Source organism: Acinetobacter sp. 24-47-66 (assembly GCF_056779755.1).
In genome coordinates, this window is sequence record NZ_JBWYIL010000006.1 from 115,344 (window position 1) to 172,850 (window position 57,507).

49 protein-coding genes (1 of these 49 cut by a window edge) are annotated in these 57,507 nt (G+C 38.9%); 20 read left to right on the forward strand and 29 right to left on the reverse strand.

Annotation, left to right across the window (positions count from 1 at the left end):
* Positions 1-975, reverse strand: partial view of a serine hydrolase gene (locus AC1M84_RS07730; protein ID WP_481593229.1) — the 5' portion only. It extends 87 nt beyond the left edge of the window; only the first 975 of its 1,062 coding nucleotides appear in the window; the start codon lies at positions 973-975; its stop codon lies beyond the left edge, outside the window.
* Positions 976-1,192: 217 nt separating this feature from the next.
* Here AC1M84_RS07730 and gacA point away from each other — a divergent pair, with 217 nt between their 5' ends.
* From gacA to AC1M84_RS07745, 3 genes are read left to right on the forward strand one after another with little or no spacing between them, the layout of a single operon-like run.
* Positions 1,193-1,828, forward strand: coding sequence for a response regulator transcription factor GacA (gacA, locus tag AC1M84_RS07735; protein WP_092767334.1), 636 nt, complete (start codon positions 1,193-1,195; stop codon positions 1,826-1,828).
* Between the two features lie 18 nt (positions 1,829-1,846).
* Positions 1,847-3,418: a sensor histidine kinase gene (locus AC1M84_RS07740; protein WP_481593228.1), complete on the forward strand. Its 1,572-nt coding sequence runs from the start codon at positions 1,847-1,849 to the stop codon at positions 3,416-3,418.
* A 17-nt stretch (positions 3,419-3,435) separates the two neighbouring features.
* Positions 3,436-4,851, forward strand: a complete 1,416-nt coding sequence (locus tag AC1M84_RS07745) for a sigma-54-dependent transcriptional regulator (protein ID WP_481593227.1) — start codon at positions 3,436-3,438, stop codon at positions 4,849-4,851.
* Between the two features lie 28 nt (positions 4,852-4,879).
* On the opposite strand, the gene AC1M84_RS07750 is transcribed toward AC1M84_RS07745, so the two are convergent.
* The 4 genes from AC1M84_RS07750 to lptF form a co-directional block, all read right to left on the reverse strand.
* On the reverse strand, positions 4,880-6,055 hold the full coding sequence (locus AC1M84_RS07750; RefSeq protein ID WP_228143113.1) for a S41 family peptidase: 1,176 nt from the start codon (positions 6,053-6,055) through the stop codon (positions 4,880-4,882).
* Positions 6,056-6,075: 20 nt separating this feature from the next.
* On the reverse strand, positions 6,076-7,620 hold the full coding sequence (gene gpmI / locus AC1M84_RS07755) for a 2,3-bisphosphoglycerate-independent phosphoglycerate mutase (RefSeq protein WP_035263895.1): 1,545 nt from the start codon (positions 7,618-7,620) through the stop codon (positions 6,076-6,078).
* Between the two features lie 123 nt (positions 7,621-7,743).
* Entirely contained in the window at positions 7,744-8,814 is a 1,071-nt protein-coding gene (lptG, locus tag AC1M84_RS07760) for an LPS export ABC transporter permease LptG (protein ID WP_481593226.1), read from the reverse strand.
* Positions 8,814-9,914, reverse strand: coding sequence for an LPS export ABC transporter permease LptF (gene lptF / locus AC1M84_RS07765; RefSeq protein WP_035263893.1), 1,101 nt, complete (start codon positions 9,912-9,914; stop codon positions 8,814-8,816). The genes lptG and lptF overlap by 1 nt, the downstream gene beginning before the upstream one ends.
* Before the next feature lie 143 nt (positions 9,915-10,057).
* On the opposite strand from lptF, the gene AC1M84_RS07770 reads away from it, so the two are divergent.
* The 4 genes from AC1M84_RS07770 to AC1M84_RS07785 all read left to right on the forward strand — a co-directional run bounded on the left by AC1M84_RS07770 (position 10,058) and on the right by AC1M84_RS07785 (position 12,871).
* Positions 10,058-11,497: a leucyl aminopeptidase gene (locus AC1M84_RS07770; protein ID WP_481593225.1), complete on the forward strand. Its 1,440-nt coding sequence runs from the start codon at positions 10,058-10,060 to the stop codon at positions 11,495-11,497.
* On the forward strand, positions 11,497-11,904 hold the full coding sequence (locus tag AC1M84_RS07775; protein ID WP_092767347.1) for a DNA polymerase III subunit chi: 408 nt from the start codon (positions 11,497-11,499) through the stop codon (positions 11,902-11,904). The genes AC1M84_RS07770 and AC1M84_RS07775 overlap by 1 nt, the downstream gene beginning before the upstream one ends.
* A gap of 30 nt (positions 11,905-11,934) precedes the next feature.
* Positions 11,935-12,543: a cell division protein BlhA gene (blhA, locus tag AC1M84_RS07780; protein WP_481594779.1), complete on the forward strand. Its 609-nt coding sequence runs from the start codon at positions 11,935-11,937 to the stop codon at positions 12,541-12,543.
* Positions 12,544-12,652: 109 nt separating this feature from the next.
* A complete protein-coding gene (locus AC1M84_RS07785) occupies positions 12,653-12,871 on the forward strand; it encodes a hypothetical protein (RefSeq protein ID WP_481593223.1) in 219 nt (72 codons plus the stop codon).
* 44 nt (positions 12,872-12,915) lie between these two features.
* Here the strand turns inward: AC1M84_RS07785 and AC1M84_RS07790 are convergent, their stop codons facing one another.
* From AC1M84_RS07790 to glnK, 7 genes are all read right to left on the reverse strand, one after another.
* On the reverse strand, positions 12,916-13,464 hold the full coding sequence (locus AC1M84_RS07790; RefSeq protein ID WP_481593222.1) for a VTT domain-containing protein: 549 nt from the start codon (positions 13,462-13,464) through the stop codon (positions 12,916-12,918).
* Between the two features lie 111 nt (positions 13,465-13,575).
* Positions 13,576-14,235 carry a riboflavin synthase gene (locus AC1M84_RS07795; protein WP_092767353.1) on the reverse strand — a complete coding sequence of 220 codons (660 nt, stop codon included), beginning with the start codon at positions 14,233-14,235 and terminating at the stop codon, positions 13,576-13,578.
* Between the two features lie 28 nt (positions 14,236-14,263).
* Positions 14,264-15,556, reverse strand: a complete 1,293-nt coding sequence (locus AC1M84_RS07800) for a DNA adenine methylase (RefSeq protein ID WP_180028158.1) — start codon at positions 15,554-15,556, stop codon at positions 14,264-14,266.
* Positions 15,553-16,650, reverse strand: a complete 1,098-nt coding sequence (ribD, locus tag AC1M84_RS07805) for a bifunctional diaminohydroxyphosphoribosylaminopyrimidine deaminase/5-amino-6-(5-phosphoribosylamino)uracil reductase RibD (RefSeq protein WP_481594780.1) — start codon at positions 16,648-16,650, stop codon at positions 15,553-15,555. Before ribD ends, AC1M84_RS07800 begins: the two co-directional genes overlap by 4 nt.
* Before the next feature lie 31 nt (positions 16,651-16,681).
* The gene (gene nrdR, locus AC1M84_RS07810) at positions 16,682-17,146 is read right to left on the reverse strand and encodes a transcriptional regulator NrdR (RefSeq protein WP_035263879.1); all 465 of its coding nucleotides are present in this window, start codon (positions 17,144-17,146) and stop codon (positions 16,682-16,684) included.
* A 138-nt stretch (positions 17,147-17,284) separates the two neighbouring features.
* Positions 17,285-18,679: an ammonium transporter gene (locus tag AC1M84_RS07815; protein WP_035263878.1), complete on the reverse strand. Its 1,395-nt coding sequence runs from the start codon at positions 18,677-18,679 to the stop codon at positions 17,285-17,287.
* 59 nt (positions 18,680-18,738) lie between these two features.
* On the reverse strand, positions 18,739-19,077 hold the full coding sequence (gene glnK / locus AC1M84_RS07820; protein ID WP_004650081.1) for a P-II family nitrogen regulator: 339 nt from the start codon (positions 19,075-19,077) through the stop codon (positions 18,739-18,741).
* Positions 19,078-19,349: 272 nt separating this feature from the next.
* On the opposite strand from glnK, the gene AC1M84_RS07825 reads away from it, so the two are divergent.
* Together AC1M84_RS07825 and AC1M84_RS07830 are read left to right on the forward strand one after the other, a co-directional pair.
* Positions 19,350-19,577, forward strand: coding sequence for an accessory factor UbiK family protein (locus tag AC1M84_RS07825; protein WP_092767430.1), 228 nt, complete (start codon positions 19,350-19,352; stop codon positions 19,575-19,577).
* An 89-nt stretch (positions 19,578-19,666) separates the two neighbouring features.
* Positions 19,667-21,151, forward strand: coding sequence for a YifB family Mg chelatase-like AAA ATPase (locus AC1M84_RS07830; RefSeq protein WP_092767363.1), 1,485 nt, complete (start codon positions 19,667-19,669; stop codon positions 21,149-21,151).
* A gap of 81 nt (positions 21,152-21,232) precedes the next feature.
* Here the strand turns inward: AC1M84_RS07830 and AC1M84_RS07835 are convergent, their stop codons facing one another.
* Both AC1M84_RS07835 and AC1M84_RS07840 read right to left on the reverse strand, forming a co-directional pair.
* On the reverse strand, positions 21,233-23,977 hold the full coding sequence (locus AC1M84_RS07835) for an autotransporter domain-containing protein (RefSeq protein WP_481594781.1): 2,745 nt from the start codon (positions 23,975-23,977) through the stop codon (positions 21,233-21,235).
* Between the two features lie 336 nt (positions 23,978-24,313).
* A complete protein-coding gene (locus AC1M84_RS07840; protein ID WP_180028850.1) occupies positions 24,314-25,054 on the reverse strand; it encodes a TorF family putative porin in 741 nt (246 codons plus the stop codon).
* Between the two features lie 688 nt (positions 25,055-25,742).
* Between AC1M84_RS07840 and AC1M84_RS07845 the strand changes: the two genes are divergently transcribed.
* A complete protein-coding gene (locus tag AC1M84_RS07845) occupies positions 25,743-27,065 on the forward strand; it encodes an OprD family outer membrane porin (RefSeq protein ID WP_092767367.1) in 1,323 nt (440 codons plus the stop codon).
* A gap of 101 nt (positions 27,066-27,166) precedes the next feature.
* Here the strand turns inward: AC1M84_RS07845 and ppa are convergent, their stop codons facing one another.
* A complete protein-coding gene (gene ppa, locus AC1M84_RS07850; protein WP_005233448.1) occupies positions 27,167-27,703 on the reverse strand; it encodes an inorganic diphosphatase in 537 nt (178 codons plus the stop codon).
* Positions 27,704-27,824: 121 nt separating this feature from the next.
* Complete coding sequence (locus tag AC1M84_RS07855; protein WP_035268067.1) at positions 27,825-28,223, reverse strand: MAPEG family protein; 399 nt, start codon at positions 28,221-28,223, stop codon at positions 27,825-27,827.
* Positions 28,224-28,323: 100 nt separating this feature from the next.
* Between AC1M84_RS07855 and AC1M84_RS07860 the strand changes: the two genes are divergently transcribed.
* The gene (locus tag AC1M84_RS07860) at positions 28,324-28,707 is read left to right on the forward strand and encodes a hypothetical protein (RefSeq protein ID WP_035268065.1); all 384 of its coding nucleotides are present in this window, start codon (positions 28,324-28,326) and stop codon (positions 28,705-28,707) included.
* A gap of 39 nt (positions 28,708-28,746) precedes the next feature.
* Here the strand turns inward: AC1M84_RS07860 and AC1M84_RS07865 are convergent, their stop codons facing one another.
* Both AC1M84_RS07865 and parC read right to left on the reverse strand, forming a co-directional pair.
* Positions 28,747-30,420: a long-chain-fatty-acid--CoA ligase gene (locus tag AC1M84_RS07865; protein ID WP_179998903.1), complete on the reverse strand. Its 1,674-nt coding sequence runs from the start codon at positions 30,418-30,420 to the stop codon at positions 28,747-28,749.
* A gap of 150 nt (positions 30,421-30,570) precedes the next feature.
* On the reverse strand, positions 30,571-32,787 hold the full coding sequence (parC, locus tag AC1M84_RS07870; protein ID WP_481594782.1) for a DNA topoisomerase IV subunit A: 2,217 nt from the start codon (positions 32,785-32,787) through the stop codon (positions 30,571-30,573).
* A 244-nt stretch (positions 32,788-33,031) separates the two neighbouring features.
* Here parC and AC1M84_RS07875 point away from each other — a divergent pair, with 244 nt between their 5' ends.
* Positions 33,032-34,762: a hypothetical protein gene (locus tag AC1M84_RS07875; RefSeq protein WP_092767373.1), complete on the forward strand. Its 1,731-nt coding sequence runs from the start codon at positions 33,032-33,034 to the stop codon at positions 34,760-34,762.
* 34 nt (positions 34,763-34,796) lie between these two features.
* On the opposite strand, the gene niaP is transcribed toward AC1M84_RS07875, so the two are convergent.
* The 4 genes from niaP to AC1M84_RS07895 all read right to left on the reverse strand — a co-directional run bounded on the left by niaP (position 34,797) and on the right by AC1M84_RS07895 (position 39,075).
* The gene (gene niaP, locus AC1M84_RS07880; protein WP_481591502.1) at positions 34,797-36,116 is read right to left on the reverse strand and encodes a niacin transporter NiaP; all 1,320 of its coding nucleotides are present in this window, start codon (positions 36,114-36,116) and stop codon (positions 34,797-34,799) included.
* Positions 36,117-36,260: 144 nt separating this feature from the next.
* On the reverse strand, positions 36,261-36,905 hold the full coding sequence (locus AC1M84_RS07885; protein ID WP_035268119.1) for a trimeric intracellular cation channel family protein: 645 nt from the start codon (positions 36,903-36,905) through the stop codon (positions 36,261-36,263).
* Positions 36,906-36,966: 61 nt separating this feature from the next.
* Positions 36,967-37,437, reverse strand: coding sequence for a YchJ family protein (locus AC1M84_RS07890; RefSeq protein WP_481593217.1), 471 nt, complete (start codon positions 37,435-37,437; stop codon positions 36,967-36,969).
* 51 nt (positions 37,438-37,488) lie between these two features.
* Positions 37,489-39,075: a TerC family protein gene (locus AC1M84_RS07895; protein ID WP_035268121.1), complete on the reverse strand. Its 1,587-nt coding sequence runs from the start codon at positions 39,073-39,075 to the stop codon at positions 37,489-37,491.
* A 349-nt stretch (positions 39,076-39,424) separates the two neighbouring features.
* Here AC1M84_RS07895 and AC1M84_RS07900 point away from each other — a divergent pair, with 349 nt between their 5' ends.
* On the forward strand, positions 39,425-40,051 hold the full coding sequence (locus AC1M84_RS07900; RefSeq protein WP_035268124.1) for an LOG family protein: 627 nt from the start codon (positions 39,425-39,427) through the stop codon (positions 40,049-40,051).
* Between the two features lie 89 nt (positions 40,052-40,140).
* Here AC1M84_RS07900 and AC1M84_RS07905 read toward each other — a convergent pair whose 3' ends face one another.
* Positions 40,141-41,982 (reverse strand): choice-of-anchor I family protein, encoded by a 1,842-nt coding sequence (locus AC1M84_RS07905; protein WP_481593215.1) that lies wholly within the window; start codon positions 41,980-41,982, stop codon positions 40,141-40,143.
* Positions 41,983-42,146: 164 nt separating this feature from the next.
* Between AC1M84_RS07905 and mdtD the strand changes: the two genes are divergently transcribed.
* The 5 genes from mdtD to AC1M84_RS07930 all read left to right on the forward strand — a co-directional run bounded on the left by mdtD (position 42,147) and on the right by AC1M84_RS07930 (position 47,323).
* On the forward strand, positions 42,147-43,538 hold the full coding sequence (gene mdtD / locus AC1M84_RS07910) for a multidrug transporter subunit MdtD (protein ID WP_481593214.1): 1,392 nt from the start codon (positions 42,147-42,149) through the stop codon (positions 43,536-43,538).
* Between the two features lie 88 nt (positions 43,539-43,626).
* Entirely contained in the window at positions 43,627-44,391 is a 765-nt protein-coding gene (locus AC1M84_RS07915) for a glycoside hydrolase family 25 protein (protein ID WP_481594783.1), read from the forward strand.
* Positions 44,392-44,490: 99 nt separating this feature from the next.
* Positions 44,491-45,501, forward strand: coding sequence for an MBL fold metallo-hydrolase (locus tag AC1M84_RS07920; RefSeq protein ID WP_481594784.1), 1,011 nt, complete (start codon positions 44,491-44,493; stop codon positions 45,499-45,501).
* Positions 45,502-45,543: 42 nt separating this feature from the next.
* Entirely contained in the window at positions 45,544-46,605 is a 1,062-nt protein-coding gene (gene dinB / locus AC1M84_RS07925; RefSeq protein ID WP_481594785.1) for a DNA polymerase IV, read from the forward strand.
* Positions 46,606-46,969: 364 nt separating this feature from the next.
* On the forward strand, positions 46,970-47,323 hold the full coding sequence (locus AC1M84_RS07930; protein WP_481589192.1) for a RidA family protein: 354 nt from the start codon (positions 46,970-46,972) through the stop codon (positions 47,321-47,323).
* Between the two features lie 44 nt (positions 47,324-47,367).
* On the opposite strand, the gene AC1M84_RS07935 is transcribed toward AC1M84_RS07930, so the two are convergent.
* Complete coding sequence (locus AC1M84_RS07935; protein WP_092767397.1) at positions 47,368-47,913, reverse strand: DUF2726 domain-containing protein; 546 nt, start codon at positions 47,911-47,913, stop codon at positions 47,368-47,370.
* A 428-nt stretch (positions 47,914-48,341) separates the two neighbouring features.
* A complete protein-coding gene (locus AC1M84_RS07940) occupies positions 48,342-50,738 on the reverse strand; it encodes a YgiQ family radical SAM protein (protein ID WP_481594791.1) in 2,397 nt (798 codons plus the stop codon).
* A gap of 326 nt (positions 50,739-51,064) precedes the next feature.
* Here AC1M84_RS07940 and AC1M84_RS07945 point away from each other — a divergent pair, with 326 nt between their 5' ends.
* Positions 51,065-52,090: an alpha/beta fold hydrolase gene (locus tag AC1M84_RS07945; RefSeq protein WP_481593210.1), complete on the forward strand. Its 1,026-nt coding sequence runs from the start codon at positions 51,065-51,067 to the stop codon at positions 52,088-52,090.
* A gap of 489 nt (positions 52,091-52,579) precedes the next feature.
* Positions 52,580-53,122, forward strand: a complete 543-nt coding sequence (locus tag AC1M84_RS07950) for a type 1 glutamine amidotransferase domain-containing protein (RefSeq protein WP_481594786.1) — start codon at positions 52,580-52,582, stop codon at positions 53,120-53,122.
* Between the two features lie 40 nt (positions 53,123-53,162).
* Here AC1M84_RS07950 and AC1M84_RS07955 read toward each other — a convergent pair whose 3' ends face one another.
* The 4 genes from AC1M84_RS07955 to AC1M84_RS07970 form a co-directional block, all read right to left on the reverse strand.
* Entirely contained in the window at positions 53,163-53,474 is a 312-nt protein-coding gene (locus tag AC1M84_RS07955) for an ankyrin repeat domain-containing protein (protein WP_481594787.1), read from the reverse strand.
* Positions 53,475-53,530: 56 nt separating this feature from the next.
* Positions 53,531-54,205 carry a hypothetical protein gene (locus AC1M84_RS07960; protein WP_481594788.1) on the reverse strand — a complete coding sequence of 225 codons (675 nt, stop codon included), beginning with the start codon at positions 54,203-54,205 and terminating at the stop codon, positions 53,531-53,533.
* Positions 54,206-54,298: 93 nt separating this feature from the next.
* On the reverse strand, positions 54,299-55,648 hold the full coding sequence (locus tag AC1M84_RS07965) for an aromatic acid/H+ symport family MFS transporter (protein WP_092767403.1): 1,350 nt from the start codon (positions 55,646-55,648) through the stop codon (positions 54,299-54,301).
* A gap of 372 nt (positions 55,649-56,020) precedes the next feature.
* A complete protein-coding gene (locus AC1M84_RS07970; protein ID WP_481594789.1) occupies positions 56,021-57,271 on the reverse strand; it encodes an esterase-like activity of phytase family protein in 1,251 nt (416 codons plus the stop codon).
* Between the last annotated feature and the right edge of the window lie 236 nt (positions 57,272-57,507).

Genomic DNA, 57,507 nt, shown 5'->3' on the forward strand with positions numbered 1-57,507 from the left:
CACAACTACAGCTGGACGATTATTCAAAGTCGTATGCATCACCACACAACGCCCAGCCTCATTAATAAATCCCGTCTTTGAAATGTTAATATTCCAGCCACCGTTACGAACGAGAGAGTTCGTATTGTTCGATTTCAACACACGATAACCGAGGTTAAAATCATAGGTTGGCGTCGTAGAAAATTGACGAATAAGACCGTACTGTGATGCGGTACTCACCAAGATGCCCAAGTCCCGCGCAGAAGCAACATTGCGAGGATCTAGACCTGTAGACTCAGTAAATTTAGATGAATGCATCCCTAAGGCACGTGCTTTATTATTCATAGCAGAGACGAAAGCCGCACGACCTCCTGGATATGTTCGAGCCAAAGCCGCAGCTGCAGGGTTTTCAGATTTCATTAAAGCGAATAATAAGGCTTCAGCACGATTCATTGTGTCACCTACACGCAATGTCGAGCTTGAGTTTTTACCACCCGCACCTGCAAAATCAATGCTTTGCAGCGTAATATTTTCAGACATATTTAATTGTGCATCTGCGATCACAACAGCTGTCATTAATTTTGTAACAGACGCAATCGGTAGAACAGTATTCGTGTTCTTACTAAATAAGACCTCACCCGTATTTGCATCCATGACCAATGCTGCACGCGCGTTCACAGAAGGTTGATTACTATAGCGACTGTTATCAAGAATCTGAGAGGTTGGTGATGTTGAGGTCGCAGGGCCTGTAGATTTACGAATTGTTGTTGTAATCGTGGTTGTTGCTTGAGGGGTATACTCTTCTGAAGAGGAAGTAGAAGCTTTGAGACTATCATTATTTAAGAATTGGCTTGCATCTTCAGATGACCAACTGATGCTCGCCTGCCCCGGTGCAGAATTAGCATGATTAATTAATTCTGCAAAGCTCAATGAGCTCATAGAGAGTAGTACTGATGTAGTCAGCACATGCATTAGCGTTAATTTCTGTTTTTTCACGATAACTTACTCATCTTACGGAGGCATTTTGCATCATTGCTAATCACCTCAAATATGACTTACATTTAGGTACAAACGTGATTAATATTAAACCACGTGATTATGCACAGTATTTTAGTAAAGATTAGGAATAGCATTGCTATTTTTGTTAGTCCAATGCAAGCAATTTTTGCATCATGTAACAAAAAAGTAAGAATAGATTTCAGAGGAGGTGTTTGTGATCACGGTATTAGTGGTAGATGACCATGAGTTAGTTCGTACAGGTATTTGTCGTATGCTTGAAGATCAAGCAGATATTCAAGTCATTGGTCAAGCAGAGTCCGGTGAAGAAGCCATTAGTCTTGTTCGTCAACACCACCCTAATGTCGTCTTGCTCGATGTGAATATGCCTGGTATCGGTGGCGTAGAAACCACTCGCCGTTTATTACAAACAGCACCTGACACCAAAGTTCTCGCCGTCAGTGGCCTAGCGGAAGAACCCTATCCATCACTACTGTTAAAAGCGGGGGCTCGTGGTTATATCACGAAGGGAGCTCCGATCACAGAAATGGTGCGTGCAATTAATAAAGTCATGCAAGGTGGTAAATACTTCAGTGCAGATATTGCTGAACAGCTTGCGAGTTCTTATTTATCTGATACACAAACCTCTCCTTTTGACGCACTTTCTGAACGTGAAATGCAAGTCGCGATGATGGTTGTGAATTGTATTAGTGCCCAAGAAATTTCAGACAAACTTTTCGTTAGCGTAAAAACAGTGAATACTTATCGGTATCGTATATTTGAAAAATTAGGAATCGATAGTGATGTCAAACTGACTCATTTGGCAATTCGTTATGGTTTGATTAAGCCTTAATTTGATCTGAGTATTCCAATGACGTCTGCTGCTTCAATTTCTATTTACCAAACGATCTACCGTCTTGGAACACTATATTCAAGTTATCGTGTCATTATCGCCCTAAGCTTAACGCTCATATTCCTACTGACGATTGATTCTGAACGTTATTTTTATCAATATGAATCAATCTATTTTTACGCTTTACTCCTTTATGTTGCAAGCAGCATCGTACAAACGATCGTTTTAAAATACTTACCACAAGCCATTTCTAAACAAATTATCACCTTATTTGCAGTTGACCTGCTCTTTCTAAATACCCTTACTTTTGCACTCGGTGGTCCCAATATCGCAATTGGGTTATTGTTTGTCATTTCCGTCTTTGCAGCAAATTTTTTACTCAGTAAAAACCAAGCCTTATTCATCACATTGGTCGCGGTGATTGGGGTCGTATATCAACAGTTTTTTGGTAGTTTGTTCTCCATTGAAAGTCTAAATAATATTGGTGACAGTGCCTTTCTTGCTTTTTTATTTTTTGTGGTTCATGGCATTGGTCAAGTATCAATACAACGATTTCAAGTACTCGAATCGGTCAATATACATCAAGCTAACGAACTCTTTAAATTACAAAATATTAATCGTTATATTCTTGAGCAAATCGAAGTTGGTTATCTGGTCTTAGATGATCACTGTAAAATTATCGTCTGCAATCCTGCTGCATGTTCCCTACTCGGTATTTCGCCACTCTATGCTCATGAACAATATAATCTTGCAAATTTTCAACCAGATCTCTATGAAATTCTCAAAAATACATTAGTTGCTCATGGAGAGCGCTTTCAATTTGAATCGCATCAATCATCCTATACGGTTGATATTCGCATTCAAAAACTGGTTACACCTCAACAAGCGCTCACGCTATTAATTTTGGAAGATGCGCAAAAGCTTAATCAGAAAGTTCAACAAATGAAATTAGCTTCTCTTGGTCAATTATCAGCCAGTATTGCACATGAAATACGTAATCCTTTAGCGGCAATCGTACAAGCTAATGAACTTAATGATGATTCGGATGAAGAACAAAAACGTATGCTCAATCAAATGATTGCCAAGCAAGCAAAACGTATTGATAAAATTGTCAAAGACACATTGGATATGGCAAAGAATAAAAAAACTGCTGGTGTACTAATTCATTTTGAACAGTTTATGCATGATCTTATTCACCAAGATTTAGCAGATATCAGTTCTCATATTCAATTACAGCTTGAAGCTAATCTTGAAGTTTATTTTGATGAAATCCAACTGCGACAAGTTCTGATTAATTTAATTCGTAATGCTATTCGACATAACGATCCGACCGCAGAATACATTTTTGTCAGAAGTAGTCATTCAGAAAATCAAATTTTTATTGATGTTATCGATTTTGGCAAAGGCATCCAACAACATGATTTATCTCAATTATTTCAACCATTTTTTAGTACTGAAACCAATGGAACTGGTTTAGGATTATATTTATCACAAAGTATTTGTGAAGCTAACCAAGCAAAATTGAGTTATATCGAGCAAGAACAGCAAGGTGCATGTTTTCGTATTACATGCCATAAGACAGACGTTTAGATGGATAAGATCAGGTTATGGTAAAGCAACAACCTTTAGTACTTTTAGTCGATGATGAACCTGATTTATGTATGTTGATGCAAATGACCCTTTCTCGGATGGGCATTAAAACGCATATGGCACATCATTTGAAACAAGCGCTACATTTTCTAAGAGAATATAAATACGATGCGTGTATCACCGATTTCAATTTACCAGATGGCAATGGCATCGATTTAGTTAAATACGTCACCCAGCACTATCCGAAGACGCCCATCGCGGTACTGACCGCCTATGCCAATATGGAGTTGGCAATCTCCGCTTTAAAAGCAGGCGCTTTCGATTTCGTCAGTAAGCCCATTAATCAACAACATTTGCATCAATTGCTTAAGAAAGCATTACATACCCCTGCAGTGGATGATGATCTCAATCAGCTTCCACTTGAGGAACAACTGCTGATTGGTGTCTCAGAACAAACTCAACAGCTTCGTACAGCAATCAAAAAAATAGCTCGATCACAAGCACCCGTCTTTATTACAGGTGAATCAGGGACTGGTAAAGAAATCGTTGCGAATCTTATTCATCAACTCAGTAATCGTCATGATCATGCCTTTGTCGCGATCAATTGTGGTGCGATGAATGAAGACCTGATGGAAAGTGAATTATTTGGTCATATCAAAGGCAGTTTTGTGGGTGCTGACCAAGACAAACAAGGGTTAATTCAAACAGCTGACGGTGGAACATTATTTTTAGATGAAATTGCAGAGCTTTCACTCGCCATGCAAGCTAAATTGCTACGAGCAGTTCAAGAAAAGAAAATACGTCCGATTGGCAGTGATAAAGAGCTTGATGTTGATTTTAGAATTGTCAGTGCAAGCCATCAAAATCTTGAGCAATTGGTTCAGCAAGGCAAATTTAGACAAGATCTATTTTTTAGAATTCATGTGATGGATTTACGTCTTACCCCACTCCGCGATAGACCCAAAGATATTCCCGTTCTAGCTCAACATTTTATTGATAAAATCAGTAGTGAATGGCGTATTGAAGCCCCTCAACTGTCTCAAGAGGCGATAAAATTCCTTAAACAACAACCATTTACAGGGAATGTACGCGAACTTAAAAATATCATCGAGCGTGCACTTACACTTTGCGATGATAAGCTCATCGCAGTCGAGCATGTAAAAAGCCCTTCATTAAGCTTAACATCCCCACCTTTAGCACAACAACCAAATAGTCCAATTGAAGCAACTACTGATTTACCTTCTCAGACACCCAAAGGTTTGCCCGAAGAGGGATTAGAGCAATACCTTGAGAAAGTAGAAAAGGAAGTTTTAATTAATGCGTTAAACTCAACGCATTGGAACAGAACCCTGGCCGCCAAAAAATTGGGAATGACATTCCGCTCATTACGATATCGTTTAAAAAAATTTGGTTTAGATACTGAAGATGAATAACTTAGCATCACCCCGATATTGATGATATTTAACGGCTTCTTAACAACAAATCGGCTGCGTGTTGGAGGTAAACCTCCTCCTTCATATCCTGCGGCCAAGGATATTCGATATTAGGGGCTATGCCTTGCCCATCAATCTCGACACCATTCGGTGTTAAGTAATGAGATACTGTCATTTGTAGTGCCGCACCATTTTCAAGTGGAAAGAGTTTTTGCACAACACCTTTACCATAACTCTTTTCACCAATGATTACGGCGCGTTGATGATCTTTCATTGCTGCCGTAAATACTTCTGCTGCAGAAGCCGAACGTTGATTAATCAATACTCCGACTTTAAGCCCTGTAAATTCATGTCCAGGTAAAGCTTGGAATTGTTGATCACCTTCTGAACGGCTACGTGTAGATACAATCAAACCCTGATTTAAAAATAAATCTGCCGTTTCCACAGCAGAAGATAATAATCCACCCGGATTATTTCTTAGATCTATTAAAACAGCTTTGAGTTGTTGGCTATGATGCTCATCGATATAACGTTTTATTTCATTCGCAGTATCTTGCTGAAAAACTTTCACCTTTAATAGTAAAACTTGATTACTCAGCATATGTGCTTGTATATCGGCAACATCTAGTTTTTGATTTCTCACTAAAATAATTGGAGATGAGTTCGGTGATCTTTGTAAACTGATGGTTGATCCAATCGAGCCGCTGAGCAAGTCTTTGACTTGATCTTGGTTTAACAATCTAAGCTCTTGTCCATCAATTTTGTAAAGTGTAACGCCGTTGGCCAATCCTAATTTTGCCGAGTCACTATCGGGATCTAAATTTTCGATCTGCCATAAACCTCGTGAGGTATCAAAGCTAAGATCAAAATCGATACTCGCTAAATCCTCCTCGGTATATTTGAGGAGTTGGCGATAATCTTCTGGAGATAAATAGCGAGAGTAACGATCTAGCCCACTCACCAAACCTTGGATCGCTTGTAAAAATAACTGATCGTCAGTGACTTCAGTGACATAGTTTTCTTTTACTGTACCGTAAATCTGAACAAACTGCTGTATAGATTCAATCGGAACTTCTGAACTGTTTGATGACCAGTCTTCTTCTAATGGATCAACTGCTGGACCCTTAGATCCAGCAGCGAAAGCATGAACCCCATTCAAACTTAAAGCTAGACCTAACATGAGTTTGAATAACAATGGATTCATACTGAATTCCTTCTTATTTTTTAAACTAAAGTCACTAAATTGCGACCTTTCATTTCAGCAGGAACAGGCAACTGCATTAAATTCAATAATGTCGGTGCAACGTCTGCAAGCACCCCACCCTCTGCAATTTTTGCTTGAGTTGGACCTACATAAATAAATGGCACATGCTCAGTTGTATGTTGAGTATGGACTTGACCACTTTCATAGTCCTGCATTTGTTCAACATTACCGTGATCCGCAGTGATCAACATATGGCCTTTCTTCGCCATCACTGCATCATAGACACGACCTAAGCTGACATCCACTGCTTCTACTGCTTTAACGGCAGCATCGAATACCCCTGTATGTCCAACCATATCGCCGTTTGCATAGTTCACAACGAGTAAGTCAAATTCACCTGAATTAATTGCATTCACTAACTCATCAGTGACTTCATAAGCACTCATTTCTGGTTTTAAATCATAGGTTGCAACATTTGGTGATGGAATCAAAATACGTTTTTCACCTGGATACTCATCTTCACGACCACCACTGAAGAAGAAAGTCACATGGGCATATTTCTCAGTTTCCGCGATACGCAATTGAGTTTTACCTAAATTAGACAGGTATTCACCAATTGAATTGACCAACGGTTCTGGCATATATGCCACCGGCGCATTAATTGTCGCTTGATAGCGCGTTAACATGACAAATTTCGCAAGCTGAGGCACAACTTTACGCTCGAAACCATCGAAGCCTTGTTCAACAAATGCTTTTGTCAATTCGCGAGCACGATCTGCACGGAAATTCATAAAAACAACAGCATCGCCATCTTGTACTGCGGCTACATCCCCAATACGTGTTGCTTTCACAAACTCATCTGACTCTTCAGCAGCATACGCTTGTTCGAGACCTTCCACAGCAGACTCAACTACGCGAACAGCCTCACCTTCTGTTAATAAACGATATGCTTGTTCGACACGATCCCAACGATTGTCACGATCCATTGCGAAATAACGACCGATCATCGTTGCAATTCGACCCTGACCTGGATATTGGGCAAATAGTGCATCTAATTTCTCTAAAGACGGCTGTGCACTTTTTGGCGGAGTATCACGACCATCTAAAAAAGCATGTAAATAGACTTGAGCACCTCTTTTTAGTGCCAACTCTGCCATAGCAACAATATGGTCTTCATGAGAGTGAACACCACCTTCAGACAACAATCCAAAAATATGTACTGCTTTTTGATTTTCTTTTGCTTTTTCTACAGCATCAACCAATACTTCATGTTTATAGAAATCACCAGTACGGATATCTTTGGTAATACGAGTGAAATCTTGATACAACACGCGTCCAGCACCAAGATTCATATGACCAACTTCTGAATTCCCCATTTGGCCATCTGGAAGACCAACATCTTCACCTGAACCTGAAATCAGACCATGTGGATGATTCTGTTTCATTGCAGTTAAATTAGGTGTTTTCGCTGCAAGAAAAGCATTATCTTCGACCGCTTCACGATGACCCACACCATCCATAATGACTAAAACGTGAGGGATTTTGCCAGCAGTTGCATCCGTCATGATATACACTCTTTTCTGTTTACAAATTAATCAACGTATCTTAACGAATTTTTCATTAAGACTCTATCTGAACACGATGGCTTTGATTGATCTAGACCATCTATTTTTCAATTTAAAAATTCTCTAGCGCGCTCGATATAGCAAATAGCTACCTACCGCAAAGATAAGCACAATTGGCAGAAAAACAAACCAAGCGGGAGATGGTGAATACACCAAACTCGCGTACCCTAAGAAGTCTTGTAGGTAGTAAAAACCAAGCCCTACAAATAACGCAATCACTAAACGAAAACCCATAGACTGTTGCCTTAAAGGGCCAAAAATAAAAGAGCAAGCAATCAGTACGAGTGCCAACAATGCAAATGGCGAAGCCACTTTTTGCCAGAATGCAAGTAAATACGTTTTAGGAACTTGACTATATTCATCCATATAGCGCATAAAACTGATCAATTGGCTTGGAGCTAAATCTTCAGGATCAATCGTCACCATATGAACATATTTAGGTTGAAGCGCTAAAGCAACATCCTGCTGAGGAGTTTGAATCAGTCTCGAATAGCCTTCAGGAAAAATATCCATCTGACTGGCTTCAATTAAAGACCATTGTCCATTTTGTACAAATTGACCTTGATTCGCAGTCAAGACTGACTTCAGACGATAATCTTGATCAAAGTCCATCATCTCAACTTGACGTAACTGCCCTTGCGCATTTGCATAGTCAATATAAATAAATCGTTGACCTTCTCTAGTCCAATACCCTTTGACTTCGCCAAGCTCAGCAACAGAACGACGGTCTTTAATACTTTCCGCCCGCTCATTGGTGTAAGGAATAACATATTCACTGAGTAAAAATGAAAGCAATACCAAGAGCATTGCTGAGCGCATGACCCAACCCACAATACGCCACAGGCTAATCCCTGAAGCGCGCATAACAATCAGCTCACTATTTGAAGCCATTGAACCCAAACCGAGCACTGCACCAATCAATGCTGAAATAGGTAAAATTTCATATAAATATTGCGGTGAAGCCCATAGAACATGAAGAAGCGCTTGCCAAGCTCCATACCCTTCTTTGAGGCTGCCTAATTCACCCATATAGGTAAAAAGAATTTGAAGGGCTGATAAAATCGCTGTAGCACCCAACATCGCCAGCGCTGTGGTTTTCGTCACATGTTTTGCGACAATTCGACGTGCCAACATTATGATTTCACCTGCTCAATTCGTTTTTTTAACTTAGGCGCTAGTTTTTGTTTACGCGAGAAAATCGCCGCACCCACTGCATAAACAATCAAGATAGCGGGATAAGCCCAAATACCAATCTCATCTTTACTAATTCTGGTTTTAATCGCCATTAATGCCACAATCAAACTGGCAAAAATTAAGAGTGCAGGAAATAATTTTAAATATCGTCCTTGGCGTGGAGTAACCTCAGACAATGCCGTTGCTAACATCAATGCCACAATCAATGTAAATGGCACAAATATTCTCCAGCCCAATTCACTGGCTACTACAGGGTCTTCACGAGTTTCAATCAACTTCGAAATTGGTAACGCTTCTACATCACCACTTTCGAATTTCGCCTCTTTATCACTTTCAAGACGCAAACGATATGAAGCAAACTCGGTATGACTATATTTCGGACTATCTTGATAAATTTCGTAACGACGACCTTGGGTTAAATCAACAACACTCGCTGTTTCACCGACCATTTCAACACGTGTCGCTTCTTTCGCTAAAATCATGATGTCAGGTTTTTCAGGCTTATCTGCACGCTGATAGAAGAAAATTTCTTTTAAGTTTTTACGATCTTCCGAAAGTGCACCAGCATAAATGGTATAAGGACCTGAGGAAATAAACTCTTTTGGACGTACCAAATCAAAGCCTGATCGAACCGCTTGGGTCGTCGTAAGCTTTTCAAATTCACGTATACCCCATGGAGACATCCATACCATTAATACCGTTTGAATGGCCAAATAAATGGCTGTGAGAGGTAACAATAAACGAGCCAATTGATTACGACTAACACCACTGCCATTGAGAACCGCCATTTCATGATCTACATACAGTCGGCCAAACACCAACATGAGACCAATGAAAAAACCTAAAGGTAAGATCAATGTCAAAAATTCTGGAAGACGGTAGCCAATGATGCTAAATAAAATACTTGCATCCATTCGACCCTGAGCTGCCACGCCAAAATACTTGATCAAACGCCCACCCAACATGATGAGTGTAAGCAATGAAATCACAACCACAGAGGTAGATACCACTTGTTTGACGAGGTAACGTCTTATAATCAAAGTAATCTTCCAAAATTAGGTTAAATCGGCTAGCGCTAGTTTACCCGAATGTTAAAAATATAAAACCTCATTGAAATTCTATCATTGGTAGTGTTTCAATGGTTTAATGATTTAAACGGTCTCAATAGGCACACAACAAGCATATGAAACTTTCAATTAATACATCATTAGCACAAATTTCAGAAAGCCAACATTTGGTTATTTTAGTCGACTCTGAAAACACCCATGCAGTTAAAAGCAACTATCAAATCAACAATTTAGACAGCCTAACTGAAGCAGCTCAATTCAAAGCAGGTTTCAATGAGTCTTTATCGTTATTGGGTCAAATTGAAAATCAACCGAATAGCATTTTACTTGGCTTAGGTAATGCACAAGAAGTTAAAGCTGCAAAATTAGCAAAAATTGCACAAACTATTATCAAAGCTTCACAAAAAAAATTCAAACAAATCAGTGTTGATATTTCAGCTTTGCCGAATGAATTGCACTACTTATTTGCACTTAAACTCACTCAATCTGCTTATGCTTTTGACGAGTTTAAGTCGAAAAAAAATGACTTTATACTCGAACAAGTTCATTTAATTGCATCAAACTCTACGCTAACGTCAAATCAACTCAACTTAATTCAAGCAATTGAAAGCGGTCAAAACGTTGCACGTGATTTAGCAAATCGTCCAGGAAATATTTGTTTTCCTGAATATTTAGCGGATCATGCAGTTGCATTGGCAGCAGAATTCCCAGATTTATTAAAAGTAACCGTACTAGATGAACAGCAAATTGCTGATCTTGGCATGAATGCATTCCTTGCAGTCAGCAAAGGTTCAGATCGCCCTGGACGTATCATTACTCTAGAATATCAAGGTCAACTTGAACAAGCTCCTATCGTCCTCGTGGGTAAAGGGATCACTTTCGATACGGGCGGTATTTCATTAAAACCAGGTTTAGGCATGGATGAAATGAAGTACGATATGGGTGGTGCAGCCTCAGTTTTAGGAACCATGCGCTCACTCTGTGAAGCTCGCCTTCCAATTCATGTTGTAGGTGCAATTGCGGCGGCTGAGAACATGCCATCAGGTCATGCAACTCGACCAGGTGATATCGTCACCACGATGAGTGGTCAAACTGTTGAAATTCTAAATACAGATGCCGAAGGTCGCTTAGTCCTCTGTGACACGCTGACCTATGTCAAACGCTTTAACCCAGAACTTGTAATTGATATCGCAACATTAACAGGCGCTTGTGTTGTTGCCCTAGGCTCTGTTTTAACAGGTATGTTCACACCAGATGATGAACTGGCAAATGAACTTTCTCAAGCTGGTGAACAATCATTTGACCGTGTATGGCGTATGCCTGTCTATGATGACTACCAAGAACAGCTTGACTCTCCATTTGCCGATATTGCCAATATTGGTGGTCCAAAAGCTGGTGCTGTTACAGCTGCTTGCTTCTTGCAACGCTTCACGCGTGAATATCGTTGGGCACATTTAGATGTTGCTGGTACAGCTTGGACATCTGGCGCAGCAAAAGGTGCAACTGGTCGCCCAGTTCCATTATTGGTTCAATTTCTCGCAAATCGCGTAAATTAATGTCTAAAATCAGCTTCTACTTATTTGAAAAGAGTCCAGAACGACAGGTCCAAAGTGCCTGTCGTTTATGTCGAAAAATTCTGCGTCACCCTGCAAAAATATGGATTCATTGTCCAGAATTGAGCATTCAAAACGAACTCGATGATTTACTTTGGAGTTTCGATCCGCAGAGTTTTTTGACACATGGCATTGATGATCAATCAGCAGCTATTTGTATTTCGTCTAAGCTCCCTGAAACTCAGGAATGGATCGTGTTTAATTTTCACATTCATGCACTTGAAGATCCTTCACGTTTCAGTCACATTATCGAAATTATTGAAAACAACGAAGCTGCCAAAGAAATTGGACGAGAGAAATATAAAACCTATCGAAAATTAGGTATCTCACCTCAAACACATAAACTTTAGCGCGTTGTCATTGGAAAAAGGAGAATCACGGTGGCCATTAATGTCGGTCAAGATTTTAAAAAACGTTGGTTGAAAGCGCCAGAAGCGGTTCGCCAAGCTTTTATCGACGACCTTAATCGCATCAGTGATTTACTCGAACCTCAAACTCAACCAGAGCAATGGTTAGACCATGATAATCGTGCCCAGCAAGTGGCTCAATTGAAGGTTGAACAGGCTTATGCAGATGAAAAAGCACGATTAATTGAAGAAGCTCGTATTCGTAAGCAAATGGCTTTAGAAAAATCATTAGCAGAAAAACGTGCACTGCAAGAGGCTTATAATCAAAAGCTTCTACAAGATGAATATCTTAAATTTCAACAACAAACCGATTCGCTCGTACAGTTACGACAAGTGATTGATGCAGAAATCGATGAATATACTGAAAAATACCAAAAAGTGACTACACCCCATCGGGACTTTTCAGGAAACTCTCCCGCGCATTTATCAATTCATCAAGATTTAGATACGATTCGTTTACGTCTCGAGCTTGAAGCTGAAACCATGATTGAAGATGCCGTACAAATTTTTAAATCAAAACTCCAAGCAGCAGCAAAAGAAGAGATCGAACTTATTTTAAAAAATACATCTCTACCCTCTTAGAGGCTCGAACGGTGGATGCTTAGTGTCATCAAAATGAAACATATTTGTCACACCATGAATGTGATTTAAATGCTCTCTGCGATTTGACGGACATGAGGAAAGTATCACCATGGATCTTTTAAGCAACATCTCTGAACGAATCACTCATTTGAAATCTGGCGAACATGTCACGATCAGTGCTCAAGAACTATTGATTAGTCGAGCAGATTTTCAATCGGTTTTAGTGTATTTAAAACATGAGTCAAAAAAAGGCGACTTTTTAATTCAAGATGAAGCTTTGGTAGAGAATTGGTTTGATCGCACATCACTCACCATTAATAAAATTTAAAAGAGCCCACTGAGAGCTTTTTTTATCAGGTTTGAAGTATCAATTTAAGCAAAAAAATCTAAAACGGCTGAGAATATATTTCCCATGCCATACCCCATACCTAGTAAAAGTGCGATCCAAATCCAAGCACCAATAATATTGTAAAACATGAAACTGCTATAGCTCATATATCCAGAGCCAGCAGCGAATGGTGCAAAAGAACGTACAAAAGGGATAAAGCGCGCCATTAAAATGGTCTTACCACCATGTTTTTCGAAATAAGCATTGGTTTTGGCAATATACTCAGGTTTTAACCAACGTGAGTGCTCGCTAAAATATTTAATACCAAGCCATCGCCCTGTATAGAAATTGAGAATATAACCTAGGACTGAGGCGATAAATAATAACAATCCCATATAGTGCAAATGAATCAACTCAGTGGTCGAACATAAAGCACCGATGGCAATGAGCAAACTGTCCCCAGGTAAAAAAAACATGAAAACGGAACCATTTTCCGCAAATATCACTAAAAATAAAATTGCGTAAATCCATACGCCATATTGCTCTAATAAACTCGGTAAAAGCTGCTCCAAATGCAGTAAAAAATCAATCATTCTGAAGTTCTCTGAGCATGTTGCTTTCTCCTTTAGATAGATTGTATACCTAATTTATTTAAACAAAAAAACAGCCTAAAAATTTAGGCTGTTTTCTATTTTAATCATTTTTTAACGTAAAAAGCCATTCTGTGCTAAAAATTCCATGCTCAATTTAGACTCAGGTTTATGTTCAGCAGCCTTATCCCCAAGCAATAAACGTTCAATATATCGTGCAAGTACATCGACTTCTAAGTTTACTTTAGTCCCAACTTTCCACGTACTAATATTGGTCCGCTCTGCAGTATGAGGAATAAGATTTAAACTCAACACATTGCCACGTAGATGATTGATTGTAAGACTAATTCCATCAACTGTGATGGAACCTTTCTCCGCTAAATATTTTGCAATTTCAGGCGGGGCCGTTACCTCAAAATAGAGTGAACGTGCATCTTGACGTTGCACCGTAATTTCACCAACTACATCTACATGTCCACTAACAATATGACCACCAAAGCGAGTTGTTGGTAACATCGCTTTTTCTACATTGACGGTTTGCCCAACCTTCCAACTCGATAAAGTTGTACGATGAATACTTTCAAGTGACACATCTGCTTCGTACCATTGATTGCCCCATGCAATAACAGTTAAGCAGATGCCATTAGTCGCAATAGAATCACCCAAGTGAACATCAGACATATCAAGATCAGTCTGTATACGCAAGCGGATATCACCACCTACATTTTGTAAACTTTCGACTTTTCCTAAACTTTCTACAATGCCTGTAAACATAATGGGTACTCTTAAATTTGTTCTATTTTTACCATAAATCCAATTGTTCAGCGACGCCTGTAGTGTCAACACCACCCAATTCAGCATAGTGGTGTAACTGACCAAGTAACTGTCGAATTGGCGGTCCTGATTTTGCGTGCGTGTCTGTAATCACGATAAACTCAAGAACGCGCGCACGCTCAGACTGACGCTGCTTACTCACACGATATCTTGGAACATCTTGAGTCAAAATGGTGACTCGTCCACGCTCTAAATTCGCTTTAAGTAAATCACCAGCCTCAATATTTCCATCTGTTGAATAGCTGGTCAAAATATAGCGTGCATTAATGGTTTGCAAAAGCTTTTCATACGCTTCTTTGGCATGTTTAGAAGAATTGTATGGGCTTGGTCGTTCTTTACGCCAAGCACGGTCGATTCCGCTCTTGAAACCCTTAGTATCTGGACTTGGTAAATCTACCTGATCCCATAAAGTCAAAGCATTCAATACATGATAGTTGCTACTATACGCATGCTGATTATAGGGTGGATCCAAATATGCCACATCGACTTCGAAACCACTCATTTGGTTTGCTAAGTGTTGAGCATCCACACACCACATTTCAGCTGCTGGGCCTGTCAGATTTGAATTTTCACAAAAACGACTTGGGGTCAGCCATAGTAATGATTCAATTCGCTCTAAAGCCGTCTGAGTTTTACCGCCCCAGCCGTGATGGAAACTCTTAAATACGCCTGACGTATTACTCACAAAACTTGCTGAATACAATAAAGGTGCAAGTAAAGCGCTCATTTCCACATCATCAATTGCACCTTGAGCTTGCCAAGTTGCAATTTGTTGACGAATTGCATCAATCCGCATGCCATTTCGACGTTTGAAGAATAAACGGTCTCGTGAAGGATCATAGATCTCATCATTACGAGGACAGAGATTGTGTGTTACCCATCCTTTAACTTCAGGCAAGCGATTAAGATAATCAATTGCTTTCTGATATCCGCCTAATTCTTTAAAAGCAGGAGCTTCAGTACATGACAATATGGCATGATTAAGTGCGTGGCTGTAAGGCTCCCAATCGTTCGCTATTACTCGGTAGCCATTTTGACGAGCCAAACGAGAAACCACACCGCTTCCAGCAAAAAAGTCCGCAAAGATAGGCGCTCGACCTGAACTCGTATTCAAAGTTCCAGTGCTTTCTAATGCCTCAAGAATCAAATGTAATAAACGACGCTTGTTGCCTAAATAAGGCACAAGTTGATTAAACAAATACTCATCTGTCGTACGTGCTGCATGGCGACGTTTATGATAAACCGTTGACTCTGTACTCATAGCGACTCTTGATCAGGGATTAATTTTAAACGGATGTCATCACCTAACTGAGTTACATCTTGAAGTTTAAAACGGAGTTGTTCTGTCATTTGTTTAAATTCAGCATTAAACATTGGACGAGCTGATTGACCTAATAGTGTAGGCGCAATATAACTAATCAATTCATCTACCAAATTTTCCTGCAAAAATGCAGTAGATAGGGTTGCACCAGCTTCCACCATCACATCATAGATTTGAAAATCTTTTAAAACTTTTAGCAACTCAACTAAGGGCTGAACTTCGAGTTGAATCACGCCAAGTTGTGCAAGCTCTGCTCGAAATGGCCCCATGACCATGACAGTATCAGGATTCTCTAACACTTTAGCATCTAAAGGTAAGCGACCTTGACGATCTAAAATCACACGTTTAGGCTGCACAACTCGTTCTAATTGAATATTCGGTAAAGCTCGGACATTCAACTGACAATCATCAGCCAACACTGTTTCAATACCCGTGATCACCGCACCAGAAATTGCACGCCAATGTTGAACATCCTGACGTGCCAATTCACCTGTAATCCACTTCGACTCCCCTGAAGCCATTGCTGTACGACCATCGAAACTCGACGCGACCTTTAAACGTACATAAGGTAATCCCTTAGACATAGCTTTAAAGAAGCCTAAGTTCAAAGGATGCGCTTCCAACTCACAGATCCCGACTTCAACGTCTATACCTGCCTGTTGTAGGATAGCCACACCTTTACCAGCAACCAATGGATTAGGGTCTGAACAAGCCACTATCACTTTTGCAATGCCCGCTTCGACCAAACCTTTCGCACAAGGAGGAGTACGACCATAATGCGCACAAGGTTCTAATGTGACATACGCGGTTGCACCCTGTGCTTGCTCCCCTGCTTGACGAAGTGCAAACACTTCGGCATGTGGTTGCCCAGCTTGGGGGTGAAAGCCTTCACCAATAATCTGTCCGTCTTTGACAATGACACAACCTACATTAGGATTTGGTTTTGTCGAATATTGACCTTGCTTCGCCAATGCTATTGCACGACGCATCCACATTTGATCTTGATCGATCTTTTGTTGCGAGAACTCAGACATTCATAACCTTGAAGTTGAATTTGGGGCGAGATTAATGTTCTTGATCTCGGTGTTGCATTTGTTCGATTTGACGGCGGAACGCTTCTACATCTTGGAAATCTTGATATACAGAGGCAAAACGTACGTATGCGACATGATCGAGTGCAAATAAAGCCTTCATTACAATTTCGCCTATAGTACGCGAACGCACATCACGTTCACCTAGTCGACGAATTTGAAGTTGAATATCACTGACCACCGTTTCAATTTGTTCTTGTGTCACGGGACGTTTTTGTAAAGCATGCATGAGTGAACGACGAAGTTTCGCTTCATCATAAGGTTCATTTTTACCATCGGACTTAGTGACACGAGGCATCACCACTTCAAAACTTTCAAAAGTTGTAAAACGCTCATTACAACTAATACATTCACGACGACGGCGAATTTGGCAGCCTTCAGCAGCTAAACGTGAATCAATCACCTTACTATCAGCGGCGTTGCAAAATGGACAATGCATAGCAGTTTAATTGAACAAATTCTATTTACACCAAGTGTATCAAAAAATTCTGCTCATGTTGAGCTTTCATCAATATATAGCAAAAAAACAGCCCCAAAGGGCTGTTTCACACTATATATTGATTTTTGTGTTTAATCGTTATTCAACACGCTCACCATGTTGACTTAAATCCAGACCCATACGCTCATCGTCTGACTCAACACGAATACCGATGATTAGATCAATGACTTTTAAGATGATGAATGTCAGGATTGCTGAATAAGCGATTGTTGCAAGAACACCTTCAACTTGTACCCATAATTGGCTTAATACGTTTGTAGGTGCTGCATCGCCCATGATGAACTCACTTGCAAAGAATGCGGTTAGAATTGCACCGACGATACCACCAACACCGTGAAGTCCAAAGGCATCTAATGAGTCATCCGCTTTCAATGCACGTTTTAATGCAGTAATACCCCAGAAGCACACAACACCACCAATAAGGCCCATGGCCAAAGCACCACCTACTGTCACGAATCCAGCAGCTGGCGTAATCACAACCAGACCAGCTACCGCACCTGATGCCGCACCCAACACTGAAGCTTTGCCACGAACGACTTTTTCAGTGATTAACCATGAAATGGCAGCAGCGGCAGCAGCAACTTGAGTTACAACTAATGCATAACCTGCTGAACCATTTGCACCTAATGCAGAACCACCATTGAAACCAAACCAGCCGACCCAAATTAAACTCGCACCAATGACAGTCAATGTAAGGTTATGTGGTGCCATTGATTCTTTGCCTAGCCCCATACGCTTACCAAGCATATACGCCGCAACTAAACCAGCAACACCTGAGTTAATATGAACAACAGTACCACCTGCAAAATCAAGTGCACCATCGTTACCTAACCAACCACCACCCCATACCCAATGTGTAATAGGAGCATAGACAACCACCACCCAAATTGCGATAAACGCAACAAAAGCACTGAATTTCATACGCTCAGCAATAGAACCACTGATAATGGCAACGGTAATGATTGCAAATGTCATCTGGAAGATGACAAATAAAATTTCTGGAATTGTTCCACTCAATGCTTCTGTAGTGATACCAGACAACATAAATTTATCTAGACTTCCAATAAAGGCATTACCTTCACCAAAAGCAAGTGTGTAGCCAACCACTACCCAAGCGATACTGACCACCGCAGCAGCGACAAAGCTGTGTGCCATGGTACTTAAGACATTTTTTTTACGTACCATACCGCCGTAGAACAGCGCTAAACCAGGAATGGTCATGAGTAAAACGAGTGCAGTTGAAACTAAAATCCAGGCAGTGTCACCCGTATCAAGAACTGCGGCTTCTTCAGCAGGAGCTTCTTCTGGAGCTGCTGGTAATGTTTCAACCAAATTAGAATCTGTAGATGAAGCCTCAGTTTCAACAACTGCAACTTCAGTAGAAGTTGGTTCTGACACTGCTTCTTCAGCCCATGCGACAGAACCACCTAAGAGTGCGCCAGACAAGCTCAGCGCCATTAGCATTTTTTTCATTCGTATCCCCCAACCTAGTTTTTGTGAGTTATTCGCTACTCAGCAAACTTCATGCCAAATTAAACTGCGTCAGCACCAGTCTCACCAGTACGGATACGGATAACTTGTTCTAGATTCGTCACGAAAATTTTTCCGTCACCAATTTTGCCAGTACTAGCTACACGTGTAATTGATTCAATCACTGAATCAACCATTTCGTCACTGATTGCGATTTCAATTTTTACTTTAGGTAAAAAATCAACCACATATTCAGCACCACGATAAAGTTCAGTATGACCTTTTTGACGACCAAAACCTTTTACTTCAGTTACGGTGATCCCTTGAACGCCAATTTCAGAGAGTGCTTCACGCACGTCATCTAATTTGAATGGTTTTACAATTGCTGTTACGAGTTTCATGTTGTTTTCCTTCGGCTTTTTTCACCAGTAAGGTTTTATGTTCAAATTTCATGCCAAACTTCATAATGGTTGGGGATATTAATCAGCCAGCATGAACTTATTTATAACCTATTTTATACGCCTACACGGTCTTATGTTCTAAAAATATTGGGAATTTTGATGGATTTTTTTTATGTTCTTATTGGTTTAACCTATGAAATGTAGTTAACACTAGGGTCAATCCAAAACGAATGTTAAACTTCAATGTTGATGACTTATTATTCGGAAGAACTATGATTGAAACTTTATTACAGGCAATTTTAGAACAGGTTGACCAACCCAAAAAAGATTTAGAAAAAAATGTGAGAGCGTTGTTAAACGAAGCAATTAGTAAAATGGATTTGGTTTCTAAAGAAGAAATAGAGCGTCAGAAAACTGCACTAAACAATGCCAATTTGCGTTTAACAGAACTTCAAACGCAATTAAAATCATTAGAAAGCTTAATTTCCGATCAAAAATAAGCAACATTGCACCAATACAGTGCTTAAACACAAAGTTAGTGATTAAAAATAAAGCAATTCTAAAAATAATATAATAATGGTTCAGTTTTATGTCATTTGCCAAAATTTATACCCGAGGTCTTCTTGGTTTACATGCACCACTGATTGAAGTAGAGGTTCATGTCAGCCAAGGATTACCTTCACTCACCATTGTAGGTCTTCCAGAAGCTGCTGTTCGAGAAAGCAAAGATCGTGTCCGTTCTGCAATCATTAATAGCGGTTTTCAATTTCCAACCAAACGGCTGACGATCAATCTAGCCCCTGCTGATTTACCCAAAGATAGTTCAAGGCTTGATTTACCTATTGCTTTGGGGATTTTAATCGCTTCAGGGCAACTACATGATCAAAATATTGACCGTTTTGAATTTATAGGTGAATTGGCACTCGATGGTCTGTTAAGACCTGTAACTGGAACTTTGACTATCGCAATGGCATGTCAAACCGCAGGTCATGAGTTAATGATTCCCGTGAGTAATTTGGATGATGCAGCCCTTCTTCCCAATTTTGAGGTGTATACAGCCAAGTCATTAAAAGATGTTTGCCAACACTTTGATCAATCGAGTCCAATTCAACCCATATTAGCGAATAAAACGATCCAACCTCAAATAAATCGATTTGATCTCGCTGATGTCAAAGGTCAATTACGTCCAAGACGCGCCTTAGAAATTGCAGCAGCTGGTGGACATTCTATTTTATTTAAAGGCCCGCCAGGCACTGGTAAAACACTGCTTGCCTCAAGATTGTCTGGCATCTTGCCCCCATTAACCAATCAAGAACACTTAGAGGTCGCAAGTATTTACTCCATTGCAAATACACCTTATCAATTTGGTCATCGCCCCTTTAGAGCGCCACATCATACGGCATCCGCTGTGGCCTTGGTTGGTGGTGGATCACACCCTCGACCAGGTGAGATCACCTTAGCCCATTTAGGTGTACTTTTTCTGGATGAATTACCTGAGTTTGACCGAAAAGTCTTAGAAGTATTGAGGCAGCCTCTTGAGTCGAAAGAAATCGTCATTTCCAGAGCATCAAGACAAATTACTTTCCCGGCTAATTTTCAATTTGTCGCTGCAATGAATCCATGTCCATGTGGATATGCCTTCAATCAAGACAGTCGTTGTCAATGTTCACCTGAATCAATTAAGCGCTATCAAAATCGAATTTCTGGCCCTTTACTAGATCGGATTGACTTACATATTGATGTGCCACCTTTACCTCCCCAAGACATGCAAAGCACTACACCGATGGAGAATTCTGAAACCGTCAGAAAACGGGTGATTCAGGCCTATGAGTTGCAAATTCAACGACAAGGTGTGACAAATCAAAATCTAAGTTCTCAACAGCTTGATCAAGTGGCTCAACTAGATGATTCTGCAAAAAAGATTATCGCTATGGCTCAGCAACGTTTGAATTTATCAGCACGTTCTTACCACCGAATCTTACGTGTCGCTCGTACAATTGCTGACTTAGCGAGTTCTGAACATATACAAACAGCTCACTTAACTGAAGCGCTCTCTTATCGTAAACAGGAATAAAAAAGCGACTCAGTTGAGTCGCTTTTTCAAACTGTTAATAATTTATTGATAAATATTATAAAAATACACAGTTATCTTCGTCTAAAAATTATATTTTAAACCTACTTGTACTTGCTGATCAGCAGAATTCACAGCGTTACCATTTAGGTCACCAAATAGATTCCATTTATTATCACTTGTTGCGAAGTTCACCCCAACACCATACAAGAAATAATCTTTATCAAATGATGGCGCACGATAATCAACTGACACGCCATTTAACAAGTTTGAAGATAGATTTACCATTGGTAGATCACGGTCAATCGCATAAGCATATTCACCATAACCCACTAAAGATAATTGAGGTGTCGCTTTAAATTCTGCTCGCAAACCTAAATGAGCTTTAGTTTCTTTAGCCGTCACATCATTAACACTAACACCAAATTCAGATGATTCTTTAATCGCATCCATTGAAACGGTATTGTGGCTTAGAGCTAAATAAGGTGACAAGTTAAATTGATTAATTAAACGTTGATAACCAATTTCACCATAAACACCAAACTTATCCAAATCAGCATTTGCTAAAGAGTTTTCAGAGTTTACACCATCCGTAGCTAAACGGTTAAACTCAGCGTCACCGAAGCCATAATTCGCATTTGCACTTAAATAAACGTTCTTATTTAAATCCAACTTACCATACACACCTAAAGTCGTAAGATTGATCTCACTATTCCCGTTAGAAAGTGTGTACTTAGATTGCTCATTATAGTTAGTAACATAAGCACCAATCAAACCACGACCATCAATTGCAACATCTGCGCCCGCAGTTAGACTGTCGATTTCAGACTCAACAGAATCCCAACCTTTTGCGCTTGCCTTAGTATCAACTTGACCGTGAGCAATCCAAGCACCAGACTTGCCATTTTTGGCAACTTGGTAGTTGCGTTGTGCAATTTGAGCATTAACCATCGTATCATTCTTCAACAACACTGATGGCGTTTCTGCAAACATAGCACCTGACACAGAGTTCATAACAGATTGAGCAGCTTCACTTGAAGATGCCTGTTGAATATTTTTAACATAGTCAACGAGCTGATCATTTGAACCATTTGCCTTAGCTTGAGCAGCCTCAACCATTAATTGATTGATAAGGTTACCTGACGGCGTAGAAATACCACCTGCAATTGTACCTGCAGCAGTAGCATCAGCAAATTGAACATCAACATACAATTGCTTATCAGTAGCGCGAAGCTCACCTACATCTAAGAATGCAGATTTAGATTCAACTGACTTAAACTCACCTGTTAATGACTGGGAATCAACAACTAAATACTCACCAGCAGTCACCATTTCTTTATTAGATGCGTAAACAGTTAAATCACCATCTAATTGAGCATCACCTTTTACAGTTAAATGATGATCTACACCATAAGCCAGTTTAGAACCAACAGATGAGTTAATTAAGTCACCGTTAACTGTTAAACGACCTTTTTCAGTGCTAACAACACCGTTATTATAAACCGAACCTACAGAACCAGTACCAGATAACGTAGCATTTTGATCATTCAAGACCACAGAAGATTGGAGTGAGCCATTAACAATGATTTCACCACTCTTAACAATAGTATCACCTGTGTACGTGCTATCCCCAGTGAATGCCAAGGTGCCAGCACCAGACTTAATAATTCCCCCATCACCTTTAATGTCATTTGAGAAAATATAAGTGCCATTGTCTACATTTGCTTCAAAGTCGCCAAAGTTATGACCTGTATAAGCAATACCTCCAAGCGCCTGAGTAGGATTGTAATAACCCCAACCAAATGTTTTGTTGTATAAGCCGTTAGATTCACTACCATCATCAATAAATGTTGAAGTAGTCAATAATACCTGTCGAACTTGGTTCATATCCATCCAAGGATATTTAGAAGCAATCACAGCAGCAACAGCGGTAACTTCAGGTGCGGCATTAGAAGTACCCGCATATCCAATATGCTCACCCGTTAAAGAATCAACCAATCCCCAACGTGTGAAATTTGAGGTTAAGCAAAAACGTTCTGCCACACCACAAGCATTTGATTTTTCGTGTAACTCTTTCCCGTTATTTGCCATACCAGCAACAATCAACATACCCTTTTCGAGAGATTCATCATAACTAGCCAGATAGCCTTGAAGCGATGGATTATCTAAACCATCATTCCCAGCAGAGTAGACAAGCAAAGCCCCTTTCTCAACGGCTTGACTAGCATAAGGTGCCATTGAACTTAAATAAATGTCAGCCTTATCATCAACATCAGAACCATACGAATTGTTGAAGATTAAAATATTATGGCGATCAATTAGATCATTAATTGCCATTAGAGTTTGAATAGTACTGCCAATTCCAGACCCAGTATCAGATGTACGTGCGCTATAAATTTCCGCAACATCTTTAGCAAAACCCTCATTGTAATTGAAGCTCTCACCAGCCTTTTTACCAGCAATAACTTGGGCAGAATTAGTACCATGGCCTGTTAAATCTTGAAGCTCTAAAGGTTCATCACTTAGATCACGATAACTAACAGTACCATCTTGAATATTATTGCTGTATGAGTATTGACCTTTAACAGCAGATGCCAACTGAGCAATAGAACGCACACCCGTATCAATCACACCCACTTTAACCTTATTACCCGAAGTATCTGTAGGGGTAACCTTAAAGTCATCAGGATTATATTCATATTTAGGAGTTTCAGGCTCAGGCGGTTGAGTTGTTCCAGGCCCACCATCAATAGGCGGTTTTGTAACAGGCGGAGGAGCTGACGTAGAACCCGATCCACCACCCCCACAACCAATTAGGGCTAGACTCATTGATATAGATAAAATATTTCTTTGTTTTTTAAATTTTAAATTTATAGATTTCACGTAAAAATGCCCACTCGTATTTATAAATAAAACTGATTAAATTGTTAACTATTATACCAATTAATAAAATTTTTTATTATATTTTTCAAATATTTAATTAAACAACCACTATTAAAATATTCTAACAATTACTCACATTTACTGTGTTTCAATCCTCAATAATTACATATTTTTATAAATGTTATTAAACATGGATCTTTATGTAAAAAATTTCTAAATTAACTTTAAATTTAATGTAAAAAAAGCGACTCAGTTGAGTCGCTTTTTTTATTTGAGTTGAGTTTAGAAGCTATAACCCAATGCTAATACCATTTTATTCTTTAAATTGTTTCCATAACGATCATCACCACCAATAATATAATTCATGCTTGCTGTGACACCTGTTTCCCCTAAAGCTTTACTTAGACCAATATCAAAGTGACGGAAATTAAAACTTTCTGACTCTGGTGTTTCTGCAACATACTTACCGTCTTTTTCATAAACATATAAACCCAAAGCTGTGTCCAAGCTAAAATCGTTTGGTAGAGGATAACTATATGTAGCTTTTAAATATGTGTCTCCAGCGTTCCCCCAACCTGTATCTTCCAACAAAGTTTGAGCAGTTACTCCAACATCTTTGTAATTCAGACCAAGTAATAATTCAAAGCCATCATAAACTGACGTTTCAACGTCATAATAATAGTAATAAGTTGTACCTACAGTAAAACCAGTGTTTTCATTGATTGAACCGTTGTAACCCACATAAAAATTATTTTCCATTGGATTGGTAGTACCGTAAGCATCTGTACCTAACGTAGATGTCCACCACCCTGCGTACAATCCAGAACTATGGCTATAGTCTAATCCACCTTGTAATGTAGCTTCAGTATTTTCAGGAGCTGCCGTATTACCACGCAATATATAACTTGATAAAACACTGATATTACCCGATACAGAATGCGGTGAAGTTGGTACCTCAGCAAAACTAAATGTTGATGCAGATGCTACAACTGCTAGACCCAATGCTTGAATTGCTAATTTCATATTTATGTTCCCCCACATCATGATTAGATGCTTTTTCGGTTTATTTGTTGAACTCATATGTGAATTAGCAATAGCTATGCCAAAGTTAAAGGTGTTTAGATACAAAGGAATTAAAATAACGAGATAAAATAATTTAAATTAATGATTTTATTATTATATTTGTTTAAATTTCTTATTTTTAAAAATATTCAAAGAAATTTTTTTTGACGATTTACCTGAGTTAAAGACATATCTTTTTAGATCACACATTCATTTACAACTTGCCTCATTTTAAGGCTATTTTTTAATCAAACTTACAGTTGGAGTATCAATTTAGTGCGTCACAAAAAGCAAGTGATCTCTGAAGCACATTAAAATTAAATAAAAATGAACTGAATAACTATCATTCTTATTTAAAATCCTTTATTCATCCTTGTCTGCTTCTAGAGTTACAAAAAAAAACGTGCCAGATTGACTAAATTAAATAAAAAAAAGAATATCAGGTTAAAAATAAATATATGTTATTAATAGTTAAATTTAATTTTATAATAATTTTAATCTTTAATAATTCACAACTTAGTTTAATTTATATACTTTTTGCTTATGACTTTAGGTGCGAAATTGTGAATAATAGAGCCAATTTTGTTATACATTACGTATACAAATACTAAACATTAACCATAATCATTTTGTATGAGGCTCTCTCCCAATGCAAAAATTCCAAAAACTAAGCTTAGCAGTTCTTATTCAAACTGCTTTAATTTCTACTGCATTTGCGAGTGAGCAAAGTGAATCAAAGGGATTCGTAGAAGATGCTGAAGGATCAGTATTATTCCGTACAGGTTTCTTGCATCGTGATAAAAAGAACGGTGTCGAAGATACCAGCTCAGCAGCTCAAACAGCCATGGTTAAAATTGAGTCTGGTTTCACGAAAGGTATCGTTGGTTTCGGTGTTGGTGTTATTGGTGATGCTTCTTTCAAAATAGGAAAAAATGGTCACACAGGCAATCAAATGATTCCTGTTAAAGATCAGTTAAATTCAGATGGCACTAAAGATGCATATGATCACTGGGCTAGAGGTGGTGCATTTATAAAAGCTAGAGTATCAAACACTACTGCAACTTACGGCACTCAAGTTTCTGAAATTCCTGTAATCGCAAGTAATACAGCACGTTTAACTCCTGAATATTACACCGGTCTCTCCATCGTTAGTAACGAAATTGAAAACTTAAGTTTATATGCTGGAAAATTTACAAAAAATCAGTGGTCTAACGAGATTAGTTCTGATGAACAAGAATTAGATCGTGCAGTCTATTGGGGCGCTAAATATAAGTTTAATGATCAACTAAATACTTCGTATTATGGCGTTGATGTTAAAAATAAATTAGACCGCCATTATGCGAATATAAGCTATACCCAACCTTTAAAAAATGATTCATCACTAGTTTTCGATGCTATGGGATATCATACTAAATGGGCTGCTCAAGCAGCTACTGGATCACATTTAACCAATGATCTAAAAGATCGTCAAAATACAATTTGGGGTGTCTCAGCTACTTACAGTAAAGATGTTCACAATGTCATGATAGCTTATCAAGACAATGCTGGAAACACAGGCTATGACTATGCTTATAACAAAGATGGCTTACAAAGTATTTGGGTTCCTAACTCGTATTTATCTGACTTTAATAGTAATGATGAGAAATCTATAGGTCTTCAATATAACTACAATTTCAAAAATCATGGTTTAGCTGGTCTGAATTGGACGACTGCTTTTGTGTATGGTTGGGACATTGATTTAGCCGATCGAGATAACCGTACTCAAATTATCGATCAAGCTGAGGAACATGAATTCTTCAATCAAATTAAATATACCATCCAAACAGGTGCTTTGAAAGATGCTAGTTTACGTTTGCGTCATTCATACTTGCGTGGCAGTGACTCATTTAATAACCCTAATTTCACAAGTGAAGGAATTGGGGACACCAACGAATGGCGTATTTGGTTAGACATCCCAGTGAAATTATTCTAATTTTCAACTAAAAAGATCAATAAAAAAACCTGCACTTTGTGCAGGTTTTTTATAAAAGCTACAAGATCAAAGTTTGTAGCTTTATTTATACATCAGGCAAATTATTTGTTTGCTTCTGCATAAGCAGCAATTGAGCTTAACACTTCTTGTTTAGCAACATCTGCACCTTCCCAACCACTTAACTTGACCCACTTACCTGGCTCTAAGTCTTTGTAGTGTTGGAAGAAATGTTCAATTTGACTAATCAATAAAGGAGGAAGGTCAGTATATTCTTGAACATCTTTATAGATTGGCGTTAATTTATCGTGTGGTACAGCGACAAGTTTCGCATCAACACCACCATCATCTTCCATATTTAATTTACCCACTGGACGGCAACGGATAACCGAACCTGGTTCTACAGGATGTGGAGTAACAACTAATACGTCTAATGGATCGCCATCAAGAGATAATGTATTTGGTACATAACCGTAGTTTGCTGGGTAGAACATTGCAGTACCCATGAAACGATCTACGAAAAGTGCATCTGAATCTTTATCAATTTCATATTTAATTGGTGCTGCATTTGCAGGGATCTCGATAATTACATAGATATCGTTTGGTGCATCTTTACCTGCAGGGATATTACTGTAGCTCATAGCAAACTCTTTACTGTCAGTGTTCATTAAAATGGGGTTGATTATAACGCTTTATTCAGCAATCATCATTCGATTATACAAGCTGAAGATGTATTTTAGGTATGGTGTTAGTCTGTTTTTCTTAGAGCAATCGAATAATTAATAAAAGCAATAAGATCGGACAAAGCATTGATAAGAACCAAACAATTGATCTAAGGGTCGCCCAATTACATAAATAACAAATCCCATAGATGATTCGTAAGACGATATACGCCGAACCTAATAAAATCACTAATTGTTGTTGAACAACCATATACTCAGCCATCAAAACTGCCGCAATAAATAATGGCAAACTTTCAAAGCTATTTTGCTGCGCAGCATTCGCTCGAGCCGCTAAGCCTGTGGTTTTAGACATGAATTCACGCGGATTTTGATTATCCTGCCCTTTGAAACCACCTGCAATTTTAGCAATGACTGTAAATAAATAAGGGAGTAAACAAGCAATTAAAATAAGGTAAATAACACCTTCAATACCGTGCATGGATTTCAGTCCAATGATTTAAGCTGGTTTTATCTTAGCATGATGTTTGTGCGATAATTTTAGTTAAATTATTTTGTTTATTAAAATTCTGAGTAATGGCATGACCAATTCTGACCAAAAAAAGTTATTTGATGTTCTCGAGTTACAAAAGCAACATCAAAAACGTGTCGATCGTGTGCTTTATATCGTTCTTCCGATTATGGCTTTCTTGATCAGCGTAATTTGTGCCAATATGAATTGGCAATCGACTCTCGGCACATTGCTGGTTCTCATCATCGCCTTTATCGCGGTAGGGATTAAACGAGCAAATAAATGGATCTGGCTGAGCATTATTTCAGTATATAGCTTAGTTGATATTTACTTCAGTTATTCAGGACAGTTACCGAGTTCTGCTGTAGGACGTCATTTAGGTACAATGCTGACATTCACATTTATTATTGCAACAGCGCGACCTTATATCGACCGTTGGCTAATGAAAGAATAAAATAAAAAAAAGCGCCTTACGGCGCTTTTTTTATTTGAATTATTTGCGTAAATCTTTACGAAGGATTTTACCGACATTCGATTTTGGCAATTCATCCATGAATTCAACATAACGAGGACGCTTATATCCTGTTAAGTTTTCTTTCGCAAAAGCTAACACTTCTTCTGTTGTTAGTGATGGATCTTTCTTCACAACAAACAACTTAGGCACTTCACCTGATTTTTCATCAGCCACACCAATCGCTGCAACCTCGAGTACTTTAGGATGTGTTGCAATTACTTCCTCGATTTCAGATGGGTATACGTTAAAGCCTGATACCAAGATCATATCTTTCTTACGATCAACAATCTTGAAGTAACCACGAGCATCCATGATACCGATATCACCAGTACGGAAGAAACCATCTGCGGTCATCACCTTAGCTGTTTCATCTGGTCGGTTCCAATAGCCTTTCATGACTTGAGGACCACGAATTGAAATCTCACCTTGCTCACCTTGTGGAACTTCATTGCCATCGTCATCCAATACAGCGACATCCGTTAAAGGTAATGGGATACCAATCGTACCGCTAAACTCTTCAGATGCCGGTGGGTTTGCCGTTGCAATAGGTGAAGTTTCAGAAAGACCATAGCCTTCAATAATATTTGTACCTGTGATTTTTTTCCAAGCTGCAGCAGTTGAAGGTAATACAGCCATACCACCTCCCATCGCCATTTTTAATTTGCTATGGTCAAGTTGTTTGAATTCTTCATTATGAACGAGTGCGTTGAATAAAGTATTCACAGCTGGGAAGAAACCAGGCTGATATTTGCGTAGCTCTTTAATGACTGCAGGGAGATCACGAGGGTTAGGAATCAATACGTTTGCTTGACCCTTGTACATACCATAAAGTGCACAAACCATGAATGCAAAGATATGATATAGCGGTAATGCACAGAAAATGCGATCGTCGCTCGCACCATCTTGAGCACCAAATTTAGATTGGAAAATACCATCTGCTTGCATTAAGTTTGCAACAAGGTTGCGATGTGTTAATTCCGCACCTTTTGATACGCCTGTTGTACCACCTGTATATTGCAATACAGCAGTGTCGCTCAACGTTGTTGCTGGGCGCTTATAATTTGCAGAACTGCCTTTAGACATCGCAGTCGTGAATTTCACATGTCCTGGGATACTCCAAGCTGGAATTTGCTTACGCACTTTACGTAAAACAAAATTCACGAGTGTACCTTTTAAGGTACCTAACATATCACCTACTGTCGCCACGATCACATGCTTAACTGGCGTTTTACCAAGAATTGATTGATAAACAGAAGCGAAGTTTTCAATAATCACAAGCGCTTCAGTGCCTGAGTCATTCAGTTGATGCTCAAGTTCACGAGCTGTGTAAAGTGGGTTCACGTTGACAAGAACTAAGCCCGCACGGAATACACCAAGTGCCACCACTGGATATTGCAGTACGTTTGGCATCATGACCGCTACGCGAGAACCTTTTGCTAAACCAAGGCTTTGAAGATAGGCTGCAAATTGACGGCTCGCCGTATCAAGTTCATTGAACGTTAATGTTTTATCCATAAAGATAAAAGCATCACGCGAACCAAATTTCTGGAAGTTTCTCTCAAAAATATCAACAAGAGAGGTATTTTCTGGTGGTAATTCTACTGTTTGTGGAATTCCAGTTTTTTGGTATTCAGCGAACCAAATCTTTTCCATAATGCCATATTCTCCAATTAGTAATACTTGGTTTTAAACTCTTATTTTCGATAATGTATTGAGCATCTTATTTAATTTATTGCTCAATAAAGCATCCATAGCCATAAATACATTTCATATATAACGTATTTTGTCGACTAGATGCTAGCTTTATCTTTGAATGAAGAGTCTATTTGCTTTTTGATAACCTCGTGGTAATACCTGCCCTTTTGAAGCACGTTTACCGATGTATTTCAGCAGATCATCACCTTTTAATTTCAATTGTTGTTGTCCAGCAACGACCTGAAGCACATCATCCAAGTTAAGTGTTGTCATAGACACAATGCGTTCCTTTGCATCCAACTGCATCAATTTATTACCTTTTCCTTTATTGAGCATTGGTAATTCTGTCAGCTCTGTCAGTAATAATCGTCCAGAACTGCTGAGTACAGCGATATGTGTACCATCAATTTGTTGCAATGGCATTGCGCTTGCATCATCTGCAAGCGTTAAAAACGCTTTACCCGCTTTAGCATTGGTGTCCAATTGTTTCGCTTGTGTTTTAAAACCATATCCTTTGGAGCTGATCGCTAATATTTCCACCTCATCTTCAGCAATCAGAATTTGTTGGAAATTTACTCCATTTGCTGGCGATAATTTCGAGCTTAATGGTTCACCTAAGCCGCGCGCTGAAGGTAATCCTGTAATTGGTAATGCGTAACTTCGACCAGATTGATCTAATACATACACTTTTTGATTAGATTTACCTTGTGCATGACTTAAATATTGATCTCCTGCACGGAAATTGACTTTATCTAGATCGATCTCATGTCCTTTCGCACAACGAATCCAACCCGCTTCCGATAAAATGACAGTGACAGGATCAGCTGGCATCAAATCTTGTTCACTAATCGCGGTCGCTTCTTCACGCTGAACAATTGGAGATCGGCGATCATCACCAAACTTTTTCGCATCTTCTTTTAATTCTGAAATGATCAGATTTTTTAAAGATTCAGGATTCGCCAATTGCTCTCGAATCACGGCTGCTCGACCTTCAAGCTCTTCTTGTTCACGGCGAATTTCCATTTCTTCGAGACGCGCCAAATGACGTAATTTAAGCTCTAGAATGGCTTCGGCTTGAATTTCATCAATACCGAAATGTGACATTAACACTTCTTTCGGATGATCTTCCTCACGAATAATGCGAATTACCGTATCAATATCTAAATACGCAATTAAAAGTCCCGCCAGAATATGTAGACGTTTTTCAATTTTATTCAAATGGTATTGCAAACGTCTCGTCACAGTCGTTTTACGAATTTCAATCCATTCCAATAAAATACGACGGATTGATTTTACTTGTGGACGACCATCAGCACCAATCATGTTCATATTGACGCGGTAGCTCGACTCAAGATCGGTCGTGGCAAATAAATGGCTCATGACCGCATCTGCATCGATACGATTTGAACGCAAGACAATTACCAAACGTGTTGGACATTGATGATCTGATTCATCTCGTACATCACTTACCAACGGTAATTTTTTTGCCTGCATTTGATCAGCAATTTGGCTGATAATTTTAGAGCCAGAAACCTGATATGGTAATTCACTGATGACAATTTCATTTTTTTCAACCGAATATACCGCACGCATGCGATAACTGCCGCGCCCAGTGCTTTGTAATTTCAGTAATTCATCAGCAGGTGTAATAATTTCTGCTTGAGTCGGTAAGTCTGGACCAGGAATATATTCAGCAACTTTTTCATCAGACAAATTCGGGTTACGAATCAGTGCAATGGTACCCTTAACAACTTCCCGTAAATTGTGTGGTGGAATATCTGTTGCCATTCCCACCGCAATTCCCGTCGTACCATTTAAAAGAATATTCGGTACGCGTGCTGGTAAATTTACAGGCTCTTTTAATGAACCATCAAAGTTATCTTGCCAGTCGACAGTTCCTTGACCTAACTCAGAGAGCAGGACTTCACTATATTGTGATAGTTTGGCCTCGGTATATCGCATTGCAGCAAACGACTTTGGATCATCTGGTGACCCCCAGTTGCCCTGCCCTTCAATAAATGGATAACGATAACTAAATGGCTGTGCCATTAAGACCATTGCTTCATAACAAGCAGAATCACCATGCGGATGATATTTACCTAAAACATCACCAACTGTACGTGCTGATTTTTTGGGTTTACCACTATGCTTTAGACCAAGCTCGCTCATCGCATATACGATACGGCGTTGCACAGGTTTTAATCCGTCACTAATATGAGGCAATGCACGATCCATAATCACGTACATCGCATAGTTTAGGTAAGCTTGTTCTGTAAATTCTGCTACAGAACGATTCTCTGTCGCTTGGTGCGCAAGGCTTGTCATTGAATCGTGAAATCCTAATGAATGAATAGTTTAAGGGTGTATGCTAGTCTCCCAAACTGCGAAGAACAAGCAAGGTTGGACACTTTGTAAAGATAAAATAACAAAAAAAAGGCCAGTTGGTTTTATTTCATTTTAAATTGGACTTTTTTCTTGTATCCAATTAATTTTATTGAATATACAATAATCAAAACACAACTTTATAACGAATGCTTTTACATACGCTCATCGTATGAACGGAACAAACATGCATAATTACATTCCTTATGATCTTCGCTCAAAATTATTTCAAATTGACCCTAATCTAGATGTTCATTGGCAAACGCGTTTAAAAAATATTTTTAATAGTGTTCCCGCACCAATACAAGGTCTGATCCAGGAACAATTCCTGACTGCGAAGAATATTTACTGGGATCAACATCGACAATCATTCACTTTTAAGGGCATTGTTGGTCTTCAGGATTTAAGCAGTCATTTAATCTCACCGAAAATGCGAACTTTGGCTGAAAAGATCGCAGCCACTTTAGAAACGCTTAAATCATATCAAGACGTAATTAAAATCGCCGATTACTTAGAAACTGTACAAAATCAAATTGATCGTATTGAAACAGAAGAAGATCAAAGTTTTCTTAGAGACAAACAACTCCTACGAAAAACTTTTTTATATGATGCTGCAAATATCATCAAAACACTCGACTTAAATGTTCCTGATAATTGCCGACATTTAACAGCTGAAGAAATCCGTACTTTTATTCTTGAAGTTCATATTAAACATCAAATTTTAGGCTATTGGTTCAAAACCATCCTCCCGAGACAACTGAAGCAAATTAGCCATCCATTATTCCAAGACTTTATTATTCAAGAACAAAAAATTCGTGATTTTGATGTCATTGAAAGCAGTCAGTATTTATATCTGGTCGCGACCATTCATGACTTTAGACAGAACCCATATTCTATCCGCCGCTTTTTAATGGAAGAAAAGCTAGGTCTTGAAGATCGAGTTTACCTAAATGGCGTGGTGTTGGATAAGAAACGTTTAAATGATCCAAGTTATTTAGAACAATTTAAATGGCAAGTCAGTCGAATTATTACTATTCAACGACAGATCACGACTCCTATTTTGGATCTGATGGAAAAATTTCATAACGTTAATTTTGATCTGTTATTACCGTTACTCAAAAAACCGCTCGATGCCTCTGGATTTTCAGTCGAACAAGTCATTAACGAGCGCCTTTTAGATTTCGAAAAAGCTTTAACTCTTGAGATCTTGCAACCTTTTCAATATGCACTGCGTCATTCAATTCGTCACCCTGATGAGTTTGATTATTGTTTTATCAGTATGCATCGTCTGTTCTCTGATATTGCGAGTTTTTATAAAGACTTTTCAAGTGAACCCATTATCGCCTTCAATACTCAAGCTCAAATTTTCGAATATAAAATTTTATCCTATTTAAAATTGATGGAAAAAAGACGACATACTATTTTTGTGAGTTTAGATGCAGAGTCTTATGCGGCAAGTCATAGCAAATCTCAAGCAGCGATTGAGCAAGTTAAAACAATTATTGCCGATGCTCTAGACCAACATAAAGTCAATCAAATTGCTTTCAATCAGAAAAAAAGAGAACTCGAAAGCCAATCAAACAAAGGATTCTTTCAAAAAATGTTTGATAAAACTGAAAAGTTAAAATCGGATCTTGAAGCGCTTAAATTGGCTGGAATTAATAATCGACGAATTGCATATTTAGATCTCGTGAAAGTGCCCAAAAAACATGATGAAACGACGGTGTACCTTGAGTTTGAAAGTTTGATTTCAATTAATCAGACTGAGCGTCACTATGCTTTTGTCAATGGCGACAATGGGGTATCAGCTTTGCCTATTTTAATTCAACTCCCTGAAGATAAAGAAAAATTCAATCTTCAGCAAGTGTCGAACACATTACATTTTGACTTAACTAAAGCACGTCAAAAATGGGTCTAAAAAAGAGGAGCTTAGCTCCTCTTTTTTCACAGATTTACATCCCCATAGACTCAAGTGTCTTACCTTTGGTTTCCTCACCGAGCACCAAGATCACGGCTGCAACTGCCAATAATACAGCGGTAAACATCATAAATACTTGGCTAAATCCATTTGAAGCCACCATCATATGGGTAACCACTAAAGGTGCAACAATCCCACCAATACGCCCAATTGCTGCTGCCCATCCTGATCCGAAAGCACGAATATTTGCAGGATATTGTTCAGGCGTGTAGGTATATAAAACGCCCCATGCACCAAGATTAAAGAATGACATCAAGCATCCCCAGAACATGATCATCGCTACGGTATCAGCCTGCCCAAAGAAATATGCTGATACTGCACACATTGCAATAAAGCCTGAAAGAGTCGCTTTACGCCCTAACTTTTCGACGAGCCATGCCGCGACAATATAACCTGGCAATTGTGCTAAAATCATCCCGAGAACATATTCAAAAGACTGCACAATGGTATATCCCTCTTTGACTAAAAGACTTGGTAACCACGTAAAAATACCGTAATACGAATAAACAATCCCAAACCAAATTAACCACAGCATTAAACTGCGCTTTGCGAAACCGCTTGACCATAACTGACCAAAACTGACATTTGAATGTGTTGAAACTGGTTTCACTTCAATTTTTTCGATGACTTCGACACCACACTGCCGCTCGATTTTTTGTACAATCGCGTGCGCTTCATCAATACGACCTCGATTGATCAAGTAAGGAATAGATTCCGGAACTTTTTTTAGAATAACGAAGACATAAAGTGCAGGTAAACCACCCAATAAAAATGCAACATGCCAGTCAAATTTAGGGATGACGAAATACGAAACCAGTGCAGCACATAACCAGCCTAGCCCCCAGAAGCTTTCAAGTAACACAATAAAGCGACCACGAACATGGGCTGGAATGTATTCACTCACTAAAGTCACGGCAACTGGTAACTGTCCGCCTAAGCCTAAACCTACAATAAATCTAAAGATTAATAACCATGTTAAATTTGGTGCGAAAGCACAAAGAGCTGTTGCTATACTATAGATGACCAAAGTTGTAGCAAATACTGCTTTACGCCCGATTCGATCCGCCAGTCCACCAGAGAATACTGCACCTATCGCCATTCCCACAAAGCCGATGGATACAACCCAACCTTTTTCAGCAGGCGTCATTTGCCAGTCTTCAGCCATCTTCGCCAAGATAAAGGAAATTAGTCCAGTATCCATTGCATCAAACATCCAGCCTAATCCAATCACCCACAACAAGGTGTAGTGAAATTTACCAATAGGTAAACGCTGTATTCGTGAGATTAAATCCATAGCATGCTCTCTGTGAGGAGTGATTTAAATACAACCAATGACAATCGCTGTTTTCTCAACACTGCTTTTTTTTTATTTTCTAAAGAACCATATAAAAATGACCGATCACATTATCGGCCATTTTGAAAGATGAGTGTAAAAAGTTTAATTTACATCTTTTGATGACGCCGACTGTTCATCATCATCTTTATAAATAAATTTTGGCATTTCAAGGCCAAAGTAAATTGCGATACAACGCAATGTGAAACCAAAAACAAGAGTAGAAATAATGGTGATATCTTGTGAAAAACCGACTTCGATACAGCCCCAATAGAAAATGACCGCAACAAAAGAAATACTGGCATAAAGTTCGCGACGGAAGACTAAAGGCACATCGTTACATAAGATATCTCGTAAAATACCCCCTGAAACGCCTGTCAATACACCTGCCACTGCACAAACCACGAAACCCTGTTCCATTTGAATCGCAATTTGACAACCAATAATGGTAAAACCTATCAGACCTAAGGCATCTAGAAGTAAGAATACCGAACGTAGATGTCGCATCCATTTTGCGATAAAAATCGTAAATAATGCTGCACAACATGTAAGTACTAGATATTCAGGATGTTTCACCCAAGTTAAAGGATAGTGCCCTAGCAAAACATCACGAACTGATCCTCCGCCCAAAGCAGTCACACAGGCAATAATAATGACACCAAACCAATCCATACTTCGTCGACCTGCAGACAAGGCGCCTGTCATCGCTTCCGCAGTAATCGCAATAATATAAATAACGGTGAGTAACATTGCCCTACTTCCAAATGAGGGTTTTTAATGCGCAATATTCTAAGTTAATTAAAAATTAATTCTAGAGAAATCGCGCACAACATTGCTTAAATTTTTTTCCTGATCCACAAATACAAGGCTGCTTCATCGTCACAGTTTGATCTGTCGTTGGGTCTAAAAAATGCCACTGTCTATTGATGAATACGAAATTTGAGGTTTCATGATGGACATGTACCTGATCGACATGTTGGTAATGTGCTTTGAATTCAACTTGAGCATGGGTTTTATCCAGACGAGGTAAATGCTGAATAACCTCTAATTTTAACCACTGATTGCTCATCGCCCAATCCCGAATGGCAGCAATGTCTAAATGACTTTGCTGACCTGATGCTGTGGTACTCACAATATAGTCGATTTCATGTTTAGCGAATGCACTATAGCGAGAACGCATGAGCTGTTCAGCACTTTCTGCATCACGCTGACCACGATGTAAAGGTTCACAACAGTGTGTATAAATTCCACGCCCGCAAGGACAATTGAGTTCGGACATCAATATTCCAAAAAAAATAGCACCTAATCAGATGCTATTTTAACTGAGTTTAAATCATTCTGATGGGTCTTGTTTTACGATGGGTACAATATGTACTTTTTCGATTTTATGACCATCCATTGTAACCACCTCAAATAGATATCCTTCTGCTTCAAAGGTTTCTCCATTTTCAGGTAAATGTCCTAAATGGAATAAGATATAACCAGACAGCGTAGAATACTGTTCTGACTCATCAACTAAATCACGATCAAGCAATAATGAAATATGACGAATATCAGTTGAACCCTCGAGCATGAGTGAACCATCCTCTAAGCTTTCAACTGCAGTTTCTATTTCATTTTCGTTCGGGAACTCACCGGCAATCGCTTCTAAAATATCAATCGGCGTTGCAATACCCTCAATGGAACCATATTCATTGAGCACAATCGCCATTTGTAAGGGTGCCTGACGCAATTGATCCATCACCATTAAGACTTGAGCGCTTTCATGGACAATGACAGGCTCTCGAATGTGTTTTTCGAAATTAAAATCGCCTGATTCAATATAGTCATTCAAAACGTTATGCGTGAGCACCACCCCAGCAATATTGTCTAGCTCGCCATGTGCAACGATCAAACGTGAATGTTTCATAGAAAGCACTTGATGTTTAATACTTTCAGGATCGTCATCTAAATCGATCCATTCGAGTTCTGGACGTGGGGTCATTAATGATTTGACTGGTCGCTCAGATAAACCTAATACACCTTGCAACATCACGCTTTGGTATACAGCATTCTCATCCGAGAACATTTCCTCTACCAACGCTTGGGTAGCCAAAACATCATCCGTATTTGCCGATTGAGCATCTGCCGTTTTTGACTTACCACCAAGCATACGAATGACGGCAGATGCTGTTTTGAAACGTAAATCAGTCGTTGTTACCGTTTTTTCTTGGTTACGGCGCATCAATTGATTTAAAAACTCAATCAGGACAGAGAAACCAATTGCAGCGTATAGATAACCCTTCGGAATGTGGAAGCCTAGGCCTTCGACAACCAATGAGAAACCGATCATCATCAAGAAACAGAGACACAGAATCACCACAGTTGGATGCTTATTCACAAAGTCCATGAGGGCTTTAGAGGCCCATAGCATGATTCCTATCGCAATAATTACGGCGATCATCATGACCGAAAGATCTTTGACCATACCGACTGCTGTAATCACACTGTCGAGTGAGAACACTGCATCCAATACCACGATCTGTACAATGACCATCCAAAATGCAGCATGAACAGGATTTTCTTCTTTAACATGAACTTTACTTTCTAGACGTTCATGTAGTTCTAAAGTTCCCTTCATTAACAAGAAAATACCACCAAAAATCAAAATAAGATCTCGGGCTGAAAACGGATGATCAAAGATATGGAATAATGGATTCGTTAACGTGATAATCCAAGCGATTGACGCCAAAAGGATTAGGCGCATGCCAAGCGCGAGCGTTAAGCCTAAAATTCTGGCTTTATTGCGTTGCTCAGGCGGCAGTTTTTCCGCCAAAATCGCGATAAAGACGAGATTATCAATCCCGAGAACAATTTCTAAAATAATTAAAGTTAAGAGTCCCACCCATGCGGAAGGATCAGACATCCATTCAAAAATCATGAGTTACACTCCCACGTTTCAGGAAGATGGGATTCATTTAAACCAAAGTGATGAGGCAAAGTTATAAATGCAGTATTTAAATTTAGAAAATAAATAATATTTTGTTCTATTGAGCGATGTCGATCACTACTCATATTGATGTATTGGTTGCCGAACAGATTTTCAGTATAGAAAAGATTTTATTGCAATTCACTATTTTTTCGGTGAATCAAGATTGGCTTTATCAATCATTTTGGAATGAAACTACAAAATATTTCAAAAAAATCTTATTTATCTATACAGTTGTCACCTTTCTTGCTTAGATTAAACTACATGATGAAGTTAATTTAAAAAAGGTGAGTAAATAAATATGAATACAAGCATTCTTAATAACACCTTAGAGACCGATACATCAGTTAAATCAAAAGCAACTCAATGCCTTATTGCACTTTATTGTGGTTCTCGTTTTGGCAATAATCCTATTTACCAACAAAAAGCCATTGCTTTGGCTGAAAAAATTGCAAGGCAAGGATTTGGCATCGTATATGGTGGTGCAAGTATCGGATTAATGGGACAAGTCGCAGATACAGTCATTGAAAACAATGGTGAAGTTGTTGGTGTTATTCCTGAATTTATGCTTGATTACGAGGTTGCCCATAATCAGTTAACAGAACTTCACGTGGTAAGAACAATGCATGAACGCAAAGCCATGATGGCTGAACGTGCTAGTGCTTTTGTTGCGCTCCCGGGAGGTTTAGGTACATTTGAAGAAATCTTAGAAATCGCAACTTGGGGACAGTTAAATCAACACCAAAAACCAATGATTATTTATAACGTCAATGGATTCTATAATGCCTTGATTGCACAACTCGATCATGCAGTACAAGAAGGTTTTCTACCTGCTCAACATCGGGCAAAAATCATCGTATGCGAGCATTCACATCAAATCATCAATGCCATCGCAAACATGAAATGCCCTGAACAATTCGTGGTCTAAATTCGACAAGACTTTAAAGCATTACGCATGACGAGTAAAAAATAAAAGAGCCATATGGCTCTTTTATCATACATCTACACGATCAGGCTCTATTTCAACGTGATTTGATACGTTGCTGTAGTACCACTGACTTCATTCCCTACAATCAGTAAAGGCGTACCCGTTGGAGATTCTTTTGCGGAAACAAAGGTTAATCCTTCAGGACCTAAGTCTCCTGCCTGACCTTCCTCGATATCGGCAGTGGTTGCATCAAGTTTTCGCGAATGAATATATTGCACAAATTGGGGTTGGGCAGGATTGGAGATGTCATATACCATCACGCCTCCAACTCGTTCTAAACCAATAAATGCATAAGTTTTCTGGCCGATTTGACCTATCACCACGCCTTCTGGCTCTGGTCCCTTATTGTCACTACGATTATCGAACCCTGCTTCTTCATGGTTTGCATTAAAGATCTCAGGATGGTGCTGAGCAATATATTGTTCAAAATCATCACCCGAATCCCAAACCAGCTCTAATCCTGTTTGAGCATCATTTTCTGTCCAAATACTGACAGATCGTGCCCCGAAGCTATATAAATGATCATAAACCAAATTGCCTCGAGCATTGAGTTTAGGTGTGCCATCAGTATTCTTTTGATAACCTTCAGTCCAAGTGATATTCAAACGACCAAGCATCTTGTCTTCACGGCATCCTTTAGCATCTCCATCGATCGCTCCACAATATGCAAAATGCAGAGGATTCAATTCAGCACCTTTCGCCAGTGCTCGTAACTGTGGTGGCAGATCTTCCCCTTGTCGTCTATCGAAACCATCTTTATGGACTAGATTCTTCACACGCCATTCTTCAACAAAACCCTTTTTAATATTACCTTGAGCACTCGGATTATCCTTTAATTTTTCTCCCCAATATTCAGGATCATCTTCACCCCAAGCACGAGCATCCCCTTCATTGGCAGTGACAATATACGTTTTACCATTGACTTCGTAACTTGAGATCGCATCTGGCATATATAAGCCACGAACATGCTGCCAAGTTTGAATATTGATCTTCGCAAGACCATTTTCACCATCGGCATCACTGACATCTAAACCATGACCTTGTAAGCCATGATCTTTAAAACCGAGCGGATAAACAGCCATGACTTTGGCATTTAAAACATCCACCTTAGCTAAGGCATTATTTTCCTGTAATGCGACCCATGCAATTTTGCCATCTGCGCTGAGTGTGATGTATTCAGGTTCAAAATCTTGCGCTACTGTTGCATTTGGACCATAAATTCGCACACCTTGATTACGTAATAGCTGTGCTTGACTGTTAAAGGCTTTGAAATCAGCTGTTTTTGCAACTGGTTTGTTCAAATTTGAGAGATCAATGATTGAAATCGAACCTTCGGGATCAATCGCATAATCATGAGATGGCTCTCCTTCATTCGCCACCAATAAGGTTTTACCATCTGCACTAAAGGTCAGCATATCAGGTAGAGAACCCACTGGAACTTGGGCAATAAAGCTCGAATCATTGGCATTAAAAAGTGCCACGATTCCTGGATCTGTTTTATCTTTGGCTTGTACAGCCAAGGCAACAATTCCATTTTTTACAGCAACACTATTTACTTCTGAGTCTGTTAAATAAGATTTAGCATCTAAAGAGCCAATCCATTTAGGTTGCTGAGGTTGGCGATAATCAAAAATATCAACCACGCCTTCTTTTGCGTTTACAACAAACAATCTTTGGCTTTGTGCATCATAGGCAGGTATCTCTGCTGCGCTGACCGCAAAACCAGGACTTTCTGTACGACTGAGATAGTTGAGTTCAATCGATTCAGGCGTAATATCTGGTACTGATGTGATATTGTTAGTGTCATCATTACATGCCCCTAGCCCCAATGCACACATTGCGATCACAAGTGCGTTAGACTTTAGCTTCATTCTTTTAATCTTCTTATGATGTTGTTGGCAACAACTCTATGACCATGCGATGACAATGCTGTGACCATTAGATTGCAATTTTGTTGCAAATCCTTCGTAAATAAACCACAAGTGATACTGAGAAACTGTTTTAAAATATTAACTTACTAATATGATCCTACAAGATGAGCAGCACAGCACACCAACCCTTACAGCCTGAGTTTAGATTATTGGTGTTTTTGGTTTCGATCGGCTTTTTTATGCAAGGTCTAGACACAACTATCATCAATACTGCGATTCCTGCAATCGCTCATCACCTCAATGAAGATCCTCTACACATGCATAGTGTCGTGGTGGCTTATGTATTGTCAGTCGCAGCCTGTATTCCACTCAGTGGTTGGCTGGCTGACCGATTTGGTGTCCGAAATGTTTATTTTTCTGCAATTATCATTTTCACTTTGGCATCGCTCGGATGTGCATTTTCTTCTAATTTAAATGAGCTTTTATTTTTCCGAGTGATTCAAGGGATTGGAGGTGCTTTACTGCTTCCAGTTGGGCGTCTTGCAATGTTGAAAATAATTCCTAGAACGCAATTCCTTGCAGCCATGTCTCTGATGAGTCTTGCAGGTCTGATTGGCCCCTTAATCGGTCCTACTCTTGGCGGATGGCTAGTGGAGTACGTGACTTGGGAGTGGATTTTCTTAATTAATATTCCTATTGGACTCATTGGAGTTTTTCTCACATTTAAAGCCATGCCAAATGTGACCGAGACCCATGTTGCTAAATTTGATTTTTTTGGCTTCTTGTTATTAGTCATCGCGATGGTTGGCTTAAGTTTAGGGATTGAAAATTTTGCTAGCCCCTATCTTCCATTATGGTGGAGTATTGTTCTTATTGTGTTTGGTTTATCTGCAAGTGCTTGGTACATGGTGCATGCCCATACCCACCAAAATGCTTTATTTCGTGGGAAACTATTCAAAAATCCAATTTTCGCGATTGGTATTGTAGGCAACTTTTTTGCCCGCTTAGGCGGCAATGCGATGCCTTTTCTTATCCCCTTAATGCTACAAGTTGCTTTTGGTTTTGAACCATTTATTACCGGTTTACTTATGATTCCAACGGTATTGGGTTCACTGGCATCAAAACCGATCATTCGCCAAATTATTCAACGATTTGGGTATCGTCGGGTGTTATTAGTCAATACCTGCCTTATTGGCTTATGTATTGCAAGTTTTGCCCTCACCTCAGCCGAAACACCTTTATGGCTAAGAACATTACATTTCTTCATTTTTGGTATGTTGAACTCACTGCAATTTGTTTCTATGAATACGCTAACCTTAAAGGATTTGCCTCAACAAGATGCTAGTAGTGGTAACAGTTTTCTCTCGATGATTATGATGGTATCCATGAGTATTGGTGTAGCGCTTGCAGGTACACTGGTCAATGTATTCACCGCTTATCTTGGTACTGCACAAATGCAACAGGCCTTCCAATGGACCTTAATTTTAATGGGCTCAATTAACATTATTACCATGTTTATTTTTTGGAAAATTCCGAAAGAAATGGATGATGACTAATGGATATGGATTCTAGATACTGTCACTACCATTTACGTTTATTCGCGTTATGATATTAATCATATTTCGCACCAATCTTTAAGTGCTCATGAATTCAAAAAATAAGCAGCATATCTATTCGCAGAAGATTATCTTGTGGACTTCCCTTTTAGGTGCAGCCCTGATCGCACTCATGGTCGGATTATTGAGCTTTTTCTTTTTGCCGTTTCAACCAGCAACAGCTCAAGAATATCCAATCAAAGGATTTGATGTCTCACATCATCAAAAAGAAATTCGCTGGTCACAAATTCCCAAAAAGGAATATCAATTTGTCTACCTCAAAGCGACAGAAGGTGGCGACTTTAAAGATCGAAAATTTCAGGATCATTGGCTGAAAGCACGCGAGCATGGTTTTAAAGTCGGAGCGTATCATTTCTATCGACTTTGCCGTGATGGTAAAGTTCAGGCATTAAATTTCATTGATTCTGTGCCACGTAAAGAAGATGCCCTTCCTCCAGTCATTGATTTGGAATACGACAGCAATTGCATCAATACCTATAGCAAAGAACAACTGTTACATGAAATCGATGTTATGCACGATTTGCTGCATCAACATTATGGCAAACAACCTATCTTTTATGTTTCTAAAGCCTTCTATAACATCGTACTTGCTGGCGCTTTTACAGATACCCCACTCTGGGTACGTGAATACACCACTCAACCTGAATTAAAAGACAGTCCAGATTGGATCTTTTGGCAATACACCAATAAAGGCAAAATTAAGGGTATTTCTACACCAGTGGATTTGAATGTATTTAATGGCGATCAAAACGACTGGATAAAATTTCTAAAATTAAATCAAATTGAGCCATAAATCTTAAGGAGTCAGTACGTTACAACTAAAGTGATCTAACTAAAAAATAGAGTGCAACGGGGCTCAAGCAAGCGAGTTACGCTTTATAAGGATGACATGATGTCGCTTAAAAAAGGGATTTTAACGGTGATTGGTCTTTTGGCTGTCACGCTCATGGCTGCGTTTTTTTATTTATGGCAACCATCAGGAAAGCTCTCCGAATTTAATCAATGGAAGGCTAAAATAGACCAACCCGTCAGTGAACAAAAATTAAATGTTCGCTTTTTTGGCGTTTCCACATTGCTATTTGATGATGGTAATTCACAAATTCTAATTGATGGTTTTTTTAGTCGACCGTCTCTCATGACTATTGCTTTACAACGCCTTTCCAGTGATCAAACACTGCTTCACAATATGATTCAGGACCATGAGCTTAAACGCCTCAAAGCCATATTGGTGACCCACAGTCACTATGATCATGCTTTGGATATCTCAGTACTCGGAAGTTCACTCCCCAAAACTCACATCATTGGTTCGTTGAGTACATTAAATATAGCACGAGGCGGCAAAGTGCCTGAGCATCAATTGAAACTGGCTGTGCCTTTTCAAGCACTACAATTGGGTGCATTTCGTATTACGCCTATTCCCTCACAACATACGCCACCTACAGCAGTGAACAATGATTTAGGTGAAGAGATTCTGCATCCACTGCCTCAGCCAGCACGTTTTTATGAGTTTAAAGAAGGCGGTAGCTTTGACTACTTGATTGAGCACAATAATCACAAAATTTTAGTTAAAGCCAGCACAGGTGCACTTCCTAATCAATTTCAGAAGTTAAATGTAGATGTCTTGTTTTTAGGAATTGCTCAGCTTTCAAAACAATCACCCGAGTTTCAACAACAGTATCTCGCTGAAACCATTGATCAGTTACAACCGAAAGAAGTCATACCAATTCATTGGGACAATTTCTTTAAACCACTTTCACAACCTTTAGAGTTTCTACCACGAATAGCAGATCATTCTCCGAAAAGCCTACAACTCGTGATTGATCATGCACAGCATCAAGGTCGAAAGGTGACTTTACTGACGGAGCCTTACGCATACCCAATAATCAGCTCAACGATGCCTTAATTATGGGTTAAAATTAAGGCATCTCATGATTGATTGAACATTTTGCGAAAGATAATTCATATCGATATGGATGCTTTTTACGCTTCTGTGGAGCTTAGAGAGCGTCCAAAATTACAACACTTACCTGTGGTCATTGCATCTCATCACCCACGGGCCGTCGTTGCAGCAGCATCATACCCAGCTCGTGAGTATGGCTTACGTTCGGCCATGTCGATGACACAAGCCAAAAAACTTTGCCCACAAGTGATCGTCATTGAGCCAAATTTTTCTAAATACCAACATGTGTCAGCCCAAATTCATAAGATATTTCAAAAATATACCAGCATCATCGAACCCTTATCGCTGGATGAAGCATATCTGGATGTCACTGAAAATTTACAGCAGATCCCAAGCGCTACTGAAGTTGCGATGCATATTCGTGATGAAATATTTCAGCTTACTGGATTGACCGCCTCAGCAGGCGTTGCACCAAATAAGTTTTTAGCCAAAATTGCATCTGATTGGAATAAACCGAATGGCATTTGTGTGATCAAACCCAATCAGGTGCAACAGTTTATCTATGATCTTCCACTCAAAAAAATCCCTGGTGTAGGAAAGGTCACACAGGAAAAATTAAAAGCTTTGCAACTCGAAACACTTGGGGATTTACAGCAGGTGGAAGAAAAATTTCTCACTCATCATTTCGGAAAATATGGCAAACAATTATTTCTCTATGCTCAAGGGATTGATGAGCGACCTGTTCAAAGCGAACGCCAAAGACAGCAAATTTCTAAAGAAACCACGTTTGATGAAGATCTTTTTTTAAACCAATGTGATCAATTTTGGACTTCACTGCTTTCTCGTGTTTGGCAAAACCTTCAAAACAAGGAAATGATCGCTAGAGGTATCAGCGTCAAACTCAAACTTAAAAATTTTCAAGTTTTACAACACTCTAAAAGCTTTAAACAACCTTTCAATCACATAGAGGATTTGCAACTGGCACTCAAATTATTGTTAATGGAAATGAATATTCCTGATGAATATCAGTTTAGACTCATTGGTGTTGGGGTGTATCAACTTTCAGAAAAACAACAAGACACGCAACTCAATTTATTCGGATTGTAAATTTCGTCTAGTTTTCATGCAAAAGAACAAAATTAAGTCAATTTTTTTCGCCTTTTTTTCCTTTTTAGAGTAATCTAATCGCGCAATACATTTACCCATGTGTCTGCTGAGATGTTGTTAGAAGACCTATATCTAACACATTTGTCCTGTGATTGGCGTGACAATCCATCCGAATATTACAGGGCACTCTAATCTGAATGGGTACAATTTCTTTTTCCTCCAAATATTTCTGATCTCCTCCCATAAAAATAAACTTTCAGAGATACAGCAATTAAACCGAATTCATAGTTCCAATTCCCCTATACTTTCTGAATCCTATACTGCGTTTCATAATCTATATTTATATCTATAAGGGATGAGTTTTATGTCTGTTCAACGTTTACACGTTCAAAAACGTTTTTCTGAGGTCGCTATTTTTGGTCACTTCGTTCATCTGGCAGGTCAGTTAGCAGAAGACACGTCGCTCGACATTCGTGGACAGTCACAACAAACCTTTGACATTATTGACCGTTTATTGGCTGAAGCAGGTACAGATAAAAGCCATATCATGTCTGTGACAATTTATCTAAAAGATATTGAAAAAGATTATGCAGCATTCAATGAAGTTTGGGATGCATGGGTTTCTGATATTCAAGCTCTACCGCGTACATGCGTAGAGGCTAAACTGTATCATCCCGATGTTCTTGTTGAGCTAACGGTAATTGCCGCGAAACCTTGATAAAAAAAAGCATGCCTGAGCATGCTTTTTTATTTCAAAGATGATTAGCTAAATGCGCGAATATCTGCCAATCGCCCAGCACTATACTTTTCTAATTTATGCTCAATCACGGATTCATCTCCCCATTCAATTGGCATATCCTCAGTGTATTCATCCAAAAAATCACGTCTTAACTGCACATATTCTGGGACAGCATGGTAAGAGATCACTTTGTATCCCGCGGTTTCAAGTAATGCATTTTGAAACTGTAAAGTATGTCCACGCTTGAATGAAAATTTATCTTCTAAACTGACAATGGCAAGAACTTTACAATCCTTATTCATCACCACAAAATCAGCAAACATTGACTCATATTTACGGCGTGTACGCGGTAACTTTGTGGTCAGTAAGGCGTCAAAAGAGACATGTGCCAAAATATGCGCATTTGGCATGATTTCTTTAAGACGATTGAAAGTTACTTGCTGATAGGGGCTAAACACTGCTCTTTGACGGAGCATGCTATCAGAGGGTTGTTGATGCTTTAATCCTTTATAAGCAATGAACAACACCACAGCGAGTATGATCACACTCGCGATGATCATGATATCCATGACTAGTATCCTTATTTGAATTCTTATCGTTAATTTCTTTTTTAAACTACTTCAAAAAACACAACTTTTATTATTGTTTCATTATGCTGATGCTAAACATCGCATAGTCCAAGTGAAAAGCGCTTCAGACCAAGCTTATATTAAACATGTTCTGCACTTATTGGCTATAGTTTAAAACATGAACCACATCACACTATTACATAATTGTTGGACAATGATGAAAATTTCATTTGAAGATAATACAATATCACCTGAAATGAAAAACTCAAAACCTCACTAAACTACTAATTTAAATTATTATTTTAAAATAAAAAAGAGACTTACCCAAATCAAGCCCAATATTTCGATAAAATGAGCATCATCGAAAATATTGTATAGAAAATGTTCAAAAAAGGACGCCGCAGCGTCCTTTTAAAAGAAATTATCATTTATGCACGAGACTTGGGTTTGGATTTACCCTTAGGTTTCCCCTCGCCAAAAGGTTTTTTGCGATCTCCAGTCTCACGTGGTGGCAAACCAGTGTGCTGTGTCAAGATTTGGCCTTTCTTCGGACGATTATTTTGTCCTTGTGATTGACCACGATTAGCGGTTTGACCCGTACGTTTTTGTGAATCACCTGCAACAGTTGAATTTTTCTTACGTGCAGATTGATATTGACCATCCGTGCCCTGAGGCTGATACGTCGGAATCAAATGTTGCTTAGAATTACCAATTAAGTCCTGACGACCCATTTCTTTCAAAGCTTCACGCAGTAAAGGCCAGTTATTTGGATCATGGTAACGTAAGAAAGCTTTATGTAAACGGCGGCGTTTTTCACCTTTTACAATGTCGACATCTTCAGTATAACGTGCCACTTTCGCAAGCGGATTTTTACCGGTGTAGTACATGGTGGTCGCAGTTGCCATTGGTGATGGATAGAAGGTTTGTACTTGGTCAGCACGGAAACCATTCTTTTTCAACCAAATTGCAAGGTTCATCATGTCGTAATCGGTTGTACCCGGATGCGCCGCAATAAAGTAAGGAATAAGATATTGTTCCTTACCTGCTTCTTTACTGAAACGATCAAACATTTGCTTAAAGCGATCATACGTCCCGATACCTGGCTTCATCATTTTATTGAGAGGGCCTTTTTCGGTATGTTCAGGTGCAATCTTTAAGTAGCCACCGACATGATGCGTGACTAATTCTTTGACATATTCAGGGTTCAATACTGCAAGGTCATAACGTAGACCCGAACCGATCAAAATCTTTTTAATACCGGGTAAAGCACGAGCTTTACGATATAACTGCGTAAGAGGTGCGTGATCAGTATGCAAGTTTTGACAAACACCCGGGAACACGCACGATGGCTTACGACAGTTCTTTTCAATTTCTGGATCTTTACATGCCAAATGATACATATTGGCTGTTGGACCACCTAAGTCCGAAATAATGCCTGTAAAGCCCGGCGCCGTATCACGAATCTTTTCAACTTCACGTAAGATCGATTCTTCAGAACGGTTTTGAATAATTCGACCTTCATGCTCCGTAATCGAACAGAAGGTACAACCACCGAAACAACCACGCATGATGTTCACAGAGAACTTGATCATGTCAAACGCTGGGAAACGCGCATCGCCATAAGATGGATGTGGTAGACGTGCATAAGGCAAGTCGAACACATAATCCATTTCTTCTGTGGTTAATGGAATTGGCGGTGGATTAATCCAGACATCACGCTCACCATGCTTCTGCACGAGTGCGCGCGCATTCCCTGGATTGGTTTCTAGATGCAAAATACGGTTTGCATGGGCATACAGCACAGGATCATTGGCAACTTCTTCAAAAGAAGGTAGACGAATCACAGCCAATTCACGTGGTGGCAACTTATGCTTAATCGCCTTAGATGATGGCTGTAACTGCACGATTTGCGTATCTGCATCCAAATTGTCGCCTTCACGAACAATCGGATTACTGACCACTTCTTTTTGGAAATTCTGATACTGCGTTAAGCTGTTGCCTTTGTCTTTCTCAATTTCACAGCCATCAATATCTTCGGTCATCACATATGGATTGATGATTGGATCAACACGGCCTATGGTATCGACATCATTTGATGCGATCTCAACAAACTTGGCTTTTGCTGCACGGTTATGCTTATTAATAATAAATGCAGTACCACGAACATCAGTAATGTCTGTAATTTTTTCGCCTTTGGCTAGACGGTGCATCACTTCAATGATTGAGCGTTCACCATTACCATACATTAATAGATCTGCTTTTGAATCCATTAAAATAGAACGACGAACTTTGTCAGACCAATAGTCATAATGCGCGATACGACGTAATGAACCTTCGATACCGCCTAGCAGAACAGGAACATCAGGGAACGCTTCACGACAACGTTGACAATAGACTGTTGCTGCACGGTCAGGACGTTTATTCGGTTGGTTATCTGGAGAATAAGCATCATCTGAACGGATCTTACGGTCAGCCGTATAACGGTTGATCATAGAGTCCATGTTACCTGCCGATACGCCCCAAGCAATATTTGGTTTACCAAGTACACGGAATGCTTCAACATTCGTCCAGTCTGGTTGGGCAATAATACCAACACGGAAACCTTGCGCTTCAAGCACACGGCCAATGATACCGGTTACAAATGATGGATGATCGATATAAGCATCACCACAAACAAAAATAAAGTCACAACTATCCCAACCGAGTTGGTCCATTTCCTCGCGTGACATCGGCAAAAAAGGCGCGGGTTCAAAACAAGACGCCCAATATTTGTCGTAATCAAACAACGCTTTTGGCGCAGTCTGAGCGGTATAAGCAGTAGACATGGCTAGCAATTCTCGGCTGGCAGATGGAAGATCAAAAATTAGATCAAAGATGAAAGCCGATAATTTTACCATGAATTCAACTCAACTTGCTTGATTAAAAAACAATCAAATACAACTGCTTAAATTTTCTATTCATCACTGATGACCTAAGACCTATTTTTGTACATTTAACATACAACCAAATCTAAACAAAAAATAATATGCATTTAATTTCAGCAACTTAAGCTTAACAATTGACTCAATTCTTTTACGACTGATGATTTGGGTAATAAACAAAGTTGCTTTTCATTTTTATAGTGTTTGAAAAAAATGAAAGGCGTTTAAGCGTGCTCAAAATAATACTCACAACCGTTGCCACTATGATGGCTTTATTACTTTCTAATTTGGCTTGGACTCAATCTAAAATTCCACAGTCTTACCAGCAACAAGCAGCTTGGCAACAATTACAACAAAGCCTCCCTTTGAAGTTTCGTATCAACGACCAAAACAAACCACATGAGTACTACTGGAGTTGGAATGATTACCGTGTACATGTCGATGCTTATCCCAATACTAAAGCGCCAGCCAAAGTCATTTTATTACATGGCGTAGGTACAAATGGTCGTCAGATGAGTTTAATTCTTGGGCGTCCACTTGCCCAAAAAGGATATGAAACCTTCGCATTGGATTTACCCGGTTATGGTCTGACACAATATCCTTCAAAAAAAGAAATTCGTTATGATCATTGGGTGAAATTGGTCAATGATTTTGTGAACGAACAAGCGCAAAAAGATGATCGTCCTATTTTCCTTTACGGACTCTCAGCAGGTGGAATGCTCACGCTACATGTGGCCATGCAGAATAAACATGTCGATGGCATCATCGGAATGACCTTTCTCGATCAAGAGTTTAAAGACGTTCAAAAAGGAACCATGCGTTTTAGTGCTCTAAGCCCTGTTCTTTTGCCAAGTATGAAAGCAGTTGCACATACCCCTTTGAAGCAAATCACCTTACCTATGTCCTTGGTCTCAAAGATGTCAAAACTCACCAATGACCCTGAAGCCCTACGCATCATGCTGGCTGACAAAACATCTGCAGGTAATAGTATGAGCGTGGAGTTTTTAAACAGCTATATGCATTACCAAAAACCATATCCTTTGACTCAGTTTAATCAAGCACCTGTGTTACTGACTCAACCTGAACAGGATCAATGGACTCCTTTAAAATTGAGTCAACCTGTTTTGACACAGTTGAAAGTACCTTATCGTGTGATGAGTTTACAAAATGGTGGGCACTACCCTGTTGAGCAACCTGCATTAGATCAGCTGGTAAAATACAGTGATCAATTCATTCGTGAAAATATAAAACGCTAAATTGATCTATTGAACGATAAATGAATCACTTAGATTGTTTTGTAAGCATTTTCCTACAATCATCTCTTCCATTGTCGGCTATGCATATCAACGACACTGGACTATTCTTAAACCATCAGGAAACAGGAAGTTTCCCAAACAAAAAACAACAATAATAAGTTTGAGCATCAGGACGTGAGGTACGACAGGAGTTATACCTAAAAGCAGCCGATACGAAGAAAAGCCCATCAGGAAGATGGGCTTTTCTTTTTCTTACACATAAAATTTTTTAAGCACACTACACGTTGTCACGCTTGTAAAACAATTATGCATCATGCTTTTTCGCTTTCACAACACTTTCATGCATTCTATTTGTTAGCTTTAAAGTGTGTCACGCAACAACTCTTACTGTAATTTCCAAAGTGCAAGCGACTTATCCTGTTCCTACAACACGGAATAGCCTAGAGCAAACCGCTTACATACAAAATTTTAAAGATTGAGGATGTGAACATGGCAAAAGCTTTATTTATTACTGCAAATTTTGGTGTTGAAAAAGATGAATTAATCAAACCCTTAGCATTTTTAAAATCAAAAGGGATTGAAACCTATCATGCTGCTGAAGAAAAGAAATCTGTTCAGACTGTGGTTGGGGATCAAGAGCCTTCTGATCAAGTTCAACCTGATTTAAGCTTCGAGGAAGTCATCGCAGACGATTATGACATCCTGATTATTCCTGGGGGAACGGTGAATGCGGATAACTTGCGAATTCATCCACAGGTTCAAAAATTGATTCAAAGTTTTGCTGACCATCAAAAACCAATCGCAGCTATTTGTCATGCGCCTTGGACGTTAATTGATGCACAACGTATCAAAGATAAAAATTTGACGTCTTATAAGTCAGTAAAAATTGATTTAGAAAATGCAGGCGGTAAATGGGTTGATGAAGAGGTGCATCGTTGTAATACTGGCGGCTGGCCGCTCATTACATCTCGTTGCCCTGATGATATTCCTGCATTTAATGAAGCCATTTATAAAGAATTGACGCAGTCTTAAAAGATTAAAACCCCTTTTTAGGGGTTTTATTTTGCATGTTTTACAGACTTTTTAAGTAATCTACGATTTCTTGCTCGCCTGCCATTTCAGCAAGTTCTAAGGCCGTAAATTGACCTTTGTAAGCCACATTTGCACCTTTTGCGACTAGCAGTTGTACTACATCTAAGTACCCATTCTCTGCGGCTGCTTGAAGTGCGCTATAACCTTCATCATCAATTTGGTTTACATCAGCTCCGTTGTTTAAAGCTGTTTCAACTTCTGTGATTTCGCCTAATGAAGCCCAATAGATGAGTTCAGGAAGATGAAGTTCGCTATCATCGTCAGGGAGTGGGGAGATGGAATTAAAGTTCATTTTCTTGCTCTCTTGATGAATAAGATATATTGCCTTAATCTTAAAATTAGAACTACTCAAAAATTTTCTAAAACTTTCTCTAAAAATCTAGGGAACTTAATATCTTTTGCAACACATTGATATGTTCCGTCATCAAGTTTCTTTATTAATACAATTGCATCGTCTCTAATAATGTTTTCTGTATTTATTCGTAGTAAATCAGTTCTACTGTAGCCTATGCCTGCTGCAGAAAATACTAATCCCAAAGATACTAGAAAACAAAATATTATTGAACTAAGAGCTGACTTTGATGCTTTTAGCATAGGAAGCAAAAAAAGACCAGATACCCACATTAATATATAAAGATATGCGGAAAAGATAGTAGGCTGCATAAAAAAATGATTTTCATATTTTGTAAGTAACCAGAAAATCACTGCCAGTATTAAGCCTCCTCTTGCAAACCAGATTACAGAGTTTATATCTTCATTTTTAATTCTTTCTTCAATTACATCCCACTCACTTCTACTTATATCTTTACTAAAAAATTTAATGAGTTGATTTATTGCGCTTATAAAGATTAGTGGTATACCAATATGATAAAAACCACTCATAAGGTAATGTCTAAAATTTAAAACATCCGCAACTTTTACATTGAGTTCATAAAAATAGCTAAATTCATAGATGTAACCTAAAGCAGCAAAGAAAATTATGAAGCTGATTAACCAGTGTACCCCTTTTTTTGTATTATCCAATTATCATTAAATCATTGAAAATTAGATCTTATTTTATTCGATATTAATAAAATAAAAAGCCCCCTTACGGAGGCTTTTAAAACATTCATTTATTTAAGCTTTGGCAATACTTGGCTGACTTGAACCAATCTTTTCAGATTCACTTTCATTCATAATCAGAGCCACTGCAATTGCGGTAATTAACACAGGTAAACCTACTGCCATAAAGTTAAAATGCGCTGGTAAGTTCATCCCTAATAAGCCACCAATCAAGATTGGACCAACAATTGCTCCCATACGACCAATCGCAGATGACCAGCCAATCCCTGTTGAACGAACTGCCAATGGATAGTACTGAGCTACGTAGCTGTATAACAACATCTGTGAACCAATCGATGCAGCACCTGCCAAGAACACCAAAATGTAAAGTAACAGCATATTCGACTGGAAGCCCATTAAGCTCATCACAATCGCCCCCATTAAACCTAAGAACATTAATACAGGTTTTAAATGGTAACGGTCTGCCAAGATACCACCGCCAACGATCCCCACTACCGCACCAACATTCATGACCATCATGAACATCAAGCTATTATCCATTGAGTAGCCCGCAGCCATCATCAATTTCGGTAACCAGCTGCTGAGAGCGTACATGGTTAATAAGCATGTAAAGAATGCAACCCAGAACAACAATGTATTTACAGCGCGACCACGACGGAACAAGCTGACAACAGTTGCCGATTCAGGCTCATCTACTTGATCAAGCTCGAAAGTTGTATCTTTCTCAACTTTTACTTTAGGTTCAATCTTCGCCACAATTTGACGAGCTTCTTCCTGACGATTTTCTTTTACGATGAAAGTTAAAGACTCAGGTAAGAATTTCCAAATAATTGGAAGTAAAAGTAATGGAATACCTGCGATAAAGAACATGATTTCCCAACCAAAACTTGGTGTAAACCAAGAACCTAATAATGCAGCCATCACACCACCTACCGCATAACCACTAAACATAGTAGTTACCAAGGTGCTACGCATTTTTTGAGGTGCATATTCTGAGGTCAAAGCCACAAGGTTTGGCATAACACCACCAATCCCTAAACCTGCCAAGAAACGCAAAATACCGAACTCAGTTGGATTGGATGCAAAACCACCCGCAAAGGTTAATCCACTGAATAAAATAATACAGATCATAATGACTTTTTTACGGCCAATCTTATCTGCTAAAGAACCAAAAATCATTGCGCCAAACATCATCCCTGCAAGTGCAGTACTTGCGAGCATGCCTGCTTGAACAGCACTTAAACCCCATTCATCCATCAATAATGGTAAAACTACGCCATTAATTGCTAAGTCATAACCATCAAACAGGATAATGAGTAAACACCAAGCGACAACATTGAAGTGAAATGGTGTGAATTTAGCATGGTCAATAATTTTATTGACGTTCATTGCTTGCTGTGACATTCCTCACCTCCTGTGAGAGATCGTATTTCAATAATCTTTAAGCACGATCCAACCAACTTTGAATTTAATTGTTGTGAGCGACGCATCAAAATTGTGTGCTTAAAGTCTGTGAGGTAAATTTCACATAATTCTGTGTTAATAAAAATTGAACGTTAGTCTAAAATCCAATCAAAATTAGGTTTTTTATCTAAATATCGCATTAGACCAAAGTTGGTTTGACTTATGAAAATCAGTGTTTCCATCATTTTATTGGTGAGTAATGATGATATCTCGCTCAAATACGAATTTATTAAATTACTTATTTCATTATGATATTTTTCACTTAATTTAATAAAAAACCTCATAGATCAAAATCCATGAGGTCTCGAACAATTAATATAACTTTTTGTCTAATTTAATCTGAATAATTTCATTATCATCTGCAAGTTTTGCATTACGTCCACTCGAACCCGGGAAATTATTGTCATTCAGAACTGTGATTAAATCAGGTCCTTCAATCACAATATCTTCAATGGTAAAGAATGGAAAACCGAAACGCTCACCCGTCATAATATCGCCCTCACGTGGCGTACCATATAATAGATTTGGATTCGCAATATCCATTAAATTGACCAAGTCAGTCTTATTAACCAACCTCTTCGGTTCATTCAGTTGTATGCGAACTAATTTCTTGAAACCACCAATATTATTTTCAGAATCATCGCGCTCAATCACAACACCTTCATTTTGACTAAATAACTGGAAATCACCAATTGCTGTTGCTTTAGGATCGAGCTCAAAATAGTAATGGTCATTTGTATACGCTTTTTTAGCAATATCAAATTTTGAAATTAATAAATGTCTTTGCGCATTCTTGCTTAATGGTTTTTCCAGCATTGGATATAAATATTGACCATCTAGAGAAATAGCCATACCTTCAAATCCACCACTTCTTTGCACGAGCGCATTTTCTATTTCAGCCGCACTTTGATGAAGTTGATTTTGTGGAGATCGAAGCTCTTCTCCTTCTTTTTCAGGATGAGGCAATGCAATCGGAGCACTCTTTAAGACACCATCAGCACTAAAATGCAGTAAAAATGGACCGAATTCATCTCCGATCCAAATATCGCCATTTTTATCACGCTGTATAGATTCCGGATCAAAATCAGCACCTGTTAAAAGTCGTTCTGGCGTACTCTCATTGACAATTTTGAATGGTACTAACTTATTCGGATCACGAAGCTGTATATGAGACAGTACTTTAACGTTATTTGAGTTGGTCTTAGTAGTTCTAAAATCTACTGAAATATTATAAAGACGTAATAGATAGTCTGCTGAGTTATCTTGTGCACCAAATCCATTATCAGACATTACAAGATACGTTCCATCAGCATTTTTTAATGCCCCAGAAAATCCTTGAACTGGCTGACCTTTAAATGGTGGATAAATACCATTTGCACCTTTAACATAAAGTCCTGAATCTGGTCCATCGGCATAGGTAGCCACATCAAGCTTTGCAAATGAAACAAGTGTAGGTTCATTTATTTGATTTTGTTGATCTGAGGTGATCTTATCATCAGAATCATTACAACCGCTAAGGGCTAAAAATGACAATAGCACTGTGCTTAAAAGTGTCTTGCTCATAAATCCATATGTATCACTTAATTAAGGACTCATGATTAAACGGCATGATGGTGTCATTCCTCTGACAGATCAATGAAGATTTGATGAAGGCTTTTATTATTAGTTCCTCACTATATAAAAATCTTTATCAGTGAGTTCTAAGATACATTTCCCTTTATATTTAATTCTTTATTTTTTTCTTTACTGCATAAAAAAACACCCCCTTCGAATAAAGGGGGTGTTTAGAATAATGAGCT

What these genes read in the sequence shown, in the direction of transcription:
- AC1M84_RS07950 (WP_481594786.1), top strand. Translation starts at nt 52,580, where the DNA reads ATGGCAAAAGCTTTATTTATTACTGCAAATTTTGGTGTTGAAAAAGAT.
- AC1M84_RS07935 (WP_092767397.1), bottom strand. Translation starts at nt 47,913, where the DNA reads ATGGATATCATGATCATCGCGAGTGTGATCATACTCGCTGTGGTGTTG.
- AC1M84_RS07790 (WP_481593222.1), bottom strand. Translation starts at nt 13,464, where the DNA reads ATGATTGATTTTTTACTGCATTTGGAGCAGCTTTTACCGAGTTTATTA.
- AC1M84_RS07835 (WP_481594781.1), bottom strand. Translation starts at nt 23,977, where the DNA reads ATGAGTCTAGCCCTAATTGGTTGTGGGGGTGGTGGATCGGGTTCTACG.
- AC1M84_RS07930 (WP_481589192.1), top strand. Translation starts at nt 46,970, where the DNA reads ATGTCTGTTCAACGTTTACACGTTCAAAAACGTTTTTCTGAGGTCGCT.
- AC1M84_RS07745 (WP_481593227.1), top strand. Translation starts at nt 3,436, where the DNA reads ATGGTAAAGCAACAACCTTTAGTACTTTTAGTCGATGATGAACCTGAT.
- AC1M84_RS07775 (WP_092767347.1), top strand. Translation starts at nt 11,497, where the DNA reads ATGTCTAAAATCAGCTTCTACTTATTTGAAAAGAGTCCAGAACGACAG.
- niaP (WP_481591502.1), bottom strand. Translation starts at nt 36,116, where the DNA reads ATGGATTTAATCTCACGAATACAGCGTTTACCTATTGGTAAATTTCAC.
- AC1M84_RS07860 (WP_035268065.1), top strand. Translation starts at nt 28,324, where the DNA reads ATGACCAATTCTGACCAAAAAAAGTTATTTGATGTTCTCGAGTTACAA.
- AC1M84_RS07920 (WP_481594784.1), top strand. Translation starts at nt 44,491, where the DNA reads ATGTCGCTTAAAAAAGGGATTTTAACGGTGATTGGTCTTTTGGCTGTC.
- AC1M84_RS07840 (WP_180028850.1), bottom strand. Translation starts at nt 25,054, where the DNA reads ATGAAATTAGCAATTCAAGCATTGGGTCTAGCAGTTGTAGCATCTGCA.
- AC1M84_RS07800 (WP_180028158.1), bottom strand. Translation starts at nt 15,556, where the DNA reads ATGAGTACAGAGTCAACGGTTTATCATAAACGTCGCCATGCAGCACGT.
- AC1M84_RS07750 (WP_228143113.1), bottom strand. Translation starts at nt 6,055, where the DNA reads ATGAATCCATTGTTATTCAAACTCATGTTAGGTCTAGCTTTAAGTTTG.
- lptG (WP_481593226.1), bottom strand. Translation starts at nt 8,814, where the DNA reads ATGTTGGCACGTCGAATTGTCGCAAAACATGTGACGAAAACCACAGCG.
- AC1M84_RS07885 (WP_035268119.1), bottom strand. Translation starts at nt 36,905, where the DNA reads ATGTTACTCACCGTTATTTATATTATTGCGATTACTGCGGAAGCGATG.
- AC1M84_RS07815 (WP_035263878.1), bottom strand. Translation starts at nt 18,679, where the DNA reads ATGAAAAAAATGCTAATGGCGCTGAGCTTGTCTGGCGCACTCTTAGGT.
- AC1M84_RS07875 (WP_092767373.1), top strand. Translation starts at nt 33,032, where the DNA reads ATGCATAATTACATTCCTTATGATCTTCGCTCAAAATTATTTCAAATT.
- AC1M84_RS07825 (WP_092767430.1), top strand. Translation starts at nt 19,350, where the DNA reads ATGATTGAAACTTTATTACAGGCAATTTTAGAACAGGTTGACCAACCC.
- nrdR (WP_035263879.1), bottom strand. Translation starts at nt 17,146, where the DNA reads ATGCATTGTCCATTTTGCAACGCCGCTGATAGTAAGGTGATTGATTCA.
- ppa (WP_005233448.1), bottom strand. Translation starts at nt 27,703, where the DNA reads ATGAGCTACAGTAATATCCCTGCAGGTAAAGATGCACCAAACGATATC.
- AC1M84_RS07785 (WP_481593223.1), top strand. Translation starts at nt 12,653, where the DNA reads ATGGATCTTTTAAGCAACATCTCTGAACGAATCACTCATTTGAAATCT.
- AC1M84_RS07845 (WP_092767367.1), top strand. Translation starts at nt 25,743, where the DNA reads ATGCAAAAATTCCAAAAACTAAGCTTAGCAGTTCTTATTCAAACTGCT.
- parC (WP_481594782.1), bottom strand. Translation starts at nt 32,787, where the DNA reads ATGACAAGCCTTGCGCACCAAGCGACAGAGAATCGTTCTGTAGCAGAA.
- glnK (WP_004650081.1), bottom strand. Translation starts at nt 19,077, where the DNA reads ATGAAACTCGTAACAGCAATTGTAAAACCATTCAAATTAGATGACGTG.
- AC1M84_RS07970 (WP_481594789.1), bottom strand. Translation starts at nt 57,271, where the DNA reads ATGAGCAAGACACTTTTAAGCACAGTGCTATTGTCATTTTTAGCCCTT.
- AC1M84_RS07905 (WP_481593215.1), bottom strand. Translation starts at nt 41,982, where the DNA reads ATGAAGCTAAAGTCTAACGCACTTGTGATCGCAATGTGTGCATTGGGG.
- gpmI (WP_035263895.1), bottom strand. Translation starts at nt 7,620, where the DNA reads ATGACGGATGCAACTGCTGGCAAAATCCCTCACGTTTTAGTCATTATG.
- ribD (WP_481594780.1), bottom strand. Translation starts at nt 16,650, where the DNA reads ATGTCTGAGTTCTCGCAACAAAAGATCGATCAAGATCAAATGTGGATG.
- AC1M84_RS07865 (WP_179998903.1), bottom strand. Translation starts at nt 30,420, where the DNA reads ATGGAAAAGATTTGGTTCGCTGAATACCAAAAAACTGGAATTCCACAA.
- AC1M84_RS07770 (WP_481593225.1), top strand. Translation starts at nt 10,058, where the DNA reads ATGAAACTTTCAATTAATACATCATTAGCACAAATTTCAGAAAGCCAA.
- AC1M84_RS07940 (WP_481594791.1), bottom strand. Translation starts at nt 50,738, where the DNA reads ATGTCTACTGCTTATACCGCTCAGACTGCGCCAAAAGCGTTGTTTGAT.
- AC1M84_RS07855 (WP_035268067.1), bottom strand. Translation starts at nt 28,223, where the DNA reads ATGCACGGTATTGAAGGTGTTATTTACCTTATTTTAATTGCTTGTTTA.
- AC1M84_RS07965 (WP_092767403.1), bottom strand. Translation starts at nt 55,648, where the DNA reads ATGTCACAGCAAGCAATGAACGTCAATAAAATTATTGACCATGCTAAA.
- AC1M84_RS07915 (WP_481594783.1), top strand. Translation starts at nt 43,627, where the DNA reads ATGAATTCAAAAAATAAGCAGCATATCTATTCGCAGAAGATTATCTTG.
- AC1M84_RS07900 (WP_035268124.1), top strand. Translation starts at nt 39,425, where the DNA reads ATGAATACAAGCATTCTTAATAACACCTTAGAGACCGATACATCAGTT.
- AC1M84_RS07830 (WP_092767363.1), top strand. Translation starts at nt 19,667, where the DNA reads ATGTCATTTGCCAAAATTTATACCCGAGGTCTTCTTGGTTTACATGCA.
- AC1M84_RS07740 (WP_481593228.1), top strand. Translation starts at nt 1,847, where the DNA reads ATGACGTCTGCTGCTTCAATTTCTATTTACCAAACGATCTACCGTCTT.
- AC1M84_RS07895 (WP_035268121.1), bottom strand. Translation starts at nt 39,075, where the DNA reads ATGATTTTTGAATGGATGTCTGATCCTTCCGCATGGGTGGGACTCTTA.
- AC1M84_RS07795 (WP_092767353.1), bottom strand. Translation starts at nt 14,235, where the DNA reads ATGTTTACAGGCATTGTAGAAAGTTTAGGAAAAGTCGAAAGTTTACAA.
- AC1M84_RS07955 (WP_481594787.1), bottom strand. Translation starts at nt 53,474, where the DNA reads ATGAACTTTAATTCCATCTCCCCACTCCCTGACGATGATAGCGAACTT.
- mdtD (WP_481593214.1), top strand. Translation starts at nt 42,147, where the DNA reads ATGAGCAGCACAGCACACCAACCCTTACAGCCTGAGTTTAGATTATTG.